The organism is Aminobacter niigataensis (assembly GCF_014200015.1).
GTDB classification, from domain to species: Bacteria; Pseudomonadota; Alphaproteobacteria; order Rhizobiales; family Rhizobiaceae; genus Aminobacter; species Aminobacter niigataensis.
On record NZ_JACHOT010000001.1, the window covers coordinates 1,168,121 to 1,224,673 of the forward strand.

The 56,553-nt window shown below is 63.1% G+C and carries 53 protein-coding genes and 1 riboswitch (2 of these 54 only partly in view); of the genes, 24 read left to right on the top strand and 29 right to left on the bottom strand.

Going from position 1 to position 56,553, the window contains the following annotated elements:
• From prfB to GGQ99_RS05870, 6 genes are all read right to left on the bottom strand, one after another.
• A protein-coding gene (gene prfB / locus GGQ99_RS05845) for a peptide chain release factor 2 (protein ID WP_108608210.1) occupies nt 1–433 on the bottom strand; the annotation gives its coding sequence in 2 pieces (ribosomal slippage) (nt 1–366 and nt 368–433; 1,131 coding nt in all); it reaches 699 nt to the left of the window's first position.
• Nucleotides 434–578: 145 nt separating this feature from the next.
• Nucleotides 579–1,049, bottom strand: a complete 471-nt coding sequence (locus GGQ99_RS05850; protein WP_183262368.1) for a VOC family protein — start codon at nt 1,047–1,049, stop codon at nt 579–581.
• A 255-nt stretch (nt 1,050–1,304) separates the two neighbouring features.
• Nucleotides 1,305–3,758: a penicillin-binding protein 1A gene (locus GGQ99_RS05855; RefSeq protein WP_183261276.1), complete on the bottom strand. Its 2,454-nt coding sequence runs from the start codon at nt 3,756–3,758 to the stop codon at nt 1,305–1,307.
• Complete coding sequence (locus GGQ99_RS05860; RefSeq protein ID WP_183261278.1) at nt 3,755–3,919, bottom strand: hypothetical protein; 165 nt, start codon at nt 3,917–3,919, stop codon at nt 3,755–3,757. Before GGQ99_RS05860 ends, GGQ99_RS05855 begins: the two co-directional genes overlap by 4 nt.
• A gap of 45 nt (nt 3,920–3,964) precedes the next feature.
• Nucleotides 3,965–5,239, bottom strand: coding sequence for an N-acetylmuramoyl-L-alanine amidase (locus GGQ99_RS05865; protein ID WP_183261280.1), 1,275 nt, complete (start codon nt 5,237–5,239; stop codon nt 3,965–3,967).
• Between the two features lie 461 nt (nt 5,240–5,700).
• Nucleotides 5,701–5,862, bottom strand: coding sequence for a hypothetical protein (locus GGQ99_RS05870; RefSeq protein WP_159091655.1), 162 nt, complete (start codon nt 5,860–5,862; stop codon nt 5,701–5,703).
• Nucleotides 5,863–5,894: 32 nt separating this feature from the next.
• Between GGQ99_RS05870 and GGQ99_RS05875 the strand changes: the two genes are divergently transcribed.
• Both GGQ99_RS05875 and GGQ99_RS05880 read left to right on the top strand, forming a co-directional pair.
• The gene (locus GGQ99_RS05875) at nt 5,895–8,858 is read left to right on the top strand and encodes an Rne/Rng family ribonuclease (RefSeq protein WP_183261282.1); all 2,964 of its coding nucleotides are present in this window, start codon (nt 5,895–5,897) and stop codon (nt 8,856–8,858) included.
• 156 nt (nt 8,859–9,014) lie between these two features.
• Entirely contained in the window at nt 9,015–9,455 is a 441-nt protein-coding gene (locus tag GGQ99_RS05880; RefSeq protein WP_108608214.1) for a Ros/MucR family transcriptional regulator, read from the top strand.
• 46 nt (nt 9,456–9,501) lie between these two features.
• Here GGQ99_RS05880 and GGQ99_RS05885 read toward each other — a convergent pair whose 3' ends face one another.
• Together GGQ99_RS05885 and GGQ99_RS26285 are read right to left on the bottom strand one after the other, a co-directional pair.
• On the bottom strand, nt 9,502–9,792 hold the full coding sequence (locus GGQ99_RS05885) for a Dabb family protein (protein WP_108608215.1): 291 nt from the start codon (nt 9,790–9,792) through the stop codon (nt 9,502–9,504).
• 132 nt (nt 9,793–9,924) lie between these two features.
• Nucleotides 9,925–10,053 (bottom strand): hypothetical protein, encoded by a 129-nt coding sequence (locus tag GGQ99_RS26285; RefSeq protein ID WP_256371626.1) that lies wholly within the window; start codon nt 10,051–10,053, stop codon nt 9,925–9,927.
• A gap of 375 nt (nt 10,054–10,428) precedes the next feature.
• On the opposite strand from GGQ99_RS26285, the gene GGQ99_RS05890 reads away from it, so the two are divergent.
• Both GGQ99_RS05890 and GGQ99_RS05895 read left to right on the top strand, forming a co-directional pair.
• Nucleotides 10,429–11,685: an SAM-dependent methyltransferase gene (locus tag GGQ99_RS05890; protein ID WP_183261284.1), complete on the top strand. Its 1,257-nt coding sequence runs from the start codon at nt 10,429–10,431 to the stop codon at nt 11,683–11,685.
• Between the two features lie 424 nt (nt 11,686–12,109).
• Complete coding sequence (locus GGQ99_RS05895; protein WP_183261286.1) at nt 12,110–12,256, top strand: hypothetical protein; 147 nt, start codon at nt 12,110–12,112, stop codon at nt 12,254–12,256.
• Nucleotides 12,257–12,313: 57 nt separating this feature from the next.
• Here GGQ99_RS05895 and GGQ99_RS05900 read toward each other — a convergent pair whose 3' ends face one another.
• Nucleotides 12,314–14,290, bottom strand: coding sequence for a bifunctional 2',3'-cyclic-nucleotide 2'-phosphodiesterase/3'-nucleotidase (locus tag GGQ99_RS05900; protein WP_183261288.1), 1,977 nt, complete (start codon nt 14,288–14,290; stop codon nt 12,314–12,316).
• A gap of 173 nt (nt 14,291–14,463) precedes the next feature.
• The gene (locus GGQ99_RS05905; RefSeq protein ID WP_108608218.1) at nt 14,464–14,937 is read right to left on the bottom strand and encodes an Lrp/AsnC family transcriptional regulator; all 474 of its coding nucleotides are present in this window, start codon (nt 14,935–14,937) and stop codon (nt 14,464–14,466) included.
• Nucleotides 14,938–15,091: 154 nt separating this feature from the next.
• Between GGQ99_RS05905 and ald the strand changes: the two genes are divergently transcribed.
• Both ald and GGQ99_RS05915 read left to right on the top strand, forming a co-directional pair.
• Nucleotides 15,092–16,207, top strand: a complete 1,116-nt coding sequence (gene ald / locus GGQ99_RS05910) for an alanine dehydrogenase (protein ID WP_183261290.1) — start codon at nt 15,092–15,094, stop codon at nt 16,205–16,207.
• A 204-nt stretch (nt 16,208–16,411) separates the two neighbouring features.
• Nucleotides 16,412–17,683: an outer membrane protein gene (locus GGQ99_RS05915; RefSeq protein WP_183261292.1), complete on the top strand. Its 1,272-nt coding sequence runs from the start codon at nt 16,412–16,414 to the stop codon at nt 17,681–17,683.
• A gap of 67 nt (nt 17,684–17,750) precedes the next feature.
• On the opposite strand, the gene GGQ99_RS05920 is transcribed toward GGQ99_RS05915, so the two are convergent.
• The 6 genes from GGQ99_RS05920 to GGQ99_RS05945 form a co-directional block, all read right to left on the bottom strand.
• On the bottom strand, nt 17,751–18,242 hold the full coding sequence (locus GGQ99_RS05920; RefSeq protein WP_183261294.1) for a DUF1203 domain-containing protein: 492 nt from the start codon (nt 18,240–18,242) through the stop codon (nt 17,751–17,753).
• Between the two features lie 147 nt (nt 18,243–18,389).
• Nucleotides 18,390–18,947, bottom strand: coding sequence for an OmpA family protein (locus GGQ99_RS05925; protein ID WP_183261296.1), 558 nt, complete (start codon nt 18,945–18,947; stop codon nt 18,390–18,392).
• Between the two features lie 110 nt (nt 18,948–19,057).
• Entirely contained in the window at nt 19,058–19,621 is a 564-nt protein-coding gene (locus GGQ99_RS05930; protein WP_108609910.1) for a GNAT family N-acetyltransferase, read from the bottom strand.
• Between the two features lie 2 nt (nt 19,622–19,623).
• Nucleotides 19,624–20,475 carry a 3-mercaptopyruvate sulfurtransferase gene (gene sseA / locus GGQ99_RS05935; RefSeq protein ID WP_183261298.1) on the bottom strand — a complete coding sequence of 284 codons (852 nt, stop codon included), beginning with the start codon at nt 20,473–20,475 and terminating at the stop codon, nt 19,624–19,626.
• Between the two features lie 13 nt (nt 20,476–20,488).
• Nucleotides 20,489–21,232, bottom strand: a complete 744-nt coding sequence (locus GGQ99_RS05940) for an alanyl-tRNA editing protein (RefSeq protein ID WP_183262369.1) — start codon at nt 21,230–21,232, stop codon at nt 20,489–20,491.
• On the bottom strand, nt 21,232–22,260 hold the full coding sequence (locus GGQ99_RS05945; RefSeq protein WP_108608225.1) for a cysteine synthase A: 1,029 nt from the start codon (nt 22,258–22,260) through the stop codon (nt 21,232–21,234). The genes GGQ99_RS05940 and GGQ99_RS05945 overlap by 1 nt, the downstream gene beginning before the upstream one ends.
• A 215-nt stretch (nt 22,261–22,475) precedes the next feature.
• Here GGQ99_RS05945 and GGQ99_RS05950 point away from each other — a divergent pair, with 215 nt between their 5' ends.
• A complete protein-coding gene (locus tag GGQ99_RS05950) occupies nt 22,476–23,297 on the top strand; it encodes an SDR family NAD(P)-dependent oxidoreductase (protein WP_108608226.1) in 822 nt (273 codons plus the stop codon).
• Here GGQ99_RS05950 and GGQ99_RS05955 read toward each other — a convergent pair.
• The 5 genes from GGQ99_RS05955 to cckA form a co-directional block, all read right to left on the bottom strand.
• Nucleotides 23,288–24,505: an MFS transporter gene (locus tag GGQ99_RS05955; protein WP_183261300.1), complete on the bottom strand. Its 1,218-nt coding sequence runs from the start codon at nt 24,503–24,505 to the stop codon at nt 23,288–23,290. The two genes, GGQ99_RS05950 and GGQ99_RS05955, sit on opposite strands and share 10 nt — an antisense overlap.
• A 105-nt stretch (nt 24,506–24,610) precedes the next feature.
• Nucleotides 24,611–25,969: a DEAD/DEAH box helicase gene (locus GGQ99_RS05960; protein ID WP_183261301.1), complete on the bottom strand. Its 1,359-nt coding sequence runs from the start codon at nt 25,967–25,969 to the stop codon at nt 24,611–24,613.
• Nucleotides 25,970–26,306: 337 nt separating this feature from the next.
• The gene (locus GGQ99_RS05965; RefSeq protein ID WP_183262411.1) at nt 26,307–26,459 is read right to left on the bottom strand and encodes a hypothetical protein; all 153 of its coding nucleotides are present in this window, start codon (nt 26,457–26,459) and stop codon (nt 26,307–26,309) included.
• Nucleotides 26,460–26,669: 210 nt separating this feature from the next.
• Nucleotides 26,670–27,407, bottom strand: a complete 738-nt coding sequence (gene deoD / locus GGQ99_RS05970) for a purine-nucleoside phosphorylase (protein ID WP_108608228.1) — start codon at nt 27,405–27,407, stop codon at nt 26,670–26,672.
• A 100-nt stretch (nt 27,408–27,507) separates the two neighbouring features.
• Nucleotides 27,508–30,102 (bottom strand): cell cycle histidine kinase CckA, encoded by a 2,595-nt coding sequence (gene cckA, locus GGQ99_RS05975; RefSeq protein WP_183261303.1) that lies wholly within the window; start codon nt 30,100–30,102, stop codon nt 27,508–27,510.
• A gap of 209 nt (nt 30,103–30,311) precedes the next feature.
• Here cckA and GGQ99_RS05980 point away from each other — a divergent pair, with 209 nt between their 5' ends.
• Nucleotides 30,312–31,037 carry a flagellar biosynthetic protein FliO gene (locus GGQ99_RS05980; protein WP_183261305.1) on the top strand — a complete coding sequence of 242 codons (726 nt, stop codon included), beginning with the start codon at nt 30,312–30,314 and terminating at the stop codon, nt 31,035–31,037.
• A gap of 67 nt (nt 31,038–31,104) precedes the next feature.
• On the opposite strand, the gene dksA is transcribed toward GGQ99_RS05980, so the two are convergent.
• On the bottom strand, nt 31,105–31,521 hold the full coding sequence (dksA, locus tag GGQ99_RS05985; protein ID WP_055973928.1) for an RNA polymerase-binding protein DksA: 417 nt from the start codon (nt 31,519–31,521) through the stop codon (nt 31,105–31,107).
• Nucleotides 31,522–31,763: 242 nt separating this feature from the next.
• Here dksA and GGQ99_RS05990 point away from each other — a divergent pair, with 242 nt between their 5' ends.
• The 4 genes from GGQ99_RS05990 (at nt 31,764) to GGQ99_RS06005 (ending at nt 35,507) form a co-directional block, all read left to right on the top strand.
• A complete protein-coding gene (locus GGQ99_RS05990; protein ID WP_183261306.1) occupies nt 31,764–32,267 on the top strand; it encodes a SixA phosphatase family protein in 504 nt (167 codons plus the stop codon).
• Between the two features lie 67 nt (nt 32,268–32,334).
• Complete coding sequence (locus GGQ99_RS05995; protein WP_183261308.1) at nt 32,335–33,807, top strand: YcjX family GTP-binding protein; 1,473 nt, start codon at nt 32,335–32,337, stop codon at nt 33,805–33,807.
• Nucleotides 33,804–34,883 carry a YcjF family protein gene (locus GGQ99_RS06000; RefSeq protein ID WP_183261310.1) on the top strand — a complete coding sequence of 360 codons (1,080 nt, stop codon included), beginning with the start codon at nt 33,804–33,806 and terminating at the stop codon, nt 34,881–34,883. Before GGQ99_RS05995 ends, GGQ99_RS06000 begins: the two co-directional genes overlap by 4 nt.
• 72 nt (nt 34,884–34,955) lie before the next feature.
• Nucleotides 34,956–35,507: a hypothetical protein gene (locus GGQ99_RS06005; RefSeq protein WP_183261312.1), complete on the top strand. Its 552-nt coding sequence runs from the start codon at nt 34,956–34,958 to the stop codon at nt 35,505–35,507.
• Nucleotides 35,508–35,571: 64 nt separating this feature from the next.
• Here the strand turns inward: GGQ99_RS06005 and GGQ99_RS06010 are convergent, their stop codons facing one another.
• Nucleotides 35,572–35,841, bottom strand: coding sequence for a hypothetical protein (locus GGQ99_RS06010; protein WP_183261314.1), 270 nt, complete (start codon nt 35,839–35,841; stop codon nt 35,572–35,574).
• A 258-nt stretch (nt 35,842–36,099) separates the two neighbouring features.
• Here GGQ99_RS06010 and GGQ99_RS06015 point away from each other — a divergent pair, with 258 nt between their 5' ends.
• A complete protein-coding gene (locus GGQ99_RS06015; protein WP_183261316.1) occupies nt 36,100–37,956 on the top strand; it encodes a monovalent cation:proton antiporter-2 (CPA2) family protein in 1,857 nt (618 codons plus the stop codon).
• Between the two features lie 2 nt (nt 37,957–37,958).
• Nucleotides 37,959–38,504, top strand: coding sequence for a DUF924 family protein (locus tag GGQ99_RS06020; protein ID WP_108608236.1), 546 nt, complete (start codon nt 37,959–37,961; stop codon nt 38,502–38,504).
• 5 nt (nt 38,505–38,509) lie between these two features.
• Here GGQ99_RS06020 and GGQ99_RS06025 read toward each other — a convergent pair whose 3' ends face one another.
• Complete coding sequence (locus tag GGQ99_RS06025; RefSeq protein WP_108608237.1) at nt 38,510–39,085, bottom strand: GNAT family N-acetyltransferase; 576 nt, start codon at nt 39,083–39,085, stop codon at nt 38,510–38,512.
• Nucleotides 39,086–39,151: 66 nt separating this feature from the next.
• Between GGQ99_RS06025 and GGQ99_RS06030 the strand changes: the two genes are divergently transcribed.
• The gene (locus tag GGQ99_RS06030) at nt 39,152–40,480 is read left to right on the top strand and encodes a DNA polymerase IV (protein ID WP_183261317.1); all 1,329 of its coding nucleotides are present in this window, start codon (nt 39,152–39,154) and stop codon (nt 40,478–40,480) included.
• A gap of 35 nt (nt 40,481–40,515) precedes the next feature.
• Here GGQ99_RS06030 and GGQ99_RS06035 read toward each other — a convergent pair whose 3' ends face one another.
• The 5 genes from GGQ99_RS06035 to dnaE all read right to left on the bottom strand — a co-directional run bounded on the left by GGQ99_RS06035 (nt 40,516) and on the right by dnaE (nt 47,350).
• Complete coding sequence (locus GGQ99_RS06035; RefSeq protein WP_183261319.1) at nt 40,516–40,824, bottom strand: hypothetical protein; 309 nt, start codon at nt 40,822–40,824, stop codon at nt 40,516–40,518.
• A gap of 39 nt (nt 40,825–40,863) precedes the next feature.
• On the bottom strand, nt 40,864–41,490 hold the full coding sequence (locus GGQ99_RS06040) for a L,D-transpeptidase (RefSeq protein ID WP_245439906.1): 627 nt from the start codon (nt 41,488–41,490) through the stop codon (nt 40,864–40,866).
• Nucleotides 41,491–41,576: 86 nt separating this feature from the next.
• Nucleotides 41,577–42,530: an ABC transporter substrate-binding protein gene (locus tag GGQ99_RS06045; RefSeq protein ID WP_183261321.1), complete on the bottom strand. Its 954-nt coding sequence runs from the start codon at nt 42,528–42,530 to the stop codon at nt 41,577–41,579.
• 103 nt (nt 42,531–42,633) lie between these two features.
• On the bottom strand, nt 42,634–43,644 hold the full coding sequence (locus tag GGQ99_RS06050; RefSeq protein ID WP_183261323.1) for a methyltransferase: 1,011 nt from the start codon (nt 43,642–43,644) through the stop codon (nt 42,634–42,636).
• A gap of 175 nt (nt 43,645–43,819) precedes the next feature.
• Entirely contained in the window at nt 43,820–47,350 is a 3,531-nt protein-coding gene (gene dnaE, locus GGQ99_RS06055; RefSeq protein ID WP_183261326.1) for a DNA polymerase III subunit alpha, read from the bottom strand.
• A gap of 221 nt (nt 47,351–47,571) precedes the next feature.
• Here dnaE and GGQ99_RS06060 point away from each other — a divergent pair, with 221 nt between their 5' ends.
• From GGQ99_RS06060 to gcvP, 9 genes are all read left to right on the top strand, one after another.
• Nucleotides 47,572–48,699, top strand: coding sequence for an S-(hydroxymethyl)glutathione dehydrogenase/class III alcohol dehydrogenase (locus GGQ99_RS06060; protein WP_183261328.1), 1,128 nt, complete (start codon nt 47,572–47,574; stop codon nt 48,697–48,699).
• The gene (locus GGQ99_RS06065; RefSeq protein WP_183261330.1) at nt 48,699–49,163 is read left to right on the top strand and encodes a GNAT family N-acetyltransferase; all 465 of its coding nucleotides are present in this window, start codon (nt 48,699–48,701) and stop codon (nt 49,161–49,163) included. Before GGQ99_RS06060 ends, GGQ99_RS06065 begins: the two co-directional genes overlap by 1 nt.
• Nucleotides 49,164–49,187: 24 nt before the next feature.
• Nucleotides 49,188–49,658, top strand: a complete 471-nt coding sequence (locus GGQ99_RS06070) for a YaiI/YqxD family protein (RefSeq protein ID WP_183261332.1) — start codon at nt 49,188–49,190, stop codon at nt 49,656–49,658.
• Nucleotides 49,655–50,311, top strand: a complete 657-nt coding sequence (locus tag GGQ99_RS06075; protein WP_183261334.1) for a DUF1345 domain-containing protein — start codon at nt 49,655–49,657, stop codon at nt 50,309–50,311. The genes GGQ99_RS06070 and GGQ99_RS06075 overlap by 4 nt, the downstream gene beginning before the upstream one ends.
• Before the next feature lie 117 nt (nt 50,312–50,428).
• Complete coding sequence (locus GGQ99_RS06080; protein ID WP_183261336.1) at nt 50,429–51,316, top strand: cytochrome b/b6 domain-containing protein; 888 nt, start codon at nt 50,429–50,431, stop codon at nt 51,314–51,316.
• 1 nt (nt 51,317) lies between these two features.
• Nucleotides 51,318–52,109, top strand: coding sequence for a molybdopterin-binding protein (locus GGQ99_RS06085; protein WP_183261338.1), 792 nt, complete (start codon nt 51,318–51,320; stop codon nt 52,107–52,109).
• Between the two features lie 147 nt (nt 52,110–52,256).
• Nucleotides 52,257–52,343, top strand: a riboswitch (glycine riboswitch).
• 149 nt (nt 52,344–52,492) lie between these two features.
• The gene (gcvT, locus tag GGQ99_RS06090) at nt 52,493–53,593 is read left to right on the top strand and encodes a glycine cleavage system aminomethyltransferase GcvT (protein ID WP_183261340.1); all 1,101 of its coding nucleotides are present in this window, start codon (nt 52,493–52,495) and stop codon (nt 53,591–53,593) included.
• Nucleotides 53,594–53,598: 5 nt separating this feature from the next.
• Nucleotides 53,599–53,967, top strand: a complete 369-nt coding sequence (gene gcvH, locus GGQ99_RS06095; RefSeq protein WP_183261342.1) for a glycine cleavage system protein GcvH — start codon at nt 53,599–53,601, stop codon at nt 53,965–53,967.
• A gap of 14 nt (nt 53,968–53,981) precedes the next feature.
• On the top strand, nt 53,982–56,553 hold the 5' portion of the coding sequence (gene gcvP / locus GGQ99_RS06100; RefSeq protein ID WP_183261344.1) for an aminomethyl-transferring glycine dehydrogenase. Its footprint extends 239 nt past the window's final position; the window shows 2,572 of its 2,811 coding nt (coding positions 1–2,572); its start codon is at nt 53,982–53,984; its stop codon lies beyond the right edge, outside the window.

The following is a 56,553-nucleotide window of genomic DNA, read 5'->3' on the forward strand; positions in this document are numbered from 1 at the left end:
GTTCGCCCAGTCCTGGCTTTCGGTGCCGCCGGCGCCGGCGTGAACTTCGAGATAGGTGTCGTTCTGGTCGGCTTCGCCCGACAACAGCGACTCGATCTGTCGTGCCCGGATTTCGCCCGACAGCGAACGGATAGCGGTCTCGGCCTCGCTGATGATATCAGCGTCGCCTTCTTCCTCGCCCATCTCAATCAGGCCGATATTGTCGTCGAGCGCCTGGCTCAGGCCCTTGATGGACTTGATGCTGTCGTCGAGCGACTGGCGCTCGCGCATCAGCTTCTGCGCTTCCTGAGGGTCGTTCCAGAGAGCAGCGTCTTCAGCCCTCATGTTCAGGTAATCAAGCCGCTTTACCGCCTGATCCCAGTCAAAGATGCCTCCTCAGCAGGCTTATGGCCTGCCTGATTTCGTCGACGATGTTCTGCGTTTCCGCGCGCATGGCAGTGTGCTTCTTCTTGTTGTTGGCGGCCTGGAAAGACCCTTGAATCGGCGCGGAACATAGGGTCGGGGCCTCCGCCTGTAAAGGGAAATGGGCGGACGCCGCGGCTCCCGCCCATCACGATCAGGGCCAGAGGCACCATCACCTATCCCGCGTAAGCCTTTTCCAGCTTGGCGACCTCGATCCTGGTCATCTGCAACATTGCCTGCATCACCCTGCCCGCTTTGGCCGGATCGGGGTCTCCAAGCAGCCGCGGCAAGGCTTCGGGAACGATCTGCCAAGACAAGCCGAACCTGTCCTTCAACCAACCGCACTGGCCAGGCTGCCCGCCTTCCGACAACCTGTCCCAGAAATGATCGACCTCGGCCTGATCCTTGCAGTCGACAACCATCGAGATCGCTTCGGTGAACTTGAACATGGGACCGCCATTGAGTGCGGTGAAACGGATCCCCTCAAGCTCGAACTCCGCAACCATGACACTGCCCACCGGACCGGGTCCAGCTTCGCCATAGCGTATCACCTTGCCGACCTTGGCGTTCCTGAACACCGAGATGTAGAAACTGACCGCCTCTTCCGCCTGGTTGTCGAACCACAGGAACGGCGTGATCTTCTGCATCATTCTCTCCTCCTTTTTCAGAATTCGGATTGCCGTGGCAGTTTCCGTTGCAAGGACGTTCGAGCGGGCAAGTTTCCGACATGTGCGCAAAGCTCTAGCCACTCGGCTCTCCAATAACCAATAAGCTATATAACTGATAGGATATACGCAAGACGATAGAGCCTCCTGCGCGCAAACAAAAATGCGCGCGGCCGAGCCGCGCGCATCCTGAAAACTTGCTTTGGAGGCCGGCTTTCGCCGACGTGGCTGTCCGGATTAATAGAGGCCGCCGCCACCTTCGCTGATGGCCTTGCTGGCCTGCGGCGAAAGCGCTTCGCCATAGCCGTTGCTGCCATCTTCGCCCATGCCGATGACCCAGTAGCTGTCGGCCGGGCCGGTGCCGGGCTTGAAGGCTTCCATGATGGTGCCGGGCGCGCCTTGGGCTGCCTGCATGCCGGTCTTGCGATCGATGGAGATCAGGGCCATGCCCTCGGGAACGACGAAGTCGACCTTGGGCGTGCCGTCGAGCGCCACCTTCATGAACTCCTTGAAGATAGGGGCCGCAAGGCCGCCGCCAGTGGTGCCCTTGCCCAGCGTCTGCGGCTTGTCGAAGCCGAGATAGAGCCCGACGACGAGGTTCGGCGTATAGCCGACAAACCAGGCATCCTTCTCGTCATTGGTGGTGCCGGTCTTGCCGGCCATCGGGCGGCCGAGTTCGAGCAGGGTCGTTGCCGTGCCGCGCAGGACGACGCCTTCCATCATCGAGGTGATCTGGTAGGCGGTCATTGGGTCGAGCACCTGCTCGGAATTGTCGACCAGTTCCGGCTCCGGCTGGTTGGCCCAGTCGGCGGCAACGCAACCTTCGCAGCCGCGCTCGTCGTGCTTGAACACGGTCTTGCCGTAGCGATCCTGGATGCGGTCGATCAGCGACGGCTTGATCTGCCGGCCGCCATTGGCCATCACGGCGTAGGCGGAGACCATGCGCATGACAGTGGTTTCGCCGGAACCCAGCGACATGGCCAGCACGGGCAGCATCTTGTCATAGACGCCAAAGCGCTCGGCATATTCGGCCACCGTCTTCATGCCCATGTCGTTGGCGAGACGGACGGTCATCAGGTTGCGCGAGCGCTCGATGCCGGCGCGCAGCGTCGACGGACCAGCCGCCTTGCCGTCATAGTTTTTGGGCGACCAACTCGTGCTGCCGGTCTGGATGGTGATCGGACCGTCCATGATCACGGATGCGGGGGTATAGCCATTGTCGAGTGCTGCCGCATAGACGAACGGCTTGAACGCAGAACCGGGCTGGCGCATCGCCTGGGTGGCGCGGTTGAACTCGGACTGCGCATAAGAGAAGCCACCGACCATGGCGAGCACGCGGCCGGTATGCGGGTCCATCGCGACGAGACCACCCGATACCTCTGGCACCTGGCGCAGCGCATAACTGTCACTGCCTTGGTTCTTTTCGACATAGACGACGTCGCCGGGCTTGAGCACGTCGGCGGGCGAATTGGCCTTCACGCGCTTGCCGTCGACGACGTGGCGCATGGCGAAGCTCATATCTTCCGCGGACACGGTGCTGCGCTCGCGGTCCTTGGAGAGTGCGCCGGAAACCTCGCGCTTGGGCTGCAGGCCGATGCCGAGCCCCGCCTTCGAGCTGTCTAGTACGACTGCAAGGCGCCATTCGGGGACGTCGTCGAGGCTCTTGACCTCGCCCAGCGCCGTGCCCCAATCGCTGGAAATGTCGATGCTCTTGACCGGGCCGCGGTAGCCGCGCAGGCGATCGTATTTTTCCAGGCCCGACTGCATGGCCCTGCGCGCCATCACCTGAAGCTTCGGATCAAGCGTGGTGCGCACCGACAGGCCGCCCTCGTAGAGCGCGTCCTGGCCATAGCGGGCGATCAGTTCGCGGCGCACTTCCTCGGTGAAGTACTCGCCAGCGAAAACATAGGTGCCGACGCGGCGCGGCGTGACGCCAAGCGGCGACGCTTTCGCCTTTTCACCCTCTTCGCGCGACACGTAGCCATTGCCGACCATCTGGTCGATGACCCAGTTGCGGCGCTCGATCGCCCGGTCGGTGAACCTGAACGGATGATAGTTGGACGGGCCCTTGGGAAGCGACGCCAGATAGGCCGCTTCTGCGACCGTCAGCTCGTTGACCGACTTGTCGTAGTAAGTCAGCGCTGCACCGGCGATGCCATAAGCACCAAGGCCGAAGAAAATCTCGTTGAGATAAAGCTCGAGAATGCGATCCTTCGAGTAGGCCTGCTCGATGCGGAAGGCCAGGATCATTTCCTTGATCTTGCGCTCGTATGTCTGATCGGAGCTCAGCAGGAAGTTCTTGGCGACCTGCTGGGTAATCGTCGAGGCGCCGACCTGGCGGCGGCCGGAGCCCAAATTCTGGAAATTTGTCAGCACGGCGCGGCCCAAACCGGTCACATCGATGCCGGGATGGTTGTAGAAATTCTTGTCCTCTGCCGACAGGAATGCCGCCTTGACGCGGTCGGGCACAGCCTGGATCGGCAGATAGAGCCGGCGCTCGCGCGCGAACTCGCCCATCAGCGCGCCATCGGAGGCGTGGATGCGGGTGGTCACCGGCGGCTCGTATTTGGCGAGCACCTCGTAGTCCGGCAGTTCCTTATTGACCTGGCCAAGATAGATCGCCACACCCGCCGCAACGACGAGCGCAAGCGTCGTGCCGATGCCGAAGAAATAGCCGATAAGACGAATCATGCCCGCTCCAGTACAAGGTTCGGGGGTTCCCTAAACCAACCCGCCATCACCGCAAGCCGCAGGTACTGTCCCGATCCGTAATCGGCCACCCATGTCGCGCGGTTGTGGGCAAAATACGGCAACAGCCAGCATGCGCCAAAGATTTCGGCCAGAACGGCCATAATTGCCTCGGTAGTTGCCGCTCCGCAACGCCAAATTGCGGGCCGTCAGCCGCCGGTGCTGCTTCCACGCCCGGCAACGAAAGCAGCGACAGCCTTCGAAATACTGCTTGCGGCCTTCTCGCGCCAATCTGCGCTGCGCAGTTGCTCCTCGTCCTCGGGATTCGAGAGATAGCCGAGTTCGACCAGCACCGACGGCACGTCGGGGGCCTTGAGCACCCTGAAGCCTGCAGAACGATGCGGGTTGTTGATCATGCCGACCGTCGGCGACAGCTCGCCGACCAGCGAGCGGGCAAATCGTGTCGAAAAGCCATGCGTTTCGCGCCGGATGAGATCGACAAGAATGTCGGAGACTTCGTGATTTTCTTCAGCAACGTCGACGCCGGCCAGTTGATCAGAGAGGTTTTCGCGATCGGCGAGTGCCTGGGCGTCGGCATCGGACGCCTTGTCCGAGACGGTATAGACGGTCGCGCCGCGAATGCCCTTCAGGCGGATGGTGTCGGCGTGGATCGAAATGAACAGGTCCGCCTCGGCCTGGCGAGCGATGCGAACGCGATCGTCGAGCCGCAGGAAGTCGTCACCCTCGCGCGTCAGCACCACTTTGTAGGCACCGTTCGCCGCCAGCTTGGCCTTCAATTCCTGGGCGAAAGCGAGCGTGACCGATTTTTCGACCGTCCCGTTCAGGCCTTCCGCACCACCGTCGATACCGCCGTGTCCGGGGTCGAGGACGATGGTGAACGGCCGGTCGCCGCGGTGGGCGATCTTGCCGACGCGGTCGCTCTTGGGCGTGGACACCGTCGAGCCTGTCGTTTCGGCCTGGGCAGCAAGTGCTGCGTCGAACTCCCGTTCGGAGGCAGCGCCGATATCCGCGACCATACGGTAGCCAGAGCCATCCTCATTCCTGAGGATGTCGACTTTTTCGACGTTGAACGGCCCCTTCGACGTTACGATCAGCCGCGAGGCGCCCTCGCCCGACGTGCCATAGCGTACGCCCTTGATCAGGCCGCGGGGCTTGAGTTCCTTTGCATCCAGCGCCAGTGACGTATCTGGGAGATCGACGACCAGACGATGCGGCCCCCGCAACAAGAACCACCTCGGCTCCGGCTCGCGGTCGAAATTCATCACGATGCGCATATGAGTCGCGTCGCCTGCCATCTTGTAGTCGAGCGTCTTGATCGCATCGGCGGCAGAAGCCGGCTGGGATTGAAAGCCCACGACAGCCGAAAATAACGCCAGCACCAAAAGCAGCGCACGGCAAATTGCGCCCCTGGGCTGACTGCCCCCGATCGGGAAGCTCGTGCCGGTCAATGCCGCAGGCCCCATCTCTCGTCTTGCCGCTCCAAAAGCAGGCGCGCAAAGGCTGCACGCCGAAGCCAGTCGCGGGGCAAAATAGGCCGCCCCTTCGATTAACGACTGGTAACCAGAGAAGGTTAACCGAGTCTTTGCGGAAATGCTCCCCTGCTGGCTGTCGCACCCGCCTTTGCCGGCGTCGGAAATCAGGGTTGCGCTCAACCTCGCCAAATCATAAAAGCGACATTGGATCACTGCAATCCTGGGCCCGCGCCCTCAGCGCCTTCCGCTAGGGAACCACGCGACGAGCGATGGCTCAACTCGCAAAAGAGAAACGATTTCAGTGATCGCGACGAGATTCGCAGGCGCGGCCCGTGGCGGGGTAGCGACTGCGTGAGAAAAACGGCCGGACATTCATCCCGCGCCGGCTCTGTAAGAGCAAAGTAGCTGGTCCGGATTCCCCGGGCTTAGGTTTGAAACAAGGTTCCGCAAGGTCACGCATTGGCCACAGACGCAATCATGGACAGGTCCGCAAATAACCGCGCCATCACGGCTGCGGGCGGCACCGTCATGGCGTTTTGGCTGCGACCGGCGGGCGCAAAATTATCCGGCACCCCTTCATCAGCAAACTCACGGCGGCGGACGAGTTCCCGCAAGCCGCGGCTGACGGCTGCCGGGAGGACAAATAATGCCCAACAAGATGCTGATAGACGCCTCCCACCCGGAGGAAACACGGGTTGTCGTAGTTCGCGGTAACCGCATTGAAGAATTTGATTTCGAATCACAGGACAAAAAGCAGCTCAAAGGAAATATCTACCTCGCCCGCGTAACGCGGGTTGAACCGTCCCTTCAGGCTGCCTTTGTCGAATATGGCGGGAACCGTCACGGTTTCCTCGCCTTCAGCGAAATCCATCCCGACTATTACCAGATTCCGGTTGCCGATCGGCAGGCGCTGCTGCGCGCCGAGGCGGAAGAAGCCGAGGACGAGGAAGACGAAGAGAACGAAGGCGACGAGAGCAAGGGCCAGGACCGCAACCGCGGACGCCGCCGCCGCCGCGGTGGCAAGAACCGTGGCCGCAATGGCGACGAGCAGAAGCCCGAAGGAGCCGGCGACGACGAGGGCTCCCATTCGGAGGACGACGGCGAGCCTATCGCTGCCGCATCCGACGACGACGGCGATTCGATTGCCACAAGCGAATCTGCGGAGACGCACAGCGACGAATCGGAAACGGCAGCCGACGATTCGGACGAGCGTGAGCCGACATCGATCGCCGCGTCGTTCGACGCCGATGTGGTATCCGAACGGGTGCCTGAACCGACCGTCACCGAAAACGAAAACGGCGGCGTGATCGAGGAAGTTCATTCGTCCCATCACGACGACCATGAAGTCGAGTCGGTCGGCGCGGAAGACGCCCTCGAAGAGGTGCGCAATCGCCGCAAGCCGGTTCGCCGCCACTACAAGATCCAGGAAGTCATCAAGCGCCGCCAGATTCTTCTGGTCCAGGTGGTCAAGGAAGAGCGCGGCAACAAGGGTGCTGCGCTCACGACCTATCTGTCGCTGGCGGGCCGCTATTCGGTGCTGATGCCCAATACGGCGCGCGGCGGTGGCATTTCGCGCAAGATCACCAACGCCCAGGACCGCAAGCGCCTCAAGGAAGTGGTTGCCGATCTGGAAGTGCCGAAGGGCATGGGCGTCATCCTGCGCACCGCAGGTGAAAGCCGCACCAAGGCCGAGATCAAGCGCGACTACGAATATCTGATGCGCCTGTGGGAGAACGTCCGCAGCCTGACGCTGCAGTCGACGGCACCCGCACTGGTCTATGAGGAAGGCAGCCTGATCAAGCGATCGGTGCGCGACCTCTACAACAAGGACATCGACGAGGTTCTCGTCGCCGGCGAAGACGGCTACCGCGAGGCCAAGGACTTCATGCGCATGCTGATGCCCAGCCATGCCAAGGTCGTCCAGCCTTACCGCGACATCACGCCGATCTTCGTGCGCAGCGGCATCGAATCGCAGCTCGAACGGATGGTCCAGCCACAGGTGACGCTGAAGTCGGGTGGCTACATCATCATCAACCAGACCGAGGCGCTGGTTGCCATCGACGTCAACTCCGGGCGCTCCACCAAGGAACACTCGATCGAGGAGACGGCACTTCACACCAACCTTGAAGCCGCCGAGGAAGTCGCGCGCCAGCTCAGGCTGCGAGACCTTGCCGGCCTGATCGTCATCGACTTCATCGACATGGAGGAGAACCGCAACAACCGTGCGGTCGAGAAGAAGCTCAAGGATTGCCTGAAGAACGACCGCGCCCGCATCCAGGTCGGCCGGATCTCGCATTTCGGCCTGATGGAGATGTCGCGCCAGCGCATCCGCGCCAGCGTGCTGGAATCGACGATGAAGCCCTGCCCGCATTGCGGCGGCACCGGCCATGTGCGTTCGGACTCCTCGGTGGCACTCCAGGTCGTGCGCGCCATCGAAGAATTCCTGCTCAAGGATTCGCGCAGCCACATCACCGTCAAGACGCCTGCGGCGACCGCACTCTACGTGCTCAACCACAAGCGCTCCACGCTGGTGGACCTCGAAGCCCGCTTCGGCGTGACGATCACGCTCGAGGCCGACGACAGCGTCGGCTCGCAGAACCATGCCATCTTCCGCGGCGCCATCGCCGAGAAGCCGGCGAGCTTCAGCTTGCCAGTGATCGCGCCGGCCTATGAAGAGCCGGAAGAGGTCGAAGACGAGATCGTCGCCGAAGAGGAAGAAGAGGCAACAGCCGTCGCCGCCGCCGAAGTGCAGCCGGCCCGCGCAGCCCAGCCAGCAGGCGAAGGCGATCAGCACGACCGCAAGCGGCGCAAGCGCCGGCGTCGTCGCGGCGGCCGCGACCGCGAGCATGGCGCACCGCACGACGCAACCGCCGTCGCCTCGGAAGCCGATGCCTCCGAGGATGAGGAGGCCGGTTCCGATGCCGAGATCGAGAGCGGTGCGGAAGTCGAAGTCGCTTCTGAAGCAACAAGCGCGGACGCTGCCGCGACCGATGAGGCCGCGGCCAAGAAGCGCCGGCGCGGCAAGCGCGGCGGCAAGCGCAACCGCAAGGAGGACGACGAGCTCTCGGCAGAAGGCGACGAACAGCCAGCATCCGAAGATGCGGTCGTCGAGCCCAGCGTAAGCGAAGCGCCGGTCGCCGAAGCCGCAGCAGTCGTAGCTGCGGCTGAAGAACCGGAAGCCGCCGCCGAAGCCAAGCCGAAAAAGGCACCGCGCCGTTCGGCCAAGGCCAAGAAGGCGGAGGCGGAGGCCGAGGCAATCGAGGCGCCGGCAACTGAGCCCGTTGCAGAAGCTGTCGCGGCTGAAATTGCCGTAGATGCGGCAGCTCCCGAGCCTGAAGCCAAGCCGGCGAAGAAACCAGCGAAGCCCCGTACGCCGCGCCGCAAGGCTGCCGCTGCGCCAGCCGAGCAAGAGGTGATTGCCGCTGAAGCCGAGCAAGAGGCGGTTGCCGCTCCGGCCGAGCAGGAGGTTGCTGCCAAGGCAGTTGCAGCACGTCCGACGAAGGCGCCGGCCACACCGGTAGTCACTTCGGCAGTCGATGCCGAGGACGACGCTTCGAGCGAAGCCAAGCCGAAAAAAGGTGGCTGGTGGCAGCGCAAAGGTTTCTTTTGATCGGCTAATATAAAAACCCCGACCAGCACATCGTTGGTCGGGGTCACTATTTATTTAGATTATTTTGCTTGCCGTCCGACACTGTTTGCACCGATATACAACCCAGCGTTCGAATAGACTCATACTTTGCTTTAATACTGCCCGGAGAGACGGCCGATGACGAGTGACAGCAAGATCGACATCCTAGGACTGACTGCGCATATCGTCAGCGCTTATGTAGAGAACAACAAGGTTCCCGCCACCGGATTGCCGGAACTGATCGCCAGCGTCAACGCATCGATCCTGGCGCTCAACCAGCCTGTCGAAGCGCCGGTCGAGGTGCAACAGCCTGCCGTGAACCCCAAGCGTTCGGTCCTCCCCGACTACATCGTCTGCCTGGAGGACGGGAAGAAGTTCAAGTCGTTGAAGCGCCATCTTGCAGTCCACTTCGGACTGACGCCGGAGGAATATCGCGCCAAGTGGGGCTTGCCTGCCGACTATCCGATGGTGGCGCCGAACTATGCTGCCGCGCGTTCGGCACTGGCAAAGTCCCTTGGTCTTGGACGCAAGGCAGCCGCAGTTCCGGCCAAGGCACGCGGCCGCGCCAAAAAGGCTTGATTTCCGAAGTCTGAAAAGCGCTCCGGGCAGCACCGGAGCGCTTTGATCACGACGCGGCGACCACGTCCGCCGAATAGCGCAGCTCGCGCATCGGGCGCACACGCTGCGTGGTCCTGTCGTAGAGCGGATGCGCCTTGTAGGCTGCAAGTGCCGCCTGATCGGCGAACTCTGCATAAACGACGATGTCGATCTCGTCACAAAGCGGATCGACCTTCGTATTGACCGTCACTTCGAAAACGGTGGAATGCGGAATTCCGCCGAGCGCCGACAGCTCCTCGCGGATCGTCTCGACGTCCTGTTTCTGCCGCGCACTGAAGAACACGATGTGCCGGATCAAGCGACAATTCCTTCTGCTGCTTTGCTGGCGCCTTTTGGGTCGGCTTTCGACCGGCGTCAATCCGGCAAAGTGTTGCGGGCCGCAAAACAACGCAGACTGACAGGCGCCTCATGGCGATTCGCGCAGCGATGCTCAGCCGGTGACCATCCGCACCACGCGATGTACCTCCGTCACAGTCGTGCCGATCGCGTTGCCGTGGTTGTAGAAAACGTCCCAGACCAGGAACAAGGCGCCGCACATTATCACGATCACATAGCGCATCGTGTGCCCTCCCCGAGGCTCAGCAGCCTCCGGAATGATGATAGTTCGCCCTCAATCGGTCGTGAAGCGTTAGGCTGCGCTAATACGCAAGTTTCCGGCAGCACCTAGGCCTGCAGTCCTCGTCGGACGTCTTCCTCCCCTGGCACATAAGCGCTTGCCAGATGTCACTTGAAGTTCGCGCTTTTGGCGGTGAAGATCACGGCGGGAATTTACCGTGGCGCGCGAAAGTCTTGGCGGAAGCAGGTCAAGTCTACCGCAATGCCAAGCGGGCGGCGCGACCGGCAACGCGTCATCCGTCAGACAGCGCGTCCAACGGACACGCCTGGACACGAGCCCGAAGGCGCCGGCACGGGCAGCAGAGCTTGGGACGTCGAGATGGCCCAGAGGATACCGGACGAATCAATCGAGCGTGGAGTAACGCGGCTCCACGAAGGCAATATCAGGGATGTAGCGCGTGGCCTGCCGGCGCGGGTACGCATGGCACTGTCGGCCGCACTGCATCTGCCACGCGGCACGCTCACGGTTAGGATGCCTGACGGCCGTGCCATCCTGATTGGCGGCAAGGCACCCGGACCGGAAGCCGAGATCGTGCTGCATAACTGGAACCTGCCGGCACGGGCCTTCAGCGGCGGCACGATCGGCGTGGCCGAATCCTACATGGACGGTGATTGGGAGAGCCCGGACGTTACCAGCTTCCTGGAATTGTTCGTGGTCAACACAGAGGCGGGAGAAGGTGTAGCCGGCGGCACCAACTGGCTGCTCACGACCATCCAGCGGATTCGGCACTGGCTCAACGAGAACACCCGCACCGGCTCGAAACGCAACATTTCCGCCCACTACGACCTCGGCAATGCCTTCTACAGCCAGTGGCTCGACCCGACGATGACCTATTCCTCGGGCCTCTATGCCACAGGTGCCAACGATCTGGCCGGCGCGCAGACCGAAAAATATCGGGCACTGGCACGCGACACGGGCATCGGCCCCAACGACCACGTGCTCGAGATCGGCAGCGGCTGGGGCGGCTTCGCCGAGTTTGCAGCGCGCGAAATCGGCTGCAAGGTGACAGGCCTGACGATCAGCAGCGAGCAATTCGACTTCGCCAGCAAGCGCATCCACGATGCCGGATTGGCCGAAAAAGTCGACTTCAAGCTGCAGGACTATCGCGACGAAACCGGCGCCTACGACCGTATCGCCTCGATCGAGATGTTCGAGGCGGTCGGCGAAAAATACTGGCCTGCCTTCTTCGCCAAGATGAAGCAGTGCCTGCCATCGGGCGGCACCGCTGGGCTGCAGATCATCACCATCAACGAGGCGGCTTATCCGCTTTACCGCAAGCGGCCCGATTTCATCCAGCGCTACGTCTTTCCCGGTGGCATGCTGCCGACACCTACGCTGTTGAAGTCGCTGGGGGCCGAGCACGGGCTCGACTATCTGCGCGAGCGCGTCTTTCCGCAGGATTATGCCAGGACACTTGCCGAATGGCGGGGCCGCTTCTGGTCGTCCTGGGAGCGCATCGTGCCTCTCGGCTTCGACGAGCGGTTCAAGAAGCTTTGGGAGTTTTATCTCCATTATTGCGAGGCCGGATTCCGTGCCGAGTACATCGACGTCAGGCAGGTGGTCTACAAGGCGTAGGCGCGCTACCGCCTCGGACAAGCAAAGCGGCGACCTGTGCTGTTCGCCCTTCCCTGGGCCTCGATTCGTCAGGGGTTGCTTTGCTTATCCGGCGCAAGAATCCGCGATACTTTTCCTGCTGCTTGTCTTCGCTCTCGGTATATCCGAGACCTCTGATTAATTCTTGAAATAGTCTTCAATTCGCGCATTTCCGCCGTGAAAATGCCTGTTCGCTCCTCAGTATCATTGCCTCGGTCGGGGCAACGGAGGGACTTCCTGGCATGCGCAAGCGAAATATTTTTTTGCTCCTGGCCGTAACGGCCACTGGAGCCATCTACCTCAACAACACGTCGCTGCTCTCGGGCCGAGCAGCCGGAAAGCCTGTAGTGCTGCCCCATCGCGGTTTGTCACAAGAGTTCGACAGTGCCGGGCTGGAGCACGGCACGTGCACCGCCGAGCGCATCCGTCCGGCTTCTCGGAAGGCATGAACGACCCCGAGTTGATCGACGCACTACCCGCGGGCTATTCCGGCGGCATCTCGACCGACGCGCTCGACATGATCGCTCCGGCCCTCCAACGGCGGGCGCTCTGAATTCACAAAAACAAGGGCAGCTGGATCGCTCCAGCCGCCCTCCCGATCCGCCAAATCTCAAAGCGTGATGCGGTACTTGGCAAAGCCGTCCGCGCCCTCGCCTGCCGGCTCGATCTTGACCGCCTTGACCTCTGCGAGGTGATCCTTGGCCTTGGGTCCGGTCTCGAAGATTACCGATGCCCCCTCGACAGGCGCGAACGACCAGTTGGAATCGGCCGAGGGGTTGATCGTGCCCTGCTCGACAATGTAGCGCACGATCACGTCGCGATTGGTGTCGGGCGCCTCGAACACCAGCTTCGACGCATTGATCCCAGGGAAATTGCCGCCGCCGCCGGCCCGGTAATTGTTCGAGGCGACGACAAATTTTGCAGCCGGATCAATCGGCTTGCCGTCAAACATCAGGTCGACGATGCGGTTCGAAGCGGCATTCAGGACAGCCCCCTTGGGGTCGTATTTGGGCGGCTGCGCCAGGTCGATCTTGTAAGTCACACCGTCGATGACGTCGAAATTGTAGGACGGGAAGTCGAGATTGATCAGTACCTGGTCGGCCTTGCCTGGCGTGACCTGATTGAAGATACCGGCCGACATCTCCAGCCATTCCTTGACCTGGGCGCCGTTGATCGACACCGCCTGCACGGTGTTGGGGTAGAGATAGAGGTCGGCGACGTTCTTGATCGCCACGTCGCCCACCGGCACGTCGGTGTAATAATCCGGCCCGCCTCGCCCGCCCGATTTGAAGGGTGCCGCCGCCGACAGCACCGGCAGGTCCTTGTGCTCGGTCTCCTTCAGCATGTCCTTGATGTACCAGACTTGCGCCTGGCTCACGATCTGCACCGAAGGATCGTCGGCAACGAGGGCAAAATACGAATAGAGCGGCGCCGATGTCTTGCCTACCGGTGTGCGCACATAGGCGAGCGTCGCTTCGTGCTCTTGCTTGGCCGCGGCCTCCACCTCGGCCTTGCTCTCGACGGTCGGCACCATCTTCTTGTCGACGCGCTTGGCGATCGGGCGCGCCTCGCTGGTCGAGCTCACGACCTTCCAGGCGTTGCCATCGCGCTCGATCAGCAGGTCGATCAGGCCGAGATGCGAGCCCCAGAAGCCGCCCATGACGCCGGGCTTGCCGTTGATCGTACCCTTGGCATTGTCGAGCCCCTCGACGCCGTCGAACTTCGGCCCGGGGAAATCGAGGTGGCTATGGCCGGTGACGATGGCATCGATACCATCGACGCCGGCGAGCAGGATCGAGGCATTTTCGAGGTTTTCCGCGGCTTGCGGCGTGCCCATGCCGGAATGCGAAAGCGCCACGATGATCTCGGCCCCTTCCTCTTTCATCTGCGGCACCCAGGCCTCGGCCGCCTTGACGATGTCGCGGGTCATCGCCTTGCCGTTGAGATGCCGGGAATCCCAGGTCATCACCTGCGGCGGCACGAAGCCGATCAGGCCGATGCGTATCGGGTACTCGGCGCCGGCGCCGTCCTTCACCTTCTTGTCCAGGATCACGTAAGGCTTGAGGAACAGCTCGTCCTTGGCGGCATCGGCGGCGAGTTGGCCCTTGGTCAGGTTGGCGCAGACGACGGGGAAGTTCGCTCCGGCCAGCACCTTGAACATGTAGTCGAGGCCGTAGTTGAACTCGTGATTGCCGAGTGTCGAGCAATCATAGCCCAGCGTATTCATCGCCTTGATGATGGGATGAACGTCGCCATCCTTCATGCCGCGCTGATAGGCCATGTAGTCGCCCATCGGATTGCCCTGCAGGAAATCGCCATTGTCGACCAGGATCGAGTTGCTGGCTTCGGCGCGGATGGCATCGATGATCGATGCGGTGCGGGCGACGCCCATCGTGTCGTTCGGCTTGTCGGCGTAGTAGTCGTAGGGAAACACGTGGACGTGCAGATCGGTGGTTTCCATGATGCGCAAATGCGCCTGGCTGGCCTGGGCGCGCGCCGAGAACGGGTGCAACATCACAAGCGCGCTCGCCGCGGCGGAACCCGCGAGAAAGGAACGGCGAGATATGGGGTGAAGCATGTTGGACATTTTCATTCTCCAGGGAAATGAACTGACAGTATTTAGCCGGCGTCCGAAAGATCAAATCTTGCGCCAAAATTCGCCCGAGTCCAGCCGAGTCGCGTGACAGCCCCGCGACAAGCTTCGGGAAATGGATTGAGCCAGCGGATGCCAGCGCTTCGGCCGACTGCCGCTCCAACCCGTCAGGCCAGGTCCGGCCGGATGCCCATGACGGTGCGGTCGACGATCTCGCGCAGGGCGAAGGACGAGTTGATCTTGGTGACGTGCGGCATCGCCGAGAGCCATTCCTTGTGAATACGTTCATAGTCCGGCAGGTCGCGGGCAGCGATGCGCAGGATGTAGTCGTATTCGCCCGACATCAGATGGCAGGACAGGATATTGGGGCAGCGCTTCACCGCCACCTCGAAGTCGGACAGCGTCTTTTCGAACTGCCCGGACAGCGAGATATGCACGATCACCGTCATCTGGTGACCGAGGGCCGTGTTGGAAAGCCGCGCGTGATAACCAGCGATGACGCCCGACTTTTCGAGGTTATCGAGGCGACGGGAACAGGCGGATTGCGAGAGGCCGACCTTCTCGGCAAGCGCAGCATTGGGCAGGCGCCCATCCTTCTGCAAGGCATCCAGAATGGCGATATCGATCCTGTCCAACGGCATTTTTCGAATTTCCTTCGAGAATGATGCCTATTTATGCAAGGATTATCGATCTCAACCTTTACGCGCAACTCATTTCGCAAACATATTCGGAACGATTCGTGATTGACTTCGTCAATAAAGAACAATGGCCGAAACGGCTGCGGAGGAGCATAAAATGCGCGTAGGTTGTCCGAAGGAAATCAAAAACCACGAGTACCGCGTCGGGCTCACTCCCGGCTCGGTACGTGAGTATGTCGCTCACGGCCAAGAAGTGCTGGTCGAGACCGGCGCCGGTGCAGGCATCGGCGCCGACGACAATGCCTACCGCGCCGCAGGCGCCCAGATCGCCAAGACCGCCGAGGAAGTGTTCACGCGCTCCGACATGATCGTCAAGGTCAAGGAGCCGCAGCCGCATGAATGGGTGCAACTGCGCGACAGCCAGATCCTCTACACCTATCTCCACCTCGCGCCGGATCCGGATCAGACCAAAGGCCTGATGGCCTCCGGCGTGACTGCGGTTGCCTATGAAACGGTCACCGACGAGCGCGGCGGCCTGCCGCTGCTGGCGCCGATGTCGGAAGTCGCCGGGCGACTGGCGATCCAGGCGGGAGCGACAGCGCTGCAAAAAGCCTATGGCGGTCGCGGCGTGCTGCTCGGAGGCGTGCCCGGTGTGCTTCCGGGCAAGGTCGCGGTCATCGGCGGGGGCGTGGTCGGCCTTCATGCCGCGCGCATGGCCGCCGGTCTCGGCGCCGACGTCAGCATCATCGACCGATCGATCCCGCGCCTGCGCCAGCTCGACGACATTTTCGGCGGACGTGTCCACACGCGCTATTCGACGGTCGAAGCGCTCGAGGAAGAGTGCTTCTCGGCCGATCTCATCATTGGTGCGGTGCTCATTCCCGGTGCCGCCGCGCCAAAGCTGGTCAGCCGCGAGATGCTGTCGGGCATGAAGAAGGGTGCTGTCCTCGTCGATGTCGCCATCGACCAGGGTGGCTGCTTCGAGACCTCGCATGCGACCACCCATGCCGACCCGACCTACGAGGTCGACGGCATCATCCATTACTGCGTCGCCAACATGCCGGGGGCGGTGCCCGTGACTTCGGCCCACGCGCTCAACAACGCCACGCTGCACTATGGCCTGGCGCTCGCCGACCGCGGGCTCAAGGCCATTGCCGACGAGCCGCATCTGCGCAACGGGTTGAACATCCACCGCGGCCGGATCACCAACCGCGCGGTCGCCGAAGCGCTCGGCTACGAGGTGACTGAAGCAAAGTCGGCACTGGCCGCGTGATTCGCCTGGAGTAGTCCGTCGGGCCCGCTCTATTGGTGCGGCGGGCTCAACTTGCTTTCGAGTTCGCCTATCTTCGCTCGACTTTGCCTATTCAATGCGAATTCTCGGGTGCACCACTCGCTAATCTCTCAGTGTGACAAATTAGTTGCAGCATAGACAGCCCCAACGTGCCATATAGCCGATTATTGGTAGTGGGGTAATGTAATGCACTTTGGAAAGACTTTCGCAGCACTCCTGCTGGGGGCCGCTTCGGCTGCTGCAATCAACTCGGCATCGCATGCTGCGGATGCAGTGTCGGCAGAATCGCCGGCGGCCTTCAACTGGAGCGGCATCTATGTCGGCTTCGGCGGCGGTGTCGGGGCGGTCAAGCATGGCCTGGAAATTTCTGGAGCTCCGTTCAGCTTGCCTGATGTTGGAGGCGGTGGCGTCTTTGGCGAAGTGACCGTCGGCTACGACTACATGCTCTCAGAGCGCGTCCTGATCGGCGCCTTCGCGGACGCACGATTCGGCAACATCGGTCTTTCGATGGAGCAAGGCGGGGACGAAGCCAAGATCACCAACAACTATGGCTTCGACATCGGCGCGCGAGCAGGTTACCTGCTGACGCCCACCACGCTGGGCTATGTGCTTGGCGGCTATAGCTGGCAGCATATCGACGCGGATCTCCCCGGCGCCCCGGCAGGCTTCGACCTTGACAGCGACCGTGACGGATATGTCCTCGGTTTGGGTGTGGAGACGGCGATTGCCGCCAACTGGACCCTGAAGAGCGAGTACCGCTACGCCAACTACGGCACCGAACCGTTCATTGGGGTCGGAGGCCTTGATGCCGAGACATCCACTCACACTTTCAGCATCGGCGCCAACTACCGCCTCGGCGCCCACAATGGTGGCAGCGCCTCGTTCTCCGCACCGGCCTATAGTTGGACCGGATTCTATGTCGGTGGTGCCCTGGGCGCAGGCGCCATTGCTGACGAGATCCACATCGGCGGCGGCGAGTTCAACGGCTTCGGCGGCGACGGCATCTTCGGCGAACTCAGCGTCGGCTACGACCACGAGTTCAACGACACCTGGGTCGCAGGTATCCAGATCGGTGGCCGCTACTCCGGCATGACCACGGTCCTGCAAGAGGATCCATCCGGAAGCTACAAGGGCAAGGCGGACTATGGGTTCGACGTGCTCGCACGCGTCGGTACGAAACTCAACGAATCGACCCTCGCTTATGTGCTCGGCGGCTACAGCCGGCAGCATGTGAAGGAAGAGATGTCCGGCGGTGGCCTCACCGACAGCTTCGATTGGAGCGTCGACGGCTTCTCAGTCGGTGGCGGTCTCGAAACCGCAGTGTCCAGCAACGTCGCCGTGAACCTGGAGTACCGCTACTCCAAGTTTGAGGGCCAGGACTACGGCAGCGGCGGCGTCTACGAGACGGTGCCAGTTTTCCACACTGTCCGCGTCGGCGCCAAGTACAAGTTCAACTAAGCGCGTTCGCCATCATGATCCGAAGCCCGTCGCAGCAATGCGGCGGGCTTTTTTTCATGGCACTCGGTCAGGCATCTGCGTCGAATGTGCCTACCAACTCGATCCGGCATTGATAACAATTGTTGCGTGCCGAGCGCATGTGGACATAGGCGACGTCCGGCCGCGCAAGCAATTCTGCGGCCTTGCCGACGATCTCGGGCGTCGGCGTCACCGCGCCGGTGCCGTAGACGATGCGGTCGTCACTGCTGTAGCCGCGCAGGATGTAGTCCCGCGTCCGGGTGAAAAGCTCCGGCAGTTCGTCGGTCTCTTCCGCCCGCGTACACGCCTCGGCATGCAGGAAGATCGGGCCGGTTTCGGCATAGGGCTGCAACCCGGGGAACGGCCGGTAGGCAAGCACGAGATAGGCCTCGCCCTCGCCCACATTGCTGAGGCAATGGCGGCACGGCACGCCGTCGCCGTCCGAAATCTTGCGTTCGGGTTTCATGCCATATGCATCGGGCGCGCCACGCTGAAGCGCGCGCACCGCATCGGTAGGAAGAGCCTGGAAACGGATGGTCACGGCGGCAATCCTCATTGGACATCGGCCGCAACCTATGGTGCCTAAACCGTCGTGCCCACCCGATTTACGCTGCCAACGCGCCAACAGTCCGAGAACGAAAAAGCCCGGCTCTCGCGAACCGGGCTCATCGAACTGTCCTAGCAAGTGCTAGCGGATGAAGGCGTCGTAGCGGCGCAGCGTGACGCGGCGGTTGCGCCAGTTCTCGTTCTGGGTCGGCACCAGCAGGAACTCCTCGCCATACCCCACCGTCTCCAGGGCATAGCGCGGAATGCCGAACTCACGCACCAGCGTCTGCTTCAGAGATGCGGCGCGACGCTCGGACAGCGCCTGGTTCGACGCAAACGAACCGACGGCATCGGTGTGCCCCTCGATCAGCACGCGGGCACCGGGGTCGCGGCGCAGAATGCGCTCGAGCGCATTGGCGATGTTTTCCACCTTGCCATATTGCGAGTATGGGACCTCGGCCGAGCCGAAGGCGAAGTTGATCGACTGGATGTCGATCGACGGGGCCATGCGGCGCAGATCGGGGCGGCGCTTGAATTCGCGCACGGTCACGCGCTGGTTGGGCCTGAGCTTCGTGGTCGGCGCTGCCTGAAGCTGGCGCTCGATCTGCGACGCCGAAGGCGTCGTCGCCTGCGCGGCAGCGAGAGAAGGCGCGGCAAGCACGGCGATCAGCGCGGCAGCAAGCGTACGGCGGTTCAACATCTTCAATTCTCCTTGCACGTCGACCAGATGGTCAGATCCGATGGGCTGGAAAATGCCAGAAGCAACCTGAAGAAGCGATGAACGGACGGTTCAGCCTGGGTTGTATGCGTTCACGGCCGCATGACGCTCGCCGAACGTTCGGCAAAGGTCATGGTCCGCACCGTCTCGGTCTTCTGCGCGACCGGCGAAAAACCCATCTTCTGGTAGAGCGGAAGAGCTGCCGGATGGTCGAGCGTGCAGGTCTGCACCGTCACCTTGTTCGGGCGATATGACCACGCGGCAGCGATCGCGGCACCAAGGAACCAGCGTCCGATGCCCTGCCCCATGGCATGGTCCATCATGCCGAAATAGGCGAGTTCGACCTCGTCGGGCAGATGCGGCTTGAGATCGAGGAAGCCGGCCGGCGCGCCATCGAGATAGAGCACGCGAATGTCGCGGTCCTCGCGATGCAGCCCGGCGGCAAGTTCTTCGTCATCGAGCCGGAGGATGTTGACCCAATGCCATTTGCGGCCGACCCGATCGGCGAGATAGCGGTAGTAATGCAGCGGTATGTTTCGGGTCCTGAGCAGCGCTATCTGGCGATTGACCGGCAGCGGCGGCGTGTAGGCCGGCGGCACGTGCATCTCCAGAAACGTGACCGTGACCTCGATATTCTCGCTGCGGTCCGCGGCCATGTTCATGCTTTTCCCGTCACCACAGGCGTGTCGGACATGCCGCCCCACTCGGTCCACGAGCCGTCGTAAAGCCTGACGTCGCCATGGCCGAGCGATTGCAGCGCAAGCGCGATGACGGCAGCCGTGACGCCAGAACCGCAGGACGTGACCACCGGCTTGGACAGGTCGATGCCAGCCGCTTCGAGCGTCGCCTGCAGGCGGTCGAGCGGCAACAGTTCGCCGTTCTCGGACAGCGTCCCCGAAGGTACGCTGCGAGCGCCCGGCATATGGCCCGAGCGCAGGCCAGCCCGCGGCTCCGGGTCGGTGCCCTCGAAACGTCCCGCGGAACGCGCATCGGCGACCTGGGCGCTGCCGGTGTCGACGATCTTGCGCATCTCGGCGAGCGAAACGACCTTGGACGCGTCATAGTCGACGTGGAAGACGCCCGGAGCGGTCTTGGTCGGCTCGGCGGTCACCGGCCGGCCTGCAGCCTTCCAGCGCTCGAAACCGCCGTCCAGGATATAGACCTGGAACACGCCCATGATGCGGAACATCCACCAGACGCGCGGCGCGGCCATGAAACCGGGTCCGTCGTAGACCACGATGGTGTCGTCAGCCGAAATGCCCATCGAACCGGCAAAGCGGGCGAAAAGGGATGGCGATGGCAGCGTATGCGGCAAGGTCGAATCCGGATCGACGACCAGGTCCTGGTCGAAGAACACCGCCCCCGGGATGTGGACGGCATCGTATTCGGCCCGCGCATCGCGTTTCTGCGCCGGCATGTACCAGGAGGCGTCGACGATCGACAGTCCGGGCGTGCCCAGCCGCTTTTCCAGCCAATCCGCATCGATGACGAAAGCGCTTTTGTCGCTCATGGCAGTCTCCGGTTCAGTTGGAAGGCATCGCGCCGAAGCGGATGCGGAAGCGGCGGTTCTCGCGCCCCTTCTTTTCGATCTTGCCGATATGGATCTCGCCGATTTCGGCCGTGCCGGCAACATGGGTTCCGCCGCAGGGCTGGCTGTCGATCGAGGCGTTGTCACCGATGCAGACCAGCCTGATCTTGCCGGTGCCGGAAGGCGGCCGAACGTTCTTCGACTTCACCAGCGTCGGATTTGCCGCGAGTTCGTCATCGGAGATCCACCTGTTGTAGATCGGGTGGTTGGCGCGGACGAGTTCCATCATCTGGGATGTAACGTCTTCCTTGGTGAAGCCGGCGTCGGGAATGTCGAAGTCGACGCGCGAGTCCTCCTCGCTGACCGACGCCCCGGTTATCGGATATGGGCACACCACGGTCAGCAGATGGCAGGCGGCGTGCATGCGCATCAAAAGGTGCCGGCGCGGCCAGTCGATCGAAAGCTTCAGGCGTTCGCCGATTTCCGGCACGGCCTGCTCCAGCCCCGGAACATGGATGATCTCGTCCTTGGTCTCGCCGGTAATCGTGGCAGCAACCGAGATGTTGCTGCCGTCGCCGCGCGTCAAAAGACCGGTATCGCCGGGCTGGCCGCCCGACGTGGCATAAAAGATGGTCCGGTCGAGAATGATGCCGCCACGGTCGTTGACGCCGACCACGGTCGCCTCGGTCTCGCGCAGATATGCATCGTCGCGAAAGACCGCCTGGGTCGAAAATGCCATCATGCCACCTCGAACGGAACCGCGATGTTGGGCTCGCTCTCCATCCAATCGGGCACGGGCAGGTTCTTGCTGCGCAGGAAATCCGGATTGAACAGCTTGGATTGATAACGCGTGCCGAAATCCGCAAGTACGGTCACGATGGTATGGCCGGGTCCGAGTTCCCGCGCCAGGCGCATCGCGCCGGCGATGTTGATGCCTGTGGAGCCGCCGACGCAGATGCCCTCTTCCTGGATCAGGTTGAAAACGATGGGCAGCGCCTCTTCGTCGGGGATCTGGAAGGAGAAGTCCGGCGAGAAGCCGTCGAGATTGGCGGTGATGCGCCCCTGGCCGATGCCTTCGGTGATCGAACTGCCCTCGGCCTTCAGTTCGCCTGTCGTGTAGTAGCTGTACAGGGATGCGCCCAGCGGATCGGCGAGCGCGATCTTAACCGCATCGCGCTTGGCCTTGAGGCCGATAGCCACGCCGGCCAACGTGCCGCCGGTGCCGACTGCCGAAACGAACCCGTCAACCTTGCCGCCGGTCTGCTGCCAGATCTCTTCCGCCGTCGTGCGGATGTGGCCTTCACGGTTGGCGACATTGTCGAACTGGTTGGCCCAGATCGCCCCATTGGGATCGGACCTGGCCAATTGTTCGGCAAGCCGGCCGGAAACCTTCACGTAGTTGTTCGGGTTCTTGTAGGGAACGGCAGGAACCTCGATCAGTTCGGCGCCGAGCAAGCGAAGGGCGTCCTTTTTTTCCTGGCTCTGGGTGTCGGGAATGACGATCACCGTGCGGTAGCCGAGTGCCTTGGCGACGACGGTCAGACCGATGCCGGTATTGCCAGCAGTACCTTCGACGATCACCCCGCCGGGCCGGAGCAGGCCGCGCTGCTCGGCGTCACGGATGATGAACAGACCGGCGCGATCCTTGACCGACTGGCCGGGGTTCATGAACTCGGCCTTGCCGAGGATTTCGCAACCCGTTTCCTCCGAGGCCCGCTTGAGCCGGATCAAAGGCGTGTTGCCGATGGCATCGATCACCGAGCGCATGAAGATTCCTTCCTAATTCGCCGACGAACCCTAGAAATGTGAGGCCGCGCTTTCAAGGGATGAAATTCTCTGGCCCATTGCATCTTGGCGTCAAACGGGACGCAACCCTGCAATATGACGGCAATTGGCATAGGAGGGCGGCTCAGGGCAAAACGGACTTCCCATCGACGCGCCGCCTCGCTAGAGCATCAGCAGGCAGTTTCTAGGGGGATGGGGTGAGCACATATCGGGCGGACCCGCGCGATGGGGTCGCATGGATCACCGGTGGCAGCACCGGAATCGGTCGTTCGGTCGCGCGCCTGCTGGCCAAGGAGGGCTACACGGTCGCCGTGACCGTACGCCCCAACGATCCGATCGACACGCTGATCGAAGAGACCCAGGGCATGACCGGCCGGGTCCTGTCCTTTCCGTCCGACGTAACCGACGAGGCCGGCATGGCCGCCGCCGTGGCAGCGATCGAGGCACAGGCAGGACCGATCGTGCTGGCCATCTTCAACGCCGGCGCCTACATGCCGGTGACCGGCGACAATCTTCGATTGGAGACCTTCCGCCAGAGCTTTGCGGTCAACGTCTTTGGCGTCCTCAACGGCCTGGTGCCGGTTGTTGAGCGCATGCGCAACCGCGGTCGCGGGCACGTCGTGATCATGGGATCGATCAGCGCCTATTTCGGCTGGCCAACCACGGCTGCCTATGGCGCCACCAAGGCTGCGGTGAACATCATCGCCGAGGCGCTGAAGTTCGACTTCGACAAGATGAACATCCGCACGCAGGTGATGAACCCGGGTTTCGTCGCCACGCCGCTGACGGAGAAAAGCGCGTTCTCCATGCCGGCGATGATGGCAGTCGACGCTGCAGCCGAGCGGATCTGCAAGGCAATGCGCAAGAGCGGCTTCGAGGTTACGTTCCCGCGGCGCCTGACATGGGGCATGAAGCTGCTTTTCCTGCTGCCGCGGCCTTTTCGCGAGATGGCGCTGCGTGCCTCCACGCGATGGAAGAGAGTGCCTCTCATCTATCTCAGACGATCAAGCTACGACTGAAGCTCAGCTTCGGCGGCAGCTTCGGGTTTGGCGTCACGCGCCCAGAGGTAGACGACAATCGCAGCCCCGAGCATCACAACGTAGAACCAGAACAGCGCCTGATATGACGCCGTCGGATCGCCCGGCACGGCACTTGCCGTGACCACGGCACCGGTTGCAAACTGCATTGCGCCCACGCCGCCAATGGAGAAGAAGTTCATCAGTGTCACGCCGCGTCCGATCAGATGCGGCGGCAGGAAGGCGCGCGCGTGCGCCATCAGCAGGCCATAGCTGCCGCCGGTCAGGCCGATGATGACGAAGACGACCGTAACGGTGGTCAGATCGGATACGACATTGAGCGCGAGATAGAGGATCGCCGCGAGGCCAATGGTATTTCCAACCACCGCAACCCACTTCCTGGTACGGAACATCGTGTCGAGGGGACCATAGACGAAGGCGCCAGCGACCATGGCCAAGGCCATGAAAAACGTCACCTGCCCGATCATCAAAGCATCCGCGCCATAGACATCGACGAGATAGGGCCCTGACCACAGGCCCCTGATGCCGGTTGTCGGCGCATAATTGATCGCGGTGAGCGGGATGATCGGCCACAGGACCCGCATGCGCAACAGTGCGAGATAGCCGCCAAAGCCAGTGGCATCGCCGTCCACGCCATCAGGCGATTTCGGGTCCCGTACCAGCGCCAGCACCGCGAGGGCAGCCAACATGGTGATGACCCCGAGCCCGGCCATGACTGGCCGCCAGCCGAATGCCTCGGCGGCCTGGGCCAGCGGCGCGGCACCGATGACGTTGCCGGCAGTGCCGAATGCGACCATCCACGAGGCAAGCACGGCAAAACGCGCGATCGAAAATGTGCGGGCGAAGATGAACAGCGACGACATCAACACCGGGGCGCAGCCGATGCCGATCATCGCCATCGCGGCAATCACCATCCAGGGCGCAGTGGCCGAGGCAAAAAACAGCGCGCCGCCCCCGCCACCGAACAAAAGCAGCGTCGAGGCCGTGCGCCGCGGACCAAAGCGATCGAGCGAAACGCCGATGGCAAATTGCGCCAGGGCGAAAGCGATGAAGAAGGCTCCCGAGGCGAAGGACAATTGCGCCTTGGTGGCGCCGAGATCGGCGGTGAGCGCCGGCGTCAGCACGGCCATGAACGAGCGGTAGAACTGCGACAGCACATAGGCGATTGCGAGCGTCGCTATCCCGGCCATGCAGACCCCTCAAACGAAAGGGCGGCCGAAGCACCGCCCCGACCGCCCTAACCTATTCATGCCACATCAGCAAATGGACCAGGCAGGCCCGATCTGCTGCACAGCTTATGCTGCGCGCGTGTTCGGCTTGCGCGCGCCGAAGCGGCGCTTGCCACCCTTGGGTGCATTTCCATTCGGACGATCGCCCTTCGGCTTGCCGCCATTGTTTCCGCGCGGGCGCTGACCGCTGGGCCGGCGTTCCTCGCGATCACCGCGGTCGTTGGCCGGCACGAAGCTGCGCGGCTCGCCGGCCGGACGTGCCGGATCCGGTTCGCCAAGATGGTCGGCATCAATCGTCAGCTTCATGCGGATGATGCGCTCGACCTGCCTCAGCTTCGAGTTTTCCGAGGGATCGACCAACGTGACCGCAACGCCGTTGGCGCCATTACGGCCGGTACGGCCGATACGGTGGACGTAGCTTTCGGCTTCGTCAGGCAGGTCGAAGTTCACGACGTGGCTGATGCCGGGTACGTCGATGCCGCGTGCTGCGATATCGGTGGCAACGAGGATGCGGACCTTGCCGGCGCGGAAGCCGTTGAGCGCGGCCTGTCGCGCATTCTGCGACTTGTTGCCGTGGATGACGGCGGCGGGAAAGCCGTCGCGATCCAGATCCTTCACGACACGGTCGGCGCCATGCTTGGTGCGGGCGAAGACCAGGACCGAGGTCATGGCGTCATCGGCCAGCATCTTGGCCAGGATCTGACGCTTCTGCTTGGTGCGCGCAAGGATGATGCTCTGGCGGATTTCGGCCGCGGTCGTGCTCTGCGGCGCAACTTCGACGCGAATCGGATCCTTGAGCAGGCCCTGCGCCAATTCAGCGATCTCAGCCGGCATGGTTGCCGAAAACAGGGCGGTCTGACGGTTGCGCGCGGTCGCCTTGGCGATGCGCTTGACGTCGTTGATGAAGCCCATGTCGAGCATGCGGTCGGCCTCGTCGAGGACCAGCCACTGGGTGTCGGCCAACACGAGGTCGCCTTCACGGACGAGGTCGGTCAGGCGGCCGGGCGTGGCAATCAGCACGTCGACGCCCGGAGCGATCTTCTTGACCTGCGAGAAACGCGACACGCCGCCGAGGACCAGCGCGGTCGAAACATGCGCACCCTTGGCGAGGATCTTGATGGTGTCTTCGATCTGCACGGCGAGCTCGCGCGTCGGCGCCAGGATCAGCGCACGCGCCGTCTTGGGCCGGCGCTTGGTGCCGAGCGCCATGATCTTATGCAGGATCGGCAGCGAGAAGGCTGCGGTCTTGCCGGAACCGGTCTGGGCGATGCCGAGGATGTCGCGGCCGGCCAGTTGCGCCGGGATCGACTCGATCTGGATCGGCTTGGGCTCAGTGAATCCGGCCATCTGGGTGGCCTTGAGCAGCGCGCCGGTAATGCCGAGTTTGGCGAAGCCGTTCAGCTCCGCATTGATTTCATTCGTCAATATCTTCTTCTTTCGTGCGACGGCTTTCCCGTCACAAACAACAATGGCGGCAGGGCGCAATCTGCCGGCCCGAATCTCGTGTGAAACGACAAGGCGGCGGACGCGTGTCCGCTCGGCTGCGCTGTCGTGCCCGCTGGCCTCATGCCGCGGGTCTATTCCGCCGCCTTCCGTTGCCGGAAAGGGAGAAAACAGACGCAACCAGTCTCTCTGGGGAGAAAGCCGTAAGCCCGGCCCAAGCGCCTATGACGCCGCATATGGATCATTTGGCTCGAAATAGCAAGCCCACCATGCTGCGGTGCAACATCGCGGCACTTATTTTCCCGCCGCTTGATCTGCTTCAGGCGGCGCCGACCACCTCGTTGTAAGTGTCAAGATCGACGTAGAATATCCTGGTGATCGCTAGGACCAGTTCGTCCCCCCAATAGCCGTGCGATTTCAGGATGCTGACTGCGGTGAGTATGTCGACCGGCTCGGTCAGACGCCTCTTCATGCTTTCCTCGACAAACTGTTCCATCGGCTGTCCCTTCGTCCGATTGCACACACGCAATGAACTCAGACCAGAACTCCCCATCAGGGTATGGAACATCGCTTGCGCGGAACTTGCCAGCGCGCCGGCGGCTCCATTCATAGATCGGGATGACGCGGGAAAGTTGGCCGACTCACAAGGCCGGAGCCATGCTACCACAGGCCGGTGGCATCGCTACCGCTGGGGCGTACCCGGCTCCGCCGGGATAGCAACGTCGAGGGCAAGCTTCACCATGTCGGTGAAGAGCTCCTGCCGCTCGGACGTGTCCGTCTGCTCGTCGGTAACGAGGCTGTCCACCACGGTGCAGATCGACAGGGCCTTGGCATGGAAGCGGGCGGCGACCGTGTAGAGCAGGCTGGTCTCCATATCGACCGCCAATGCGCCATGGGCGCGGACCCCGGCAAAGCGTCCAAGCACATCGGGGTGGTAGAAAACATCGCTCGAAGCGGTCTGGCCGACATGATGGTCCAGACCCAGCTCGGTGGCGCGCTGTGCCGCGCGGCGCAAAAGATCGAAGTCGGCGCTCGGCGCGTAGCTGTAGAAGCCGAACAGCTGCCGGTTGACGGCGCCGTCATTGCTCGACGATTGCGAGATGACCAGGCTGCGCAGCCTGACGTGCTCGGCCAACCCGCCGCATGTGCCGACGCGGATCAAAGTCCTGGCGCCATAGGTCTCCAGAAGTTCGTGCGCATAGATGGCCATCGATGGCGCGCCGATGCCGGTGGTCTGGACGCTTATCGGAACGCCACGGAACCTGCCGGTGTAGCCGAGGGCGCCGCGCACCCGGTTCACGCACCTGACGTCTTCTAGGAAAGTTGCGGCAATCCACTCCGACCGCTGCGGATCGCCGGCCAATAGCACCGTTTCAGCGTAGTCACCGCGCCTTGCTTCGTTGTGCGGCGTAGTCTGCATTGGTCACCCCCGACGACGCGCTTGCCGGCATGATGGCATGAACACCACATACGGGAAAGCTAATAGAAGTTCGGGCAGAACTGAACTGGATACGCGGTGCCTAGCTCTCGAGCACCTCTTTGACGACCGTCGCCAGTTGCTTGAGCGAGAACGGCTTGGGCAAGAATCCGAACTGCGCATCGGCTGGAAGGTTCTTGGCGAAAGCGTCCTCGGCATAGCCGGAAACGAAGACGAACTTGATATCGGGCTGGCGTTTGCGCAACTCGCCGAGCAGCGTCGGGCCGTCCATCTCGGGCATGACGACGTCGGATACCACGATGTCGATCTGGCCCTTGAGTTCGTCGAATATCTCGAGAGCCTCGACGCCCGACGATGCCTCGTGGACGGTGTAGCCACGCGAGGTGAGCGCCCTCACCCCACCCATGCGCACCGCATCCTCGTCCTCGACCAGCAGAACCGTGGCCGAGCCGGACAGGTCCTTGGCGACGTTGCCCGCCCCGGCTTCCTGTGACTTGGCCGTTGCAGCAACCGATGCCTCCGGCCTCACTTCATCCGCCGGCTGCGCCTTGGCCACGTGCCGCGGCAGGAAGATGCGGAACACAGTCCCCTTGCCGACCTCGGAGTCGCAATAGATGAAGCCGCCGGTCTGCTTGATGATGCCATAGACCATCGACAAGCCGAGACCCGTGCCCTTGCCGACCTCCTTGGTGGTGAAGAACGGCTCGAAGATCTTCTTCAGCACCTCGGGCGCGATGCCGCTACCGGTATCCTCGACCTCGACCAGCACGTAGTCGGCCGGAACCAGTTCGCGGTAGCCATAGGCCTTGCAATCTTCGACCGGAACATTCTTGGTCCGTACCATCAGGTCGCCGCCATCAGGCATGGCGTCGCGCGCGTTGACCGCGAGATTGACCACGACCTGCTCCAATTGGCCGATGTCGGCCCGGATGGGCCAGAGGTCGCGGCCATGGTCGATCTTGAGTTTGATGCCGTTGCCGACCAGGCGGGCAAGCAGCGTGCGCAGGTCGGCAAGCACGTCGGTAAGGTTGAGCACTTCCGGACGCAGCGTCTGCTTGCGCGAGAATGCAAGAAGCTGCCTGACCAGAGAGGCGGCGCGGTTGGCGTTCTGCTTGATGTTCATGATGTCGGGGAAGGACGGATCCGACGGCCGATGATTGGTCAAAAGCAGGTCCGACGCCATGATGATGGCGGTAAGCACGTTATTGAAGTCGTGGGCGATACCGCCGGCGAGTTGGCCCACCGCCTGCATCTTCTGGCTCTGCGCCATCTGGCTCTCGAGCGCCTTCTGCTCGGTCGTCTCGACGGCATAGACGATCGCCGCTTCCTCAGCACCCTCCGCGTCCGAACCGTCGGCGACAGCGTTGACGTAGAAGCGCATGTGGCGCTCCTCGTTGTCGGGCATCACGGTGTCGATCGGCGCGATGTCGGCCTGGCGCTGATGCGCGCGCTCGAGCGCCGCAGCAAATGCCGCGCGGTCGCGCTCGTGGATGACGGTGTCGAGGCGCACGCGCCGGTCGACCGCATCCCTGTCGACGACCGACGAGAACAGCGACAGGAACGGCGCATTGGTGCGCAGGATGCGTCCAGCCTGGTCGACGCCTGCAATGGCCATGGGCGTCGAATTGAAGAAGCGGGTGAAGCGTACTTCCGACGCGCGCAACTGGGCGGAGGAGTCCTCTCCCTGGGTACGGTTGAGAACGATGGTGCGCGTCGGCCCGTTGACGCCCTCGCGGCTCGCCGAGACGCGGTGCATGAAACGAACCGGCAAGGCTTCGCCGTTCACCGTAGCGAGGTCGAGGTCGATCACCGCATTGCGCGTCGTCCCCGGGTCGGCCTTGACGGAGCGGACAAGCGCCATCCCGTCGCCGGCGACAACTTCGTCGAGGCTGATGGCGCCGGGCGTGAAGCTCGCCAGATCGATGCCGAGCCAGTCGGCCAGCGTCGCATTGACATAGGTGATGCGGCCATCCTGGTCCGCCGAGAAGAAACCCGCCGGCGCGTGGTCGAGGTGATCGATGGCCTGCTGGAGATCGAGGAAGAAGCGTTCCTGCTCCGCCCGCTCCGGCGAAATATCGGCAAGCTGCCAGGCATTCAGCGGCTGGCGTTGGCCTGGAATGCTGAAGGCACGCGCCCGCACGCGATACCAGCGCGCGCCCGGTGCAGCGCCTGGACGAACGGATTGACCAAGCCGAAATTCGCCGTCGCCCGCCTGGCCGTCGCGCAGGCCCGACGCCAACTCGGAAATGGTCGACGACGCCTCTGGCACATCCGACAACAGGCCATCGACCGTTTTCAAGTCCGATGCGGTGGTGGCTCCAGTCATGTCGGCATAGGCGCGGTTGGCATAGACCACGCGACCCTTGGTGTCAGTCACCACCAGCCCTTGCGACATCGAATCGACGAAGGCCTTGGACAGGCCGTCGGCAGGCGAGCGCGGGGAAATCTGGATGAAGCCGATGGCGGTGGCGAAGAGATAGCCGACGCCGATCATCGCAAGCACGCCAAGCATGCCAAGCAGGAACGGATCGCCCAGGCGTTCGCGGAACACACCGAATACGATGGCCGCGCCGGTCAGCACGACGATAAAGATGATCAGCCGCGTGATGGCGTCGGGGCGCGCTGCCTGATCCACGATCGGAACCGGATAAAAGTCGTTGCGCGTTTCCTTGGCCATGCCCCTGCGAGTCTCTCCAGCTCCCTCGTACGGAAGCGGTTGAATCACATTCTCCTTACCGGGAAAAGGCCCAGCCCCAAAAAGGCGGTGCAAGCCTGAGGCAAGATCATGCGCTTAGCTTCAAACGTGGCTGTAATACGCGAATGGCAACTTGCCGGGCGCGGCGGCAAGGCGTTAGTGTCGCCCCGGCGCGGCGACGGGGAAAAGATATGTTCGAATGGCTGGATAGCGTGGCGGGACCCGGATATGCGGCAGCAGTGCTGTGGACGTTCGCTGCGCTGGTACTGCTTGTCATCGTGCTGGTCATCGTCAAGCTGATCCGCAGCCTGACTTTCGGTACCTTCGTTGCCGGTGGCAGGAACAGGAAGACGCGCCTTGCCGTCATGGACGCGACTGCCGTCGACAGCCAGAGGCGGCTTGTCCTGGTGCGCCGCGACGACATCGAACATCTGCTCCTGATCGGCGGACCGACAGATGTCGTTATCGAAACAGATATCCGGATGACCGCACCGCGCCGCCCGGCGCTGACCGGCACCGAAGCCGGACAGCAAGCTGCCCAACCGGCCCGCCAAGCAGCAGCGCAACCAACTGTCCAGCGGCCGGCACAGGCACCGGCTGCCAGACCGCAGCAGCCCACGCCGCCAGTTCCCGTCAAGCAGGCACCGCCCAGGCTACCGCTCTCACCGACTGCACCGGCTGCTCCCAGTCCGGCGCCGAGGCCCGCCATTCCTGCGGGCTACGCCCCTCCAGTTCGATCGTCACCTGCCCCGGCAGTCGCGCCAATGCGCGGCGAAGAAATCGACGAGACGCTGATGAAAGAGCTGGAAGTCTCGCTTGACGACAAACCGCAGGCCAAGCCGGCAAAGGCCGCCGATCCATCGCTTGACGACGAGATGGCGAAGCTGCTCGGCGAGCTGACCAGCCACAAACGATAACACGGCCGGCATCAGACAAGAAAAAAGGCGGCCGAAGCCGCCTTTTTCTTGTTCTGGTATCCCGCGATCAGTCGTCGCGATAAACCTTTTCGCGGCGCTCGTGGCGCTCCTGCGCTTCGATCGACAGCGTGGCGATCGGACGTGCGTCCAGTCGCTTCAGCGAGATCGGCTCGCCGGTCTCCTCGCAATAGCCGTAGGTACCCTCGTCAATCCTCTGCAGCGCCGAGTCGATCTTGGAGATCAACTTGCGTTGACGGTCGCGCGCCCTGAGTTCGATGGCACGGTCCGTCTCGGATGATGCACGATCGGCAAGATCCGGATGGTTGGCGTTTTCCTGCTGGAGTATTTCGAGGGTTTCGCGAGCTTCGCGGAGGATGTCGTTCTTCCAGGCAACCAACTTTGCTCTGAAGTAAGACTTCTGCCGTTCGTTCATGAACGGCTCCTCTTCGGAGGGCACGTAGCCAAGTGTAACGGTATCGTTCATTCGACTCACCCAACAACCCCGTTTTGGCGCCTATATATTCGCGGGCCAACCCTCGCACAAGCGTAATCCGCGAAAAGTTGGCACCTACATGTAACTGGCGATTCGGCGTGGCAACGGCGCAACGCTCCCCCCAAGAAACGCAGACCGGCATCGTCCGGTTGCAAGGCGCCCGGCGCTTGGCTACATCCTGAAGGGATAATTGGCGCAGGCTCGTCAGGAGCTTGAGGCTCCGGGAGCAACATTTGAGCAAGCTCTACCTTCTCAGACACGCCAAGGCCGGCTGGGCACTTCCCGGCGTCAGGGATTTCGATCGACCGCTCGACGCCACGGGTATCGCCGACGCTGAAGCCACCGGAACGGCGATGCGGGCCAGCGGCTACGTGCCCGAACTGACGCTCTGCTCCAACGCCCGGCGCGCCCGGGAAACGCTGGAAGGCCTGGCCGGCCATGCCGATACCGGACGCGTGGTCTTCACCGACGACCTCTACAGTGCCGATGCCGCCGGCTATCTCGACAAAATCCGCGAAAACGGCCGGCACGGCTCGATCCTCGTCATCGGGCATAATCCGATGATGGAAGATCTGGCCATCGCCGTGTCGGGCGACGGCGAGGAGACCGCGCTGCATACGCTGCACACCGGATTTCCGACCTCCGGCCTCGCCGTAATCCGGCTCGAAGGCGCGCTGACCGGCGCCGAACTGGGCCGAGGCTACCTCGAAGCTTTCCTGACGCCGGCCGATCTTTGAAGCCGGACGCCATTTCAAATCCCGGAGGTGGCACCTATATCCGGCGCGACCGCATGGGGGATGACGATTGGCGTCACTGACCACCTTTACCGACGAGGCGCGCATCGCGCTGGACACGCTCTCCGGCCGCGCTACGGGGCTGTTTTCGCCTTCCTTGCGCCTTGGCGTCACAGGGCTTTCACGTGCCGGCAAGACGGTGTTCATCACCGCCTTCGTGCACAATCTGATCCATGGTGGCCGCCTGCCCCTGTTCGAGGCGCAGAAATCAGGGCGCATCTCGCGCGCTTTCCTCGAGCAGCAGCCCGACGACGCCGTGCCGCGCTTCCAGTACGAGGATCATGTCGCGGCCCTCGTTGACCAGCGCATCTGGCCAGATTCCACCCGCGCCATCTCGGAGCTCAGGCTGACCATAGAATTCGAGTCAGCTTCCGGCTGGAACCGCATGTTTTCAGCTGGAAAATTGTCTGTCGACCTGGTCGACTATCCCGGCGAATGGCTGCTCGACCTGCCGCTGCTCGGCAAGAGTTACGACGATTTTTCCCGCGAGGCATTCGAACTCGCCCGGCTGCCTGTCAGGGCCGACCTGTCGGAAGCCTGGCGCGGGCTTGCGGCCACGGTGAAGCCGGAAGCCGACGCCGACGAGATGACGGCCCGGCGGCTGGCCGAGACGTTTTCCGCTTACCTCAAGGCATGCAAGGACGACGAGCGCGCGCTGTCGACGCTGCCGCCCGGGCGCTTCCTGATGCCGGGCGACCTCGAGGGTTCGCCGGCGCTGACCTTTGCGCCGCTGCCCGGCCTTGGCCAGCGGGCGCGCCCCGGCTCGCTGCATGCGATGATGGAGCGGCGCTACGAGGCGTACAAGACGCATGTGGTGAAGCCGTTCTTCCGCGAACATATCGCCCGGCTCGACAGGCAGATCGTGCTGATCGACGCCATGCAGGCCCTGAACGCCGGCCCTGGCGCCATCGCCGACCTGGAGCGCGCGGTGACCGAGATCCTTGCCTGCTTTCGACCCGGCCGCGGCAATCTCTTGACCGACCTGTTTTCACGACGCATCGACCGCATCCTGGTCGCTGCGACCAAGGCCGACCACCTGCATCATGAGAGCCACGACCGGCTGCAATCGATCGTGCGGCGGCTGACAGACCGCGCCGTGGCGCGGGCGAACCTTTCAGGTGCCGAAGTCGACGTCCTGGCATTGGCTGCGGTGCGCGCCACGCGCGAAGGCACGGTCAAGCAAGGCCGCGAGACGCTGCCCGTCATCATTGGAACACCCATCGAGGGCGAGGCGATCGGCAAGGAGCGTTTCGACGGTAGCACGGAAACAGCTATATTTCCCGGAGACTTGCCGGAGAAAGCCGATGTCGTGTTTCAGGATTTCGGCACCAATCATCGCCAGGACGCAAACGATCCGACGATCCGCTTCGTGCGTTTCCGTCCGCCCAGGCTGGAACGGACCGCCGAAGGCGTGACGCTGTCCCTGCCGCACATCCGGCTCGATCGCGCCTTGCAGTTCCTGATTGGAGACCACCTCGCATGAGCACGCCTCGCAAGCCTGCCGCGTTCCGCATCGAGCCCGAAGCCGATGCACGGGACAGCGCTGCGGCCAGGACGCCGCAGGCCGCCGAGCGCAAACCTCGTGCGCTGGCCAAGGAGTCGGTCGTCGTCACGCCGGCCGAATTCGACGTCTTTGACGAGGCCGACATTGCCGTGGCCGAACCGCCGCCTGCCACTGCACCCAGGCGCCAATCACGCATCGGCGCAATCTTTCTCGCGGCGGCGGGCATCCTGGTCTCGCTCGGCATCGGATTGTGGACCGACAGGCTGATCCGCGACCTGTTTTCCAGGGCCGACTGGCTCGGCTGGCTGGCGGTAGGTGCAGCCGCAATTGCCGCGGTTGCGCTGCTCGTCATAGTCGTTCGCGAGCTTTTGTCGGTTTTCCGGCTCGCCTCGGTTGAGCGCCTGCGCAACCGCGCGACTGATGCCATCGAACGCAATGACCCCGGCGCAGCGCGCGGCGTCGTCGACGAATTGTCGAGCCTGCTGGCATCGAAGCCCGAAACGGCTGCGGGCAGGCGTGCCCTGGCGGATCTGCGCGGCGAAGTGATCGACGGCCGCGATCTGGTGGGCCTTGCCGAGACCGAAATCCTGACGCCGCTCGACGCACAGGCAAAGATCCTCATCCTGGATGCGGCCAAGCGCGTGTCGCTTGTCACGGCTGTCAGCCCGCGCGCGCTGGTCGACATCGCCTATGTGGTGTTCGAAGCCGGCCGGCTGATCCGCCGGCTGGCGGAGCTCTATGGCGGCCGCCCGGGCACGCTCGGCTTCTTCAGACTGGCGCGCGCAGCACTTGCCCATCTGGCCGTTACCGGCTCGATCGCCGTCGGCGACAGTTTCGTTCAGCAGCTTGTGGGCCATGGACTTGCCGCCAAGCTGTCGGCAAAGCTCGGCGAAGGCATCGTCAACGGCATGATGACCGCGCGCATCGGCATTGCCGCAATGGAGACGGCGCGCCCTCTGCCCTTTGCTGCGGTCAAGCGACCCGGCATGGGCGATTTCCTTGCCGCACTCACCACATTCGCAACCAAGGACAAGGGTGCCGACAAGGCCAAATAGACGAAGCATTAACCATTTTTCGCCATGGTCCCGGCAGCTAGTCGTTCCAGTTTCCTGCTGTCGGGTGTGCCCATGAAGCGCTTGTTTTTGTCCGCCGTTTTGCCCGCCATGGCGGTTTCGCTCTCAGGCATCGCACATGCCGAACCCGCCAAGGCACCCGAACGCGATAAGAAATTCTTCAAATCGGTCGAGGGCGAATGGGTCGGACCCGGCGAAATCGTCGCCGGCAAATACAAGGGCACCAAGTTCACCTGCAGCTTCACCGGTTCGACGCCGGACGGGAAAGTCGGGATGTCGCTCGACGGCGGCTGCCGCGTCGGCGTGTTTACCCAGAAGATGTCGGCAACCATCGAACAGAAGGGACGCAGTTATCGCGGAACCTTCCTCGACGGCTCCGCGGGCAAGGGCCTGGACATCGTTTCCGGCAACGTCGTCGATGGCAGAAAAGTCGTGCTGTCGCTCAACCGTAACCAGCTCAACGGCGTGATGCAGGCCCGCGTGCCTGACGAGAACTCGATGCATGTCACAGTTTCGGTGCGTGTCGACAAGCAACTGGTGCCGGTGATCGGCATGAAGCTGTCGCGCGTCGACGACACCGCCGTCGGCGCCATCGCCAAGAACTGATTCCCCTGCCCCAACGAAAAGGGCGGCGCCATCGGCGCCGCCCTTTTGATTCTCGCCGCGAGAATCAGCCCTTGATGGCTGTCAGCAGTTCGTCATAGGCCTTGCAGGCCTCTTCCGAAGTGGTGGCGCCAGTGTACTTGGACGCAACTTCCTGCACCTTGGCCGACAGTTCGGCAGCCTTGGCCGGATCCTTGGTCACCGCTTCCTGAAGCGCCGTTCCCACTTCCTGGCTCTTCTTGGCCATGACTTCGGCGGTGCACTCCGGCGCCGCCTTCGAGCAGGCCGAAAGGCCAAGCGCAGCAACACCAATCACGGCAAACAGAATCTTGTTCATGTCAGTCCTCTCCTCGTAACCGGCAGGAAATGCCGGCGGCAATTCAACCACCCGCTGGTCGAAACCGGACCCGCCTTAGCGTCAAGCCATGTCACACGCAATGACAGGTTGTGAGGCCAGCGCGCGCACCCTGCCCGACTGCAAATCCCTACAGCAAATTTCGGTCCGTCAGGCGGGCTGTTCGGCGGCGTGCGAACCACCTATCTTGAGCTTCCCCTCAAGCGGCCGGCAGCCGCAAACAAAGGATCGACAGAGCGCATGGCGGCAGAGACTACGGGCGTCGACCTGATTCCGGTTGTGGCGTTGCTGGCTGCGGGCGTCGTGGCCGTTCCGATATTCAAGCGCCTCGGCCTTGGCTCGATACTCGGCTATCTCAGTGCCGGCGTCATCATCGGCCCTTTCGGCATCGGCGTGTTCTCCGAGGCAGAAACCATCCTGCATGTCGCCGAGCTCGGCGTGGTGATGTTCCTGTTCATCATCGGGCTCGAGATGCAGCCGTCGCGGCTTTGGGGCCTGCGGCGAGAGATCTTCGGCCTCGGCGCATTCCAGGTGGGCCTTTGCGCGTTACTTTTGACCTCCATCGGACTGGCGACAGGATTTTCGGTTGCGCAGTCCTTCGTCGCCGGCGCCGGCTTCGTTCTGACCTCCACGGCAATCGTCATGCAATTGCTCGAAGAGCGCGGCGAGATGTCGACGCCCAAGGGCCAGCGGATGGTGTCGATCCTGCTGCTGGAAGACCTCGCCATCGTTCCGCTGCTGGCGCTCGTTGCCTTCCTTGCGCCGGTTTCGGGCAATGAAGTCGACACCGGGTGGGCCGGCCGGCTGAGCGAGATCGGCATCGGCATCGCCTCCATCACCGGCCTGGTGATCGCCGGCCGATATCTGCTCAATCCGCTGTTCCGCATCCTTGCCGATTCGCGCGCCCGCGAGGTGATGACCGCCGCCGCCCTGCTGGTGGTGCTCGGCTCGGCGCTCGCCATGCAGCTTGGCGGGCTCTCCATGGCGATGGGTGCCTTCCTCGCAGGCGTGCTGCTTTCCGAATCGACCTTCCGCCACCAGCTCGAGGCCGACGTCGAGCCCTTCCGCGGCATCCTGCTCGGCATGTTCTTCATCGCCGTCGGCATGTCGCTCGACCTCCTGGTGGTCGCAGCCAACTGGCAGATGATCGCCTTCTACGTCGTCGTCTACATGCTGGCGAAAGGCATTGGCATCTACGTCGTCGCGCGCTGCCTGCGCTCGGGGCATCGCGAGGCGCTCGAGCGCGCGGTGATCATGGCGCAAGGCGGCGAGTTCGCTTTCGTGCTCTATTCGTCGGCGCTCGCCGTAGGCATCATCGACGGCGAGTCCAACGCTATCCTCACCGCCATCATCATCATCTCCATGGTGCTGACGCCCCTGGCGATCATGGTGCTGCGCCGCCTCACGCCACAGGACGAACAGTCGCTCGAAGATGTCGACGTGGCTGCCGAACTGAGCGGCACGGTGCTGGTCATCGGCTTCGGACGCTTCGGCCAGATCGCCAGCCAGCCGCTCCTGCTGCGCGGAGTCGATGTCTCGATCATCGACAACGACGTCGAGATGATCCAGGCGGCGGCCGATTTCGGCTTCAAGGTCTATTACGGCGACGGCACGAGGCTCGACATCCTGCATGCTGCCGGTGCCGGACGTGCACGTGCGGTGTTGATCTGTGTCGACAAGGCGGATGTTGCTGTCCGCATCGCCGAACATCTCAGGGCCGAATTCCCGCTGATACCGGTACTGGCACGGGCTTATGATCGGGGCACCGCGATCGAGCTCATTCGCGCCGGCGTCGATTTCCAGCTGCGCGAGACATTCGAATCGGCGCTGCTTTTCGGCGGTTCCACGCTCGAAAAGCTCGGCGAGGATCCCGACGAAGTCGCCGAGGTGATCGAAGAAGTGCGCCGTCGCGATGCGGCGCGACTGGAGATGCAGTTCGCAGGTGACATCCAGTCCGGCCGCAACTATCTGCAGGGCAACATTCCCGGTCCGGTGCCGACGCCGCTGACGCCACCGCGCCGCGCCGCCAAGGCACTCAACGAGGAAGCGGCGAGCGTCATCGCCAGGAAGACGACCGAACAAACGGAAAGGAATTGATCATGGTGGACAGGCAGCGCGCAACCGAAGTCGTCGCCTATTGGCGTGAGGCCGGCCCCGAAGGCTGGTTCCGCAAGGACGAGATGTTCGACGACCGGTTCCGCAGCCGTTTCGGCGACCTGCACATGGCCGCGGCCAAGCGCCAATGCGATCACTGGGCGAGCGACCCCGAAGGCGCACTGGCGCTGATGATCCTGCTCGACCAGTTTCCGCGCAACTGTTTCCGCGGCAGCGGCCATATGTATGCCACCGATCCGCTCGCCCGCCATTTCGCGCGCAATGCGGTAGCCGACGGCCACGACCTCGCCACAGAAGGGCCGATCCGGGTGTTCTTCTACCTGCCGTTCTCACATTCCGAGACGTTGGCCGACCACGACATCCCGCTCGAACGGTCGACCGCCCTTGGTGGCGACTACCTGAAGCACGCCATCGGCCATCGCGACATCGTCGCTCGTTTCGGCCGCTTCCCGCACCGCAACTCCATCCTCGGGCGCGAATCGAGCGAGCAGGAACTGGCGTTCCTCGAAAGCGGCGGCTTTTCCGGCTGAGCGGCTCAGAGCTCCAGGCGCATAAGGGGTCGGCCGGGCTTGCGCTCGGCCGCTCGCGAAAACCCGGCTTTCTCGAATACCCGCGTCGAGCCGACAAAAAGACCGACCGAGCGCGAATCCTTCGACTGGTCCATCGGGCACGCCTCCAGCAGCCGCGCACCCGACTGGCGCGCAAAATCGATGCCGGCGTCGACCAGTTGGTGAGTCAGTCCCTGGCCGCGCGCATTGTTGCGGATGAAGAAGCACGAGATCGCCCAGACACGTGGGTCGCCGGCATCATCGGGATCCAGCGGCGTGGATCCCCTGCCGGCATTGTTGAATTCGGGCACATCGGCGCGCGGGCCGATCTGCATCCAGCCAACTGCTTGGCCGGCATCGAAGGCAAGCACGCCCGGCGGAGGCCCCGCCTCGATGCGCGCCTTGATGTGATCCTTGTTGCGTTCGCGACTGCTTTGCCGCCGTGCCGCCGGCGGCAGCCTGAAATAGGTGCACCAGCAGCCGTAGCAAGCGCCCTGCTTGCCGAACAGGTCTTCGAATTGCGGCCACAGATCGGGCGTCAGCGGCAAGATGGCATCGGACATGGATAGCTCCGTCGCACAGCCTTGTCGCGGCACTGCGGCTGGCATAAAATCGCGTTCGTTCTCTTTATGTTCGCAGTGAAGGCAATGCCTGTCAACGATCCCAGCCACGGTTTCTGCCGCGACTGCCTTGCCCTTCAGCGCGGCGCGGGCCCGCGCTGCCATGCCTGCGGCAGCCCTCGCCTGTTGCGCCATGCGGAGCTCTACGAACTGCATCTCGCCCATATCGACTGCGACGCGTTCTATGCGGCAGTGGAAAAACGCGACAACCCCGACCTGAAGAACAAGCCCGTCATCATCGGCGGCGGCAAGCGCGGGGTGGTTTCGACCGCATGCTACATCGCCCGCATCCATGGGGTGCGCTCGGCGATGCCGATGTTCAAGGCGCTGGAGGCCTGCCCCGAGGCGGTGGTGGTCAAGCCCGACATGGAGAAATACGTCCGCGTCGGCCGCGAGGTGCGGGCGATGATGCAGGCACTGACGCCGCTGGTCGAGCCGATCTCCATCGACGAGGCGTTTCTCGATCTCGACGGCACCGAGCGACTGCACGGGCTTCCCCCCGCTCTGGTCCTCGCTCGATTCGCAGCGGCCGTGGAAAAGGAAATCGGCATCACCGTCTCGGCCGGGCTGTCCTACTGCAAGTTCCTGGCCAAGATCGCCTCCGACTTCCGCAAGCCGCGCGGCTTTGCGGTCATCGGCGCGGCAGAGGCCCTGGGTTTCCTCGCGCAACAGCCGGTGACGATGATCTGGGGCGTCGGCAAGGCCTTTGCCGCGACGCTCGAACGCGATGGCATCCGCAGCATCGGCCAACTCCAGCGCATGGATCGTGGCGACTTGATGCGGCGCTACGGCACGATGGGCAGCCGGCTCTACCATCTGTCGCGTGGCCAGGACGACCGGCAGGTGTCGCCCGATCACGAAGCCAAGAGCGTCTCGGCGGAGACGACCTTCGACACCGATCTCGCGACGCCGGCCGACCTCGTGCCGGTGCTGCGCGCCCTGTCGGAGAAGGTGTCGGCGCGGCTGAAAAAGGCAGGTATCGCGGGCCGGACGGTGGTGCTGAAGCTCAAGACGCAGGATTTCAAGCTCAGGACGCGCAACCGGCAGCTTGCCGATCCGACAAGGCTCGCCGACCGCATCTTCCAGACCGGCATGCAATTGCTGGCCAGGGAAACCGACGGCACCAAATACCGCCTTCTCGGCATCGGCGTCAGCGACCTGTCGGACGACGAGCGCGCCGATCCGCCTGATCTGGTCGATGTCCAGTCACGCAAGCGCGCACTGGCGGAAGGTGCCATCGACGTGTTGCGCGGCAAGTTCGGCAGGCAAGCGGTCGAGACCGGCTACACCTTCGGCAAGGGCCGCAACACCCGCCCGCCGGAACCGCTGGACGACTAGCTTCCGCAGTGCGCCTTTGGCGTCTGAAGCGCCTTTCAGGCCGCCTTCTGCACCGACGTCACCGTGCCCATATTGTCGACGACGCAGGTATAGCGCTGGCCGGACGCATTGAGTTCGACCTGGTACCTGGTCGCGTCCAGTTGCGACGAGCCGACCGGCAACACCTTGTCGGCGTCGACGCCAGCCGAGGTTGCGGCAGCACTGGCGCAGGTGAGTTGCAGGTCGGCGGGTGCTGTCTGCACGGTGGTTCGCGCCATGTCCTGCGGTTCTGGCGCGGTGGAACTGCAACCGGCAGCAGCAAGTCCGGTCAGCAAGGCAGTGGCGGCAAGATGGATCGTTCGCATTTCGTCCCCTCGTTCCATGCGTCTGGTCGTTGAGAGGGATCACACCCCCTTGTAGAGCGCAGCCCCTTGCATCAGCACCACGACCTTGGCGCCCACCCGCACCTGCGCATGCAGGTCGACAATGTCGTCATTGTTCATGCGGATACAACCAGACGACACGTCGAGGCCGATCGTCCACGGTTCCGGCGTTCCATGGATGCGGTAGATGGTGTCCTGGTCGCCCTGGTAGAGGTAGAGCGCACGTGCGCCGAGCGGATTGTCGGGACCGCCCGGCATGCCGCCGGCAAACTTGGCGGCGTTCGGATCGCGCGCAACCATCTCGGCCGGCGGCGTCCAGGTTGGCCATTCGGCGGTGCGGCCGACGCGCACGATGCCGGCCCAGCCAAAGCCGTCGCGACCGACACCGATGCCGTAGCGCACGGCCTTGAGACCGGGCAGCACGAGATAGAGGAAGTGCTGGTTGCCATCTATGATGATCGTTCCCGGCTTCTCCGCCGTGCGGAACGTCACGATCTGTCGGCGAAACGCATCAGGCACCTGGCCGTGGGCGGCGTAATACTGCCGCGCCTTCTTGCGGTCGTAGTTGATCCATTTGTGCGTCTTCGGGTCGAATATCTGCGTCGTCGGGCCTACCTGCGCCAATGCCGCTCCGAGCCCCACAGCCATGAACAGGGCCGCGACCCAACCCAGCCTTCCGCGCAGACGCGACATCCCTGCCATGCACCTCACCCTTGTTTAGGTTTCGACCGGCATCACTGCAGCCATCCCTTGACGCGTTCTTCGTGGGTCGCCACCCATTGCTCGGCAAACTTCGCCGGATCCTGCCGCTCGACTTCCAGCGCGTAGCCCATGGCAGTCACTTCGTCGGCGTTGAAATCGACCTTGTCGAGGAACCTGGCCACCGCAGGCAGGCGCTTGGACAGCGAGGAAGCATAAGCCAGGCTGAAGCTCGACGGCTTCCAGGCCACCGGCGCGTCCGACTTCGACAGCCAGAGCGGATCGTCGGCCTGCAAAACCACCTTCCATTTCGCTGGATCGAATGCCGGCTCGCTCAGCTGCTTGATCTGGTGAAGCTGAAAGACATGGTGTGGACTGTAGCAATAGAAGACGATCGGCTTGTCGGTCGCGACAGCCGCATCAACCGCCGACATGCCGACTTCTTCTGGCATTTCCAGCAGCGTCATGGTTTCGGCATAGCCGTAGCTCTTGGCACGGATGCGTTCGACATCGGTCGACAGCCAGCCGCGCGCGCCGATCCACATCTCGCCCTTGCCGTCGCCGTCGGTATCGAAGAGCCTGGCCTTGGCAGGGTCCTTCAGATCCACAACGTCGCGTACGCCATGCTCGTCATAGGTCTTCTGCGTGACGCACAAACCCTGCGTCGCCGATACATCGTGGCTGCTGAGATGGATGGTGCCGCGGTCGGTGGCGTATTTCTGGATCAAGGGATCGAAATTCGGGCGCCAGACTTCCGGGTAGACATCGACCGTGCCCGCATCCATTCCGGAGAACGCGATCAACGTCCCCATCTCGGCGACGTCGACCTCGAGACCGAGCGATTTCTCCAGCGCTGCCTTGATGATATTCGCAGCCGCCTGTCCGGAAGGCCAATTCGGCATTGCCACGACAAGATCGGCGGCATGTGCCTGGAGAATGCCTCCCACAAGCACAGCCGTAGCGCAGACACCTCCCAACAGGGTCTTCATCTTGACCGCTAGCCTCGTTTCCGCTGGCAGCAGGCTCTATTCATCGGGCGTTGAAGTCAAGCGAAGTTACTCGCCCGGACGACCTTCAAGTTAGACAGGGATATTAGACGGGTTCACCCTCGATGAGGCTGATGCGTGGGCCGGCGTCGAAGACATTCGTCAAACGGAAACCAGAGGCGACGTAGAGACTTGCGAACTCGTCCCGGGTTCGCTCCTGCCCGCCGGGCACCGCCAGCATGTTAAGATCGGCTAACTTGGCCCTCGCACCTTCATTTGGCGGGGCCAGCACCGCGTCCAGCACGAGCAGCTTGCCGTCAGGCCGGATCGCCCTGCGGCAGCATTTCAGGACGGCAATCGAGCGTTCGTCGTCCCAATCGTGCAGGATCCATTTCATCACATGGGCGTCCGCCCCCTCGGGCACTGCGAGGAAAAAGTCGCCGCCGACCACCTGGCAGCGTTCGGCCACGGACGCCGTCTGCAGCACAGCTCTCGCGCCTTCCACCACCTGTGGTTGATCGAACAGGATTCCGCGCTGCAATGGGTTGCGTAACAGTATGGCGGCAAGCAGCGCGCCCTGCCCGCCGCCGACATCCATGACGACCTCGAACCTGCTGAAATCATATGCCGCCAGCACCGCCGCAGCGACAGCGGGCACGAAGGACGACATCGCCCGGTCGAAGATCAGGGATTCCTCGGGATGGTCGATGCGATACTGCCAGACGCCTGTCCCATGGGCATGGGCGAAGGCATTTTCGCCGGTGCGCACGCTGTGCAGGAGTTCGCTCCAGGCGTCGCGGTAGTAGGATCGCCCGACCATGCGCGCCCAAGGCGCGACGGAATGCTCGACATCGGAACGCAGGCCCGCTCCAAGACTGGTGAGTGAAAACCGGCGTGCGTCGCCTTCATGCAGCACGCCAACGGAGGCCAGCGCGCGCAGAAGCCGGTAGAGGGATTGTGGATGTGCAGAGGTGGCTTCGGCCAGGTCGTCGCTGGACCGGACGCCCGACGCCAGATGATCGGCAATGCCAAGCGTTGCCGCAACGCAGATCGCCTGGGACACCTGGTACCCGTTCACCATCTGCATAAGCTGTGATGCGGCGGCCTTCTCGTCCATGACGAAGCCTCAAGTGCCTGGTGCTTCCCCGATGCAATCGTTCAAAGCGGTTCTGGCTGGTTTGCACAGCCCAGCAAGCGGCATGCACTGCAGGTGAGAGGCGCCTAGAATACCAGCAGGGATTGTTCGCCGCAACGCGCTACAATCTTGCGCACCAGTAGGCAGCAGGCGTGACCTAGACCAGTTCGACCTCGACCACGCCAGGCACCGCCCGCATGGCCGATGCGATCGAAGGCGTGATGCGGTAGCGGTTGGGCAGTTCGATCTCGATCTCGCCCTGGGCGTCGCCTTTCAGCACGATGAAACTGACCTCGCCTTCGCCGCGGGTCGTAAGCTGATTGGAGAGCATATTCAGCGGTGCTGCGTCGCGCACGAAGATGCGCAATGTCTTCTGCACGCGGCTGGCCTCATCTTCCAGCGACTGCACCGTCTGGATGCGCAGGTTGACGCCCTCGGGCCGATCTTCGGCGGCAACGGTGATGACCACCGACTTGCCCGGTTCGAGCAGGTCGCGGTACTGCGCCAGCGCCTCCGAAAACAGCACCGACTCATATTGGCCGGAGACGTCGGAGAACTGGACGACGCCCATCTTGTTGCCGGTCTTGGTCTTGCGCTCCTGCTTGGTCGTTACCGTGCCGGCAAGCCGGCCAGCTGTGGCGCCACGCTTCACCGCTGCGGCGAAATCGGTCCAGTTCTGCACGCGCATCTTTTCGAGCGCCGATTTGTATTCGTCGAGCGGATGCGCCGAGAGATAGAAACCAACGACCTGGAACTCTCGGTGCAAACGGTCGGCCGGCAACCATGCATCGGCCTGCGGCAGGTGCAGCACGGGCGCCTGACCCGAAAAGGCGCTGCCGAAAATATCCGATTGGCCAAGCGTGGCGTTTTCGTGCGCCAGCGAGGCGAGGCCCATCATGCGCTCAATGCCGGCCATCAAGGCCGCGCGATCGTGGCCGAAGCAATCGAACGCACCGGCCATGATCAGGCTTTCGAAAACACGCTTGCCGACGGTCTTCGGATCGATGCGCTCGCAGAAATCGGCGAGGCTGGCGAAAGGCTTTTCCATCCGCTTGGCAACGATATGTTGGACCGCCGCTTCGCCGACGCCCTTGATGGCGGCCAGCGAATAGAAGATTTTCTTTTCGCCGACCTCGAAGTCGCGGAAACTGGTCATGACGGACGGCGGCACGACATCGATGCCGAGGCGCATGGCGTCCTGGCGGAAGTCGTTGAGCTTGTCGGTGTTCGACATATCGTAGGTCATCGAGGCCGCGAGGAACTCGACCGGATAGTGCGCCTTCAGATACGCCGTCTGGTAGGAAACAATGGCGTAGGCTGCGGCGTGCGACTTGTTGAAGCCGTAGTCGGCGAACTTGGCAAGCAGATCGAAGATCGCATTGGACTGGGGCTTGGAGACGCCCTTTTCCATCGAACCGGTGACGAAGCGCTCGCGCTGCTTGTCCATCTCGGCGCGGATCTTCTTGCCCATGGCGCGGCGCAGAAGGTCGGCTTCACCGAGCGAATAGCCCGACAGCTCCTGGGCGATCTGCATCACCTGTTCCTGGTAGACGATGACCCCTTGGGTCTCCTTCACCAGATGGTCGATCATCGGATGGATCGAGGCGATCTCCTCGTCGCCGTGCTTGCGGGCGTTGTAGGTCGGGATGTTCTCCATCGGGCCCGGGCGATAGAGCGCCACCAAGGCGATGATGTCCTCGACGCGATCGGGCTTCATGCCGATCAGCGCCTTGCGCATGCCGGCACTTTCAACCTGGAAGATGCCGACCGTCTCGCCGCGCGACAGCATGGCATAGGTCAGCGGATCGTCGAGCGGGATCAGCGCGAGGTCGATGTCGACGCCGCGCCGGCTGATGAACTGCAGCGCCTTCTGCAACACCGTCAGCGTCTTCAGGCCGAGGAAGTCGAACTTCACCAGGCCGGCCTGCTCGACATATTTCATGTTGAACTGGGTGACCGGCATGTCCGAACGCGGGTCGCGGTACATCGGCACCAGTTCGGACAGCGGGCGGTCGCCGATGACGATGCCGGCGGCGTGCGTCGAGGCGTGGCGGTAGAGCCCTTCGAGCTTCTGCGCCATGTCGAGCAGCGTCTGGACGATCGGCTCGCGCTCGGCCTCTTCGGCAAAGCGCGGCTCGCCCTCGATGGCCTGGCCGAGCGTCACCGGGTTGGCTGGGTTCTGCGGCACCATCTTGCACAGCTTGTCGACCTGGCCGTAGGGCATCTGCAGCACCCGTCCGACGTCGCGCAGCACGGCGCGCGCCTGCAGCGTTCCGAAGGTGATGATCTGGCCAACCTGGTCGCGGCCGTATTTGGCCTGGACATAGCGGATGACCTCTTCGCGCCGGTCCTGGCAGAAGTCGATGTCGAAGTCCGGCATCGAGACGCGGTCGGGGTTGAGGAAGCGCTCGAACAGCAGCGAAAAACGCAGCGGATCGACGTCGGTGATGGTGAGCGCATAGGCGACGAGCGAGCCCGCGCCCGAGCCGCGGCCCGGGCCGACCGGAATGCCCTGCACCTTCGCCCACTTGATGAAGTCCGCAACGATCAGGAAGTAGCCGGGGAATTTCATGCGCTCGATGATGCCGAGCTCGTATTCCAGGCGTTCCTTGTACTGCTCCGGCGTATAGCCCTCGGCCAGGCCGCGCGATTCAAGCCGCATGGCAAGGCCGTCATGGGCCTGCCGGGTCAGTTCGGCCGCTTCGGCTGCAACGGCGGCGTCGGCGTCGGCAATGTCGCCCCCGGTGAAGCGCGGCAGGATCGGATTGCGGTTCTTGGGATAATACGAGCAGCGCCGGGCAATCTCGACCGTATTGTCGATCGCTTCGGGCAGATCGGCAAAAAGCTCCGACATCTCCTTCTGGGACTTGAGGAAATTGTCAGGGGTCAGCCTGCGCCTGTTGTCTTCGGCAACCACCGAACCCTCGGCGATGGCGATCAGCGCGTCGTGCGCCTCATAGTCGGCGCGGGTCGGGAAGAAAGCCTCGTTTGTCGCCACCAGCGGCAGGCGGTGACGGTAGGCCAGCTCGATGGTCGCTGCCTCGACACCCCGATCGTAGCCGGCCACGCGTTCCAGCTCGACATAAAGCCGGTCGCCGAACATTGCCTGCAAGCCCAGAAGCCGGGCTTCGGCGAGGACCTGGTGATCGCTCCTGATCGCCGTGCCGATCGGCCCCCGCGGCCCGCCGGTCAGACAGATGATGCCGTCCGCCAGCCCGGCGACCCAGTCGAGCTTGGCATGCACCGGTTCGCCATTGGGCGTTTCGAGATAGAGCCGGCTGACAAGCCGCACGAGGTTGGCATACCCTGCCTCGGTGGCGGCGATCAGTACGATCGGGAGAAGGTCCAGCGCCTGCTTGAACACGGGTCCGCGCTGGCTGGAATCGGCAGTCTCGGCGAAGTCGACGTCGACTTGGCAACCGACCAGCGGCTGCACGCCGTCCTTGGTTGCCTTCTGAGCAAATTCCAGCGCGCCGAACAAATTGTTGCTGTCGGCCACTGCGATTGCCGGCGCGGCATCCTTCACGGCATGTCCGACGACCTTGCCGAGCGGCAACGCGCCTTCGAGCAGAGAATAGGCGGAATGAACGCGCAGGTGAATGAACGTCCTTGCGGAAGCCTCTGGCTTTGCTTCTGCTTTTAGCGCTTCACGCTTTAGGGGATCGCGCGGGAGCCGTTCACTCGACATCGAATCGTTTGCCTTGCAAGGAAGATTTCAGCCGGCATGTTCGGCCAGGGGCGCCATCGTGTCCATCCCGCATGGGGTCACGCCGGAAACGCCTTGTGGAGGACGATGCCGAACGCCGCTTTAGCACGGTTCGGCGTCACCTTCCCGGTTGATCGCCCGGCCAAAACCTGAAACGCTGCCGCCGGATTTTTGCCCCCGAAATTACATGAAGGAACATCGCCATGAAAACCCGCGCCGCAGTTGCCGTCGGAGCCGGAAAGCCGCTCGAGATCATGGAGGTGGACCTCGAAGGGCCGCGCGAGGGCGAGGTGCTGGTCGAGATCAAGGCGACCGGCATCTGCCACACCGACGAATTCACGCTGTCGGGCGCCGATCCGGAAGGCATCTTTCCGGCGATCCTCGGCCATGAGGGTGCTGGCGTCGTCGTCGATGTCGGCAAGGGTGTGACCTCGCTCAAGAAGGGCGATCACGTCATCCCGCTCTACACGCCCGAATGCCGCTCCTGCCCGTCCTGCCTGTCGCGGAAAACCAATCTGTGCACCGCGATCCGCTCGACGCAAGGCCAGGGCCTGATGCCGGACGGTTCGTCGCGCTTTTCGATCGGCAAGGACAAGATCTTCCACTACATGGGCTGCTCGACGTTCTCGAATTTCACCGTGCTGCCCGAGATCGCGCTGGCCAAGGTCAACCCCGACGCGCCGTTCGACAAGATCTGCTACATCGGCTGCGGCGTAACCACCGGCATCGGTGCGGTCATCAACACCGCCAAGGTCGAGATCGGCGCGACGGCCATCGTTTTCGGTCTCGGCGGCATCGGCCTCAACGTGCTGCAGGGCCTGCGCCTGGCGGGTGCCGACATGATCATCGGCGTCGACCTCAACAATGAGCGCAAGGCCTGGGGTGAAAAGTTCGGCATGACGCACTTCGTCAATCCGAAGGAGGTCGAGGGCGACATCGTTCCCTATCTCGTCAACATGACCAAGCGGGGTGCCGACCAGATCGGCGGCGCCGACTACACCTTCGACTGCACCGGCAACGTCAAGGTGATGCGCCAGGCGCTCGAGGCCAGCCATCGCGGCTGGGGCGAATCGATCGTCATCGGCGTCGCCGGTGCCGGCCAGGAGATCGCGACGCGGCCGTTCCAGTTGGTCACCGGCCGGACCTGGAAGGGCACCGCCTTCGGCGGCGCGCGCGGCCGCACCGACGTGCCGAAGATCGTCGACTGGTACATGGAGGGCAAGATCCAGATCGACCCGATGATCACGCATACGCTGAAGCTCGAGGACATCAACAAGGGTTTTGACCTGATGCATGCCGGCGAGAGCATCCGGAGCGTCGTGGTTTATTGATGAGCGGTGTCGCATACGAGGTCGACGTCAGGGGCCTGGACGACCTGTCTCCGCGCGACCTCTATGCGATGCTGAAAATGCGCATCGACGTCTTCGTCGTCGAGCAGAAATGCGCGTTTCCCGAACTGGACGGCAAGGACCCCGAGGCACTGCACCTCAGGCTGCTTGCCGGCAAGGAATTGCTGGCAAGCACGCGGATCATCGCCCCCACCAACAGCGACGGCCCGGCCTATATCGGCCGGGTCGTGGTTTCGCCCGACCATCGCGGCAAGCAATTGGGCGGCATGTTGATGCGCGAGTCCATCGCCGCCTGTGGGCGGCTGTTTCCCGGGCGCCCGATCGCGCTTTCGGCGCAGAGCCACCTCCAGAGGTTCTACGCGTCCTTCGGCTTCGAGACCGTGTCGGAGGAATATCTGGAAGACGATATCCCCCATATCGACATGCTCCGGCCCTTGCCTGCCTGAGCCTTGCGCATGCAAGGTGGTGCGATGGACAGCAAGCCTATCATCTACGTCGATGCCGACGCCTGCCCGGTCAAGGACGAGGTGGTGAAGGTCGCCGAACGGCTCGACCTCATCGTCACCTTCGTCTCCAATGGCGGCCTCAGGCCGTCGCGCGATCCGATGATCCGCAACGTGGTGGTGTCAAAAGGCGCGGATGCTGCCGACGACTGGATCGTCGACAATACCCATGCCAACGACATCGTCGTCACCGCCGACATCCCGCTGGCCGCCAGGGCGGTAGCGCTGGGCGCCCATGTGCTGGGACCGACCGGCAGGCCCTTTACGCCGGAGACCATCGGCATGGCGGTGGCCATGCGCGACCTCAAGCAGCATCTGCGCGAGACCGGCGAGAGCAAGGGTTACAACGCATCCTTTGCGCCGCAGGACCGTTCACGTTTCCTTGGCGCTCTGGACCAGATGGCGCGACGCGCGCTGAAGGCGGCTCCGCCGTCATGAAGCCATTCAAGCGCCATGTCGTGTTCCTGATCAGCGCTGCCCTGGGCGTTGCTGCTTTGGTTGCCGCACTGTTGTTCGGCCAGCCATTGGCTTTCGCCATCGGCGCAAACGTCTTCTTCGTCGCCTACATCGCGCTGATCCTGCGGCAGATGCCGGCACTGGATGCCGCCTATCTCAGCCACCGCGCCCAGGACGCGGACGAGCCGGTGGGCATCATCTTCCTGGTCACCATCGGCATCGTCGCGGTGGCGGTCGGCTCGCTGTTCATGCTGATCAACGCCAAGGAAGCGACCAATCCGATTGCCTTGGTCTTCTCGCTGCTTTCGCTGCCGTTCGGGTGGTTCACCATCCACGCCATGGCTGCATTGCACTATGCTCACCTGTTCTGGAAGGGTGATGACACGTCAGACACGGCATCAACGCATGGACGTAAGCACATAGGTGGATTGGGTTTTCCTGAAACAGACCGACCGGTCGGCTGGGACTTTCTCTACTTTGCCGTTGTCATCGGCATGACCGCACAGACCGCGGACACCGACATCTCCACCACGGACATGCGCCGCGCCGTGATGCTGCATTCGATCCTGTCGTTCTTCTTCAACACCATCATCGTCGCCGCGGCGGTCAACCTGGTGGTCTCCTTGGCCAACTGAGCCCGGCTCACGCGAATATCATCGCGGCCCCGAAACCTATCTCCGACCGGACGCGTAGTTTGACCAACACCAGCGCGCTTCCGCCAAGGCCGCGTGCGCCATTGGAGGTCAGGCCAGATGGAAAGCCAATCGCGTATCGTGCAGCAATCGGACGGGCACCCGGTGCCGACGTCCAATCGCCCGGAGAGCGAACTGGTCTATCGGCAAACGCGCTGGACGCGGCTGACCCACTGGGTCTGGGCGCTGTCGCTGTTCTTCCTGCTGCTCAGCGGACTGCAGATCTTCAACGCCCATCCTGCGCTCTACATCGGCAAGCAATCGGGTTTCCAGTTCGACAACGACGTTCTGGTCATTGGCTCCGACTATAGCTCAAATGGACCAATAGGTTACACCGAACTCCTCGGCAAACGATTCAACACCACCGGCATCCTTGGCCTTTCAGGCCCCATTGATAATCTGGACGCCCGCGCCTTTCCGGCATGGGCGACGATCCCGTCCGGACAGGACCTCGCGACCGGCCGCGTCGTGCACTTCTTCTTCGCCTGGGCCCTGTCGGCAACGCTGCTGGCCTGGCTTGTCGCCAGCGCGCTCAGCGGCCACCTGCGCCGCGATCTTGTGCCTCGCGCGGACGACATACGTCGCCTGCCCAGAGACATTGCCGACCACGCCAGACTGAAGTTCCACCACAGCCGCGACTACAACACGCTGCAGAAACTTGCCTATGGCGGCGTGCTGTTCGTGCTGCTGCCGCTGATGATCCTGACCGGCCTCGCCATGTCGCCGAGCATGAACGCGGCGATTCCTTTCCTCGCCGACATGCTTGGCGGGCGCCAGACAGCCCGCACCATCCACTTCGTTGCGATGGCGCTGCTCGTCGGCTTCTTCATTGTCCACATGCTGATGATCCTGGCTGCAGGCCCAATCAACGAACTGCGCTCGATCATCACCGGGTGGTACCGTACGGATCCATCCGAGCGCGGCAATTCCGACAAAGGGAGTGCCTGAGATGCCAAAGTTTCAGATAAGCCGCCGACGCTTCCTGACCGCCGCATCCCTCGGAATTTCGGGGGCAGCGCTTTCCGGCTGCGATGCCTTCGACTTCCTGCAAGACCGCGACAACGGCGTGCGCAATGCGCTCGAAGGCGCCAATGGACTGACCTATCGCGCGCAAAGGCTAATCGCGGGCCGCGCCTCACTTGCCCAGGAATTCTCCGAGGCGGACATTCGCCAGCCGCAGCGTCCGAACGGCGTGACGGCGCCCGACGACGATGTCTACAAGGGCCTGCTGTCCAATCAGTTCGCCGACTGGCGGCTCGACGTTGTCGGGCTCGTCGAAAGGCCGCTGTCGCTGTCGCGGGAGCAACTGATGGCGATGCCCTCGCGCACCCAGATCACCCGGCATGACTGCGTCGAAGGCTGGAGCTGCATCGCCAAATGGACCGGCGTGCCGATGGCGCTGGTTCTGGACCAGGCGGTGGTGAAGCCTGAAGCACGTTATGTCGTTTTCCACTGCCTCGACACGATCGAGCGAAGCCTGTCGGGCGAGGTCAAATATTACGGCTCGATCGACCTGGTCGACGCACGGCATCCCCAGACGATTCTCGCCTATGGCATGAACGGGAAAGCGTTGCCGGTCGAGAACGGCGCGCCACTGCGCGTCCGGGTCGAACGCCAGCTCGGCTACAAGATGCCGAAATACGTGCACCGAATCGAACTTGTCGACGGCCTCAATTCGATGGGCCTCGGCAAGGGCGGATATTGGGAAGACCGCGGCTACGACTGGTACGGCGGCATCTGAAGGCAGTGGCGCTGGTTGCCGCGGATAGGAAACTGCCACCCGAAAGTATTGGGCTGGACTATCTACTTTGCAAATAAGGCTTGGCCGATAGGTGACAAAGTGTCGGCCTTGGGATATTGACGAGTCGTCTGGGGCCTTTGCGGGCTCCACCTGTTTGCGGGAGAGAGCAGCGAAAGCTGACGCCGAAGGGGAAATCGCCCGAAATCTCTCAGGCAAAAGAACCGTAAACAGGAAGGACACTCTGGAAAGTCGGGACTTGGATCCCGCGCCGAAGGTGTAAGCGCTGCCGACAGAGATCCGGAGCGCGAGTCTCTCAGGCTTCAGACAGAGGGGCACGGAATAGCTGCCAAAAGCGGCTGGCAACGTGCGACTCTGGAGAAGACATGACGGGCGACCATACTAATCAATTGCCACTCGAAGACCTGCATTCCGCAGCCGGTGCGCGCTTCGGCGCCTTTGCCGGCTGGAACATGCCGCTCACCTACCCTGCCGGCGTGATGAAGGAGCACCTTCACACCCGCGAGCATGTCGGCTTGTTCGACATCTCCCACATGAAGCTGTTCGTGGTCAGCGGACCGGGTGCGGCGGACCTCATCAACCGCGCTTGCCCGCTCGATGCAAAGACACTCGAGTTCAAGCAATCCAAGTATACTTTCTTCCTCACCGAAGCCGCAGGCATCGTCGACGACCTGATCATCACCAGGCTCGGCGAAGACCGTTTCATGGTCGTCGCCAACGCCGGCAACGCGGCCACCGACGAGGCGCATCTGCGTGAAATCGGCAAGAGTTTCGACGCCAACATCGAGCCGCTGGATCGCGTCTTCATCGCCATCCAGGGACCGGAAGCGGCAGCCGTGCTCGAAAGTGCCGGCGTCGACACCGACACCCTGTTCTTCATGCAGGGCTTCGAACCGCGCACCAACTGGTTCATGAGCCGGTCGGGCTATACCGGCGAAGACGGTTTCGAGATCGGCTTGCCGGAAGCAGACGCCCGCGAACTGCTCGCCAAGCTGCTCGGCGACGAACGTGTCATGTGGATCGGCCTTGCCGCCCGCGACAGCCTGCGGCTCGAAGCCGGCCTCTGCCTGCACGGCAACGACATCACGCCCGACACCGACCCGGCAAGTGCCGGCCTGATGTGGGCCATCCCCAAGGACCTGCGTACCGACGGCAAATTCATCGGTGCGGCAGCGCTTTCGAAAATTCTCGCCGACGGCGCCAAGGAAAAGCGCGTCGGGCTGAAGCCCGAAGGCCGCCAGCCGGTGCGTTCGGGCACGCAACTGTTCGACGCCGACGGCAATCCCGCCGGCCGTGTCACCTCGGGCGGCTTCGGTCCCTCGGCCGGGTTCCCGGTCGCCATGGGCTATGTCTCGGCACCGCTTGCCAAGGCCGGCACCCGTGTCTTCGCCGATGTTCGCGGCACCAAGGTGCCCGTCGACGTCCACTCCCTTCCCTTCACGCAGCATCGCTATCGCAAAGGATAATTTCCATGACCAAGACCTATTACACTGAAGACCACGAGTGGCTGCGCGTTGAGGGCGACATCGCAACGGTCGGCATCACCGACTACGCCCAGGAACAGCTTGGCGACCTCGTTTTCGTCGAACTGCCTGAAGCCGGCCGCAAGCTCGCCAAGGGCGACGTCGCCGTCGTCGTCGAATCCGTCAAGGCGGCCTCGGACGTCTACGCGCCGCTCGACGGCGAAATCACCGACTCCAATGCTGCGCTCTCCTCTGATCCGGCGCTGATCAATTCGGCAGCCACCGGCGACGGCTGGCTTTGGAAGATGAAGATCGCCAATACGGGCCAGCTTGAGGGCCTGATGGACGAAGCGGGCTACAACGCCCATATCGGTTGACAGGATTGCCTGACATGACCACTGCACCATATCCTTTTTCGGCCCGTCACATCGGGCCCGGCGCGACCGAAACCCGCGCCATGCTTGCCGCGATCGGCGTGCCTTCGGTGGAAACGCTGATCTCGCAGGCGGTTCCGAAGTCGATCCGGCTGGACCGGCCGCTGGCGCTGCCGGCACCTGCGAGCGAACATCAAGCGCTTGCCGAACTCGGCGAGAAGATGGGCCGCAACAAGGTGCTGAAGAGCTTCATCGGCGCCGGCTATCACGGCGTCAACGTACCGCCGGTGATCCAGCGCAACCTGTTCGAAAACCCGGCCTGGTACACGGCCTACACGCCCTACCAGGCTGAGATCAGCCAGGGCCGCCTGGAACTGCTGTTCCACTTCCAGACGCTGGTTGCCGAACTGACCGGCCTGCCGGTCGCTTCCGCATCGCTGCTCGATGAAGCCACCGCCGTGGCCGAGGCCGTCGGCATCGCGCTTCGCCATCACCGCGACAAGCGCAGCCGCGTCGCCCTCGCAGGTGCCGCTCACCCGCAGATCCTTGACGTCATCCGCACTCGGGCCGAACCGCTCGGCACCGAAATCGACGGCGAGACCATCGACGACAACACGGCAGCCCTCATCGTTTCCTGGCCCGACACCCATGGTGTCTATGGCAACCACAAGGCGGCGATCGAGAAAGCCAAGGCAGTCGGCGCGATCGTCATCTTCGTTTCCGACCCGCTCAGCCTGACCGTCACCGATACCCCTGCCAGCCTCGGCGCCGACATCGCCACCGGTTCGATGCAGCGCTTTGGCGTGCCGATGGGCTTCGGCGGTCCGCACGCTGCCTATTGCGCCGTTTCCGACAAGCTGACCCGCCTGATGCCGGGCCGCCTCGTCGGCCAGTCGGTCGACAGCAAGGGCCGCCCCGGCTATCGCCTGGCGCTCCAGACCCGCGAGCAGCATATCCGCCGCGACAAGGCGACGTCGAACATCTGCACGGCCCAGGCCCTGCTCGCCAACATGGCGGCGTCCTATGCCATCTGGCACGGCCCGTCCGGCCTGCAGGCGATCTCGGAACACATCCACGCGCTGGCTAGCCGCCTTGCAGAAGGCCTCAAGGCTGCCGGCGTCGCCGTGCTCGGCGACAAGCGCTTCGACACCGTCACCGTCGAAGCCAAGGGCAAGGCCGAGGCGATCGCCGCCGAAGGCGAGAAGGTTGGCCGTCTGCTGCGTGTCATCGACGCCGACCATGTTTCGGTCGCCTTCGACGAAACCTCCACCGGCGCGGATCTCGAAGCGATTGCTGCGCTGTTCGGTGCCAAGGCACCGGCGGAAGCCAAGCGCGCCCTGCCTGGAAAACCGCGCGGCAAGGAGTTCCTGACCCAACCGGTATTCCACGCAAACCGTTCGGAAACCGACATGATGCGCTTCCTGCGCAGGCTCGCCGACAAGGATCTGGCGCTCGACCGCGCCATGATCCCGCTCGGCTCCTGCACCATGAAGCTCAATGCGGCGGCAGAGATGATGCCGGTCAGCTGGCCGTCGGTCGCCAACCTGCACCCGTTTGCGCCGACCAGCCATTCGCTCGGTTATCGCGCGATGACCGACGATCTCGAAGCCTGGCTCTGCGAGATCACCGGCTTCGACGCCGTCAGCCTGCAGCCGAACGCCGGCAGCCAGGGCGAATATGCCGGCCTGCTGTCGATCCGCCGCTATCACCATTCGCGTGGTGAGACCCAGCGCAACATCTGCCTGATCCCGTCTTCGGCGCACGGCACCAACCCGGCAAGTGCGGCCATGGCCGGCATGGAAGTGGTGGTCGTGCACTGCCTCGACGACGGCGACATCGACGTCACCGATCTCAAGGTCAAGGCCGAACAGCACGCCGACAAGCTTGCGGCGCTGATGTTCACCTATCCCTCGACGCACGGCGTGTTCGAGGAAGGTGCGCGCGACATCTGCGAGATCGTGCATGCGCATGGCGGACAGGTCTATTTCGACGGCGCCAACCTGAACGCAATGGTGGCACTTTCGCGTCCAGCCGACATCGGCGCCGACGTCTGCCACATGAACCTGCACAAGACCTTCTGCATCCCGCATGGCGGCGGCGGCCCCGGCATCGGCCCGATCGGCGTCAAGTCGCATCTTGCGCCGTTCCTGCCCGGCCATGTCGAGGCGGGCAGCGCGCATGCGGTTTCGGCGGCTCCGTTCGGCAGCGCCTCGATCCTGCCGATCACCTGGATGTACATCCGGATGATGGGCGCTTCGGGCCTGAAGCAGGCGACGGAGCAGGCTATCCTCAACGCCAACTACATCGCCACCAAGCTCGAGCCGTACTATCCGGTGCTGTTCAAGGGCCGCAACGGTCGCGTCGCGCATGAGTGCATCCTCGACACCCGCGTGCTCAAGGAGACTGCAGGCATCAGCGTCGAGGACATTGCCAAGCGCCTGATCGACTATGGCTTCCATGCACCGACCATGTCCTGGCCGGTCTCCGGTACGCTGATGGTCGAACCGACCGAGTCCGAGCCGAAGCACGAGATCGATCGTTTCTGCGAAGCGATGATCGCGATCGCTGCCGAGGCGGCCAAGGTCGAAA

Bases quoted from the DNA above. Each gene is read 5' to 3' on its own strand.
- GGQ99_RS05850 (WP_183262368.1), bottom strand. From the start codon at position 1,049: ATGCAGAAGATCACGCCGTTCCTGTGGTTCGACAACCAGGCGGAAGAG.
- GGQ99_RS05855 (WP_183261276.1), bottom strand. From the start codon at position 3,758: ATGATTCGTCTTATCGGCTATTTCTTCGGCATCGGCACGACGCTTGCG.
- GGQ99_RS05860 (WP_183261278.1), bottom strand. From the start codon at position 3,919: ATGGCCGTTCTGGCCGAAATCTTTGGCGCATGCTGGCTGTTGCCGTAT.
- GGQ99_RS05865 (WP_183261280.1), bottom strand. From the start codon at position 5,239: ATGGGGCCTGCGGCATTGACCGGCACGAGCTTCCCGATCGGGGGCAGT.
- GGQ99_RS05875 (WP_183261282.1), top strand. From the start codon at position 5,895: ATGCCCAACAAGATGCTGATAGACGCCTCCCACCCGGAGGAAACACGG.
- GGQ99_RS05880 (WP_108608214.1), top strand. From the start codon at position 9,015: ATGACGAGTGACAGCAAGATCGACATCCTAGGACTGACTGCGCATATC.
- GGQ99_RS26285 (WP_256371626.1), bottom strand. From the start codon at position 10,053: ATGCGCTATGTGATCGTGATAATGTGCGGCGCCTTGTTCCTGGTCTGG.
- GGQ99_RS05890 (WP_183261284.1), top strand. From the start codon at position 10,429: ATGGCCCAGAGGATACCGGACGAATCAATCGAGCGTGGAGTAACGCGG.
- GGQ99_RS05900 (WP_183261288.1), bottom strand. From the start codon at position 14,290: ATGTCCAACATGCTTCACCCCATATCTCGCCGTTCCTTTCTCGCGGGT.
- GGQ99_RS05905 (WP_108608218.1), bottom strand. From the start codon at position 14,937: ATGCCGTTGGACAGGATCGATATCGCCATTCTGGATGCCTTGCAGAAG.
- ald (WP_183261290.1), top strand. From the start codon at position 15,092: ATGCGCGTAGGTTGTCCGAAGGAAATCAAAAACCACGAGTACCGCGTC.
- GGQ99_RS05915 (WP_183261292.1), top strand. From the start codon at position 16,412: ATGCACTTTGGAAAGACTTTCGCAGCACTCCTGCTGGGGGCCGCTTCG.
- GGQ99_RS05925 (WP_183261296.1), bottom strand. From the start codon at position 18,947: ATGTTGAACCGCCGTACGCTTGCTGCCGCGCTGATCGCCGTGCTTGCC.
- GGQ99_RS05930 (WP_108609910.1), bottom strand. From the start codon at position 19,621: ATGGCCGCGGACCGCAGCGAGAATATCGAGGTCACGGTCACGTTTCTG.
- sseA (WP_183261298.1), bottom strand. From the start codon at position 20,475: ATGAGCGACAAAAGCGCTTTCGTCATCGATGCGGATTGGCTGGAAAAG.
- GGQ99_RS05940 (WP_183262369.1), bottom strand. From the start codon at position 21,232: ATGGCATTTTCGACCCAGGCGGTCTTTCGCGACGATGCATATCTGCGC.
- GGQ99_RS05945 (WP_108608225.1), bottom strand. From the start codon at position 22,260: ATGCGCTCGGTGATCGATGCCATCGGCAACACGCCTTTGATCCGGCTC.
- GGQ99_RS05955 (WP_183261300.1), bottom strand. From the start codon at position 24,505: ATGGCCGGGATAGCGACGCTCGCAATCGCCTATGTGCTGTCGCAGTTC.
- GGQ99_RS05965 (WP_183262411.1), bottom strand. From the start codon at position 26,459: ATGAAGAGGCGTCTGACCGAGCCGGTCGACATACTCACCGCAGTCAGC.
- deoD (WP_108608228.1), bottom strand. From the start codon at position 27,407: ATGCAGACTACGCCGCACAACGAAGCAAGGCGCGGTGACTACGCTGAA.
- cckA (WP_183261303.1), bottom strand. From the start codon at position 30,102: ATGGCCAAGGAAACGCGCAACGACTTTTATCCGGTTCCGATCGTGGAT.
- GGQ99_RS05980 (WP_183261305.1), top strand. From the start codon at position 30,312: ATGTTCGAATGGCTGGATAGCGTGGCGGGACCCGGATATGCGGCAGCA.
- dksA (WP_055973928.1), bottom strand. From the start codon at position 31,521: ATGAACGATACCGTTACACTTGGCTACGTGCCCTCCGAAGAGGAGCCG.
- GGQ99_RS06000 (WP_183261310.1), top strand. From the start codon at position 33,804: ATGAGCACGCCTCGCAAGCCTGCCGCGTTCCGCATCGAGCCCGAAGCC.
- GGQ99_RS06005 (WP_183261312.1), top strand. From the start codon at position 34,956: ATGAAGCGCTTGTTTTTGTCCGCCGTTTTGCCCGCCATGGCGGTTTCG.
- GGQ99_RS06010 (WP_183261314.1), bottom strand. From the start codon at position 35,841: ATGAACAAGATTCTGTTTGCCGTGATTGGTGTTGCTGCGCTTGGCCTT.
- GGQ99_RS06015 (WP_183261316.1), top strand. From the start codon at position 36,100: ATGGCGGCAGAGACTACGGGCGTCGACCTGATTCCGGTTGTGGCGTTG.
- GGQ99_RS06020 (WP_108608236.1), top strand. From the start codon at position 37,959: ATGGTGGACAGGCAGCGCGCAACCGAAGTCGTCGCCTATTGGCGTGAG.
- GGQ99_RS06025 (WP_108608237.1), bottom strand. From the start codon at position 39,085: ATGTCCGATGCCATCTTGCCGCTGACGCCCGATCTGTGGCCGCAATTC.
- GGQ99_RS06030 (WP_183261317.1), top strand. From the start codon at position 39,152: ATGTTCGCAGTGAAGGCAATGCCTGTCAACGATCCCAGCCACGGTTTC.
- GGQ99_RS06035 (WP_183261319.1), bottom strand. From the start codon at position 40,824: ATGCGAACGATCCATCTTGCCGCCACTGCCTTGCTGACCGGACTTGCT.
- GGQ99_RS06040 (WP_245439906.1), bottom strand. From the start codon at position 41,490: ATGGCTGTGGGGCTCGGAGCGGCATTGGCGCAGGTAGGCCCGACGACG.
- GGQ99_RS06045 (WP_183261321.1), bottom strand. From the start codon at position 42,530: ATGAAGACCCTGTTGGGAGGTGTCTGCGCTACGGCTGTGCTTGTGGGA.
- GGQ99_RS06050 (WP_183261323.1), bottom strand. From the start codon at position 43,644: ATGGACGAGAAGGCCGCCGCATCACAGCTTATGCAGATGGTGAACGGG.
- dnaE (WP_183261326.1), bottom strand. From the start codon at position 47,350: ATGTCGAGTGAACGGCTCCCGCGCGATCCCCTAAAGCGTGAAGCGCTA.
- GGQ99_RS06060 (WP_183261328.1), top strand. From the start codon at position 47,572: ATGAAAACCCGCGCCGCAGTTGCCGTCGGAGCCGGAAAGCCGCTCGAG.
- GGQ99_RS06065 (WP_183261330.1), top strand. From the start codon at position 48,699: ATGAGCGGTGTCGCATACGAGGTCGACGTCAGGGGCCTGGACGACCTG.
- GGQ99_RS06070 (WP_183261332.1), top strand. From the start codon at position 49,188: ATGGACAGCAAGCCTATCATCTACGTCGATGCCGACGCCTGCCCGGTC.
- GGQ99_RS06075 (WP_183261334.1), top strand. From the start codon at position 49,655: ATGAAGCCATTCAAGCGCCATGTCGTGTTCCTGATCAGCGCTGCCCTG.
- GGQ99_RS06080 (WP_183261336.1), top strand. From the start codon at position 50,429: ATGGAAAGCCAATCGCGTATCGTGCAGCAATCGGACGGGCACCCGGTG.
- GGQ99_RS06085 (WP_183261338.1), top strand. From the start codon at position 51,318: ATGCCAAAGTTTCAGATAAGCCGCCGACGCTTCCTGACCGCCGCATCC.
- gcvT (WP_183261340.1), top strand. From the start codon at position 52,493: ATGACGGGCGACCATACTAATCAATTGCCACTCGAAGACCTGCATTCC.
- gcvH (WP_183261342.1), top strand. From the start codon at position 53,599: ATGACCAAGACCTATTACACTGAAGACCACGAGTGGCTGCGCGTTGAG.